Source organism: Paenibacillus sp. FSL R5-0766, assembly GCF_037971845.1.
Taxonomy (GTDB): Bacteria; Bacillota; Bacilli; order Paenibacillales; family Paenibacillaceae; genus Paenibacillus.
In genome coordinates this window covers 1,326,444-1,384,114 of record NZ_CP150227.1, presented here as the reverse complement: position 1 = coordinate 1,384,114, position 57,671 = coordinate 1,326,444, and the positions used below count along the sequence as shown (strand labels likewise).

The 57,671-nt window shown below is 46.8% G+C and carries 46 protein-coding genes (1 of these 46 only partly in view); 22 read left to right on the top strand and 24 right to left on the bottom strand.

The genetic code is table 11. The features are described from left to right. A protein-coding gene (locus MKY66_RS06085; protein ID WP_076214622.1) for a sugar ABC transporter substrate-binding protein crosses the window boundary here: on the bottom strand, positions 1-1,176 show its 5' portion. Its footprint begins 165 nt before the window's first position; 1,176 of the gene's 1,341 nt are visible here — the first part of the coding sequence; it begins with the start codon at positions 1,174-1,176; the stop codon falls past the left edge of the window. Positions 1,177-1,308: 132 nt separating this feature from the next. Continuing rightward, a complete protein-coding gene (locus tag MKY66_RS06080; RefSeq protein ID WP_053061664.1) occupies positions 1,309-2,220 on the bottom strand; it encodes a glycoside hydrolase family 43 protein in 912 nt (303 codons plus the stop codon). A 397-nt stretch (positions 2,221-2,617) separates the two neighbouring features. On the opposite strand from MKY66_RS06080, the gene MKY66_RS06075 reads away from it, so the two are divergent. The 4 genes from MKY66_RS06075 to MKY66_RS06060 all read left to right on the top strand — a co-directional run bounded on the left by MKY66_RS06075 (position 2,618) and on the right by MKY66_RS06060 (position 5,898). Beyond that, complete coding sequence (locus MKY66_RS06075) at positions 2,618-3,535, top strand: winged helix-turn-helix transcriptional regulator (RefSeq protein ID WP_036668788.1); 918 nt, start codon at positions 2,618-2,620, stop codon at positions 3,533-3,535. A gap of 271 nt (positions 3,536-3,806) precedes the next feature. After that, positions 3,807-4,724: a YafY family protein gene (locus MKY66_RS06070; RefSeq protein WP_076214619.1), complete on the top strand. Its 918-nt coding sequence runs from the start codon at positions 3,807-3,809 to the stop codon at positions 4,722-4,724. An 83-nt stretch (positions 4,725-4,807) separates the two neighbouring features. Further along, positions 4,808-5,317, top strand: coding sequence for a DinB family protein (locus MKY66_RS06065; protein WP_076214617.1), 510 nt, complete (start codon positions 4,808-4,810; stop codon positions 5,315-5,317). Positions 5,318-5,328: 11 nt separating this feature from the next. Then, positions 5,329-5,898, top strand: coding sequence for a YdeI/OmpD-associated family protein (locus MKY66_RS06060; RefSeq protein WP_076214614.1), 570 nt, complete (start codon positions 5,329-5,331; stop codon positions 5,896-5,898). A 78-nt stretch (positions 5,899-5,976) separates the two neighbouring features. Here MKY66_RS06060 and MKY66_RS06055 read toward each other — a convergent pair whose 3' ends face one another. Continuing rightward, positions 5,977-6,843: a helix-turn-helix domain-containing protein gene (locus MKY66_RS06055; protein WP_076214612.1), complete on the bottom strand. Its 867-nt coding sequence runs from the start codon at positions 6,841-6,843 to the stop codon at positions 5,977-5,979. Positions 6,844-7,013: 170 nt separating this feature from the next. On the opposite strand from MKY66_RS06055, the gene MKY66_RS06050 reads away from it, so the two are divergent. Together MKY66_RS06050 and MKY66_RS06045 are read left to right on the top strand one after the other, a co-directional pair. After that, on the top strand, positions 7,014-8,528 hold the full coding sequence (locus MKY66_RS06050; RefSeq protein WP_076214609.1) for a glycoside hydrolase family 43 protein: 1,515 nt from the start codon (positions 7,014-7,016) through the stop codon (positions 8,526-8,528). Between the two features lie 314 nt (positions 8,529-8,842). After that, a complete protein-coding gene (locus MKY66_RS06045) occupies positions 8,843-11,143 on the top strand; it encodes an AraC family transcriptional regulator (RefSeq protein ID WP_076214606.1) in 2,301 nt (766 codons plus the stop codon). A gap of 151 nt (positions 11,144-11,294) precedes the next feature. Here MKY66_RS06045 and MKY66_RS06040 read toward each other — a convergent pair whose 3' ends face one another. From MKY66_RS06040 to MKY66_RS06005, 8 genes are all read right to left on the bottom strand, one after another. Further along, positions 11,295-12,347 carry a glycoside hydrolase family 18 protein gene (locus MKY66_RS06040; protein WP_076214604.1) on the bottom strand — a complete coding sequence of 351 codons (1,053 nt, stop codon included), beginning with the start codon at positions 12,345-12,347 and terminating at the stop codon, positions 11,295-11,297. Positions 12,348-12,352: 5 nt separating this feature from the next. After that, the gene (locus MKY66_RS06035) at positions 12,353-14,986 is read right to left on the bottom strand and encodes a transglutaminase domain-containing protein (RefSeq protein WP_076214601.1); all 2,634 of its coding nucleotides are present in this window, start codon (positions 14,984-14,986) and stop codon (positions 12,353-12,355) included. Positions 14,987-14,993: 7 nt separating this feature from the next. Beyond that, a complete protein-coding gene (locus tag MKY66_RS06030) occupies positions 14,994-16,016 on the bottom strand; it encodes a carbohydrate-binding family 9-like protein (RefSeq protein WP_076214599.1) in 1,023 nt (340 codons plus the stop codon). Between the two features lie 63 nt (positions 16,017-16,079). Then, positions 16,080-17,366, bottom strand: coding sequence for an alpha-L-fucosidase (locus tag MKY66_RS06025; RefSeq protein WP_076214596.1), 1,287 nt, complete (start codon positions 17,364-17,366; stop codon positions 16,080-16,082). A gap of 34 nt (positions 17,367-17,400) precedes the next feature. Continuing rightward, the gene (locus MKY66_RS06020; protein ID WP_076214594.1) at positions 17,401-18,996 is read right to left on the bottom strand and encodes an extracellular solute-binding protein; all 1,596 of its coding nucleotides are present in this window, start codon (positions 18,994-18,996) and stop codon (positions 17,401-17,403) included. A 41-nt stretch (positions 18,997-19,037) separates the two neighbouring features. After that, positions 19,038-19,946 (bottom strand): carbohydrate ABC transporter permease, encoded by a 909-nt coding sequence (locus MKY66_RS06015; RefSeq protein WP_036668765.1) that lies wholly within the window; start codon positions 19,944-19,946, stop codon positions 19,038-19,040. 15 nt (positions 19,947-19,961) lie between these two features. Continuing rightward, positions 19,962-20,933, bottom strand: a complete 972-nt coding sequence (locus tag MKY66_RS06010) for an ABC transporter permease subunit (protein ID WP_076214591.1) — start codon at positions 20,931-20,933, stop codon at positions 19,962-19,964. Positions 20,934-21,911: 978 nt separating this feature from the next. Then, positions 21,912-22,835 (bottom strand): S-layer homology domain-containing protein, encoded by a 924-nt coding sequence (locus MKY66_RS06005; RefSeq protein WP_076214588.1) that lies wholly within the window; start codon positions 22,833-22,835, stop codon positions 21,912-21,914. Between the two features lie 361 nt (positions 22,836-23,196). On the opposite strand from MKY66_RS06005, the gene MKY66_RS06000 reads away from it, so the two are divergent. From MKY66_RS06000 to MKY66_RS05990, 3 genes are all read left to right on the top strand, one after another. Next, the gene (locus tag MKY66_RS06000) at positions 23,197-24,939 is read left to right on the top strand and encodes an ABC transporter ATP-binding protein (protein ID WP_076214585.1); all 1,743 of its coding nucleotides are present in this window, start codon (positions 23,197-23,199) and stop codon (positions 24,937-24,939) included. Then, positions 24,932-26,749 carry an ABC transporter ATP-binding protein gene (locus MKY66_RS05995; RefSeq protein WP_076214582.1) on the top strand — a complete coding sequence of 606 codons (1,818 nt, stop codon included), beginning with the start codon at positions 24,932-24,934 and terminating at the stop codon, positions 26,747-26,749. The genes MKY66_RS06000 and MKY66_RS05995 overlap by 8 nt, the downstream gene beginning before the upstream one ends. A gap of 104 nt (positions 26,750-26,853) precedes the next feature. Continuing rightward, complete coding sequence (locus MKY66_RS05990) at positions 26,854-27,354, top strand: hypothetical protein (RefSeq protein WP_076214580.1); 501 nt, start codon at positions 26,854-26,856, stop codon at positions 27,352-27,354. 34 nt (positions 27,355-27,388) lie between these two features. Here MKY66_RS05990 and MKY66_RS05985 read toward each other — a convergent pair whose 3' ends face one another. Then, on the bottom strand, positions 27,389-27,820 hold the full coding sequence (locus MKY66_RS05985; RefSeq protein ID WP_076214577.1) for an Lrp/AsnC family transcriptional regulator: 432 nt from the start codon (positions 27,818-27,820) through the stop codon (positions 27,389-27,391). A gap of 130 nt (positions 27,821-27,950) precedes the next feature. Here MKY66_RS05985 and MKY66_RS05980 point away from each other — a divergent pair, with 130 nt between their 5' ends. Next, complete coding sequence (locus MKY66_RS05980; protein ID WP_076214574.1) at positions 27,951-28,709, top strand: MBL fold metallo-hydrolase; 759 nt, start codon at positions 27,951-27,953, stop codon at positions 28,707-28,709. 152 nt (positions 28,710-28,861) lie between these two features. Here the strand turns inward: MKY66_RS05980 and MKY66_RS05975 are convergent, their stop codons facing one another. Further along, on the bottom strand, positions 28,862-30,367 hold the full coding sequence (locus MKY66_RS05975) for an alpha-N-arabinofuranosidase (protein WP_076214572.1): 1,506 nt from the start codon (positions 30,365-30,367) through the stop codon (positions 28,862-28,864). A gap of 179 nt (positions 30,368-30,546) precedes the next feature. On the opposite strand from MKY66_RS05975, the gene MKY66_RS05970 reads away from it, so the two are divergent. Then, entirely contained in the window at positions 30,547-31,455 is a 909-nt protein-coding gene (locus tag MKY66_RS05970) for an ArsR family transcriptional regulator (protein ID WP_082218994.1), read from the top strand. Between the two features lie 120 nt (positions 31,456-31,575). On the opposite strand, the gene MKY66_RS05965 is transcribed toward MKY66_RS05970, so the two are convergent. The 5 genes from MKY66_RS05965 to MKY66_RS05945 form a co-directional block, all read right to left on the bottom strand. Continuing rightward, on the bottom strand, positions 31,576-32,370 hold the full coding sequence (locus tag MKY66_RS05965) for an SH3 domain-containing C40 family peptidase (protein ID WP_076214569.1): 795 nt from the start codon (positions 32,368-32,370) through the stop codon (positions 31,576-31,578). 529 nt (positions 32,371-32,899) lie between these two features. Continuing rightward, the gene (locus tag MKY66_RS05960; RefSeq protein WP_076214566.1) at positions 32,900-36,175 is read right to left on the bottom strand and encodes a glycoside hydrolase family 48 protein; all 3,276 of its coding nucleotides are present in this window, start codon (positions 36,173-36,175) and stop codon (positions 32,900-32,902) included. A 91-nt stretch (positions 36,176-36,266) separates the two neighbouring features. After that, on the bottom strand, positions 36,267-39,260 hold the full coding sequence (locus MKY66_RS05955) for a glycoside hydrolase family 9 protein (protein ID WP_083657287.1): 2,994 nt from the start codon (positions 39,258-39,260) through the stop codon (positions 36,267-36,269). Positions 39,261-39,601: 341 nt separating this feature from the next. After that, positions 39,602-41,338 (bottom strand): methyl-accepting chemotaxis protein, encoded by a 1,737-nt coding sequence (locus MKY66_RS05950; RefSeq protein WP_083657279.1) that lies wholly within the window; start codon positions 41,336-41,338, stop codon positions 39,602-39,604. Positions 41,339-41,546: 208 nt separating this feature from the next. After that, a complete protein-coding gene (locus MKY66_RS05945; RefSeq protein ID WP_076214561.1) occupies positions 41,547-41,966 on the bottom strand; it encodes a phosphatase PAP2 family protein in 420 nt (139 codons plus the stop codon). 183 nt (positions 41,967-42,149) lie between these two features. Here MKY66_RS05945 and MKY66_RS05940 point away from each other — a divergent pair, with 183 nt between their 5' ends. Together MKY66_RS05940 and MKY66_RS05935 are read left to right on the top strand one after the other, a co-directional pair. Then, positions 42,150-43,145: an LCP family protein gene (locus MKY66_RS05940; protein WP_076214558.1), complete on the top strand. Its 996-nt coding sequence runs from the start codon at positions 42,150-42,152 to the stop codon at positions 43,143-43,145. A gap of 175 nt (positions 43,146-43,320) precedes the next feature. Continuing rightward, on the top strand, positions 43,321-44,574 hold the full coding sequence (locus MKY66_RS05935) for an acyltransferase (RefSeq protein WP_076214556.1): 1,254 nt from the start codon (positions 43,321-43,323) through the stop codon (positions 44,572-44,574). Positions 44,575-44,611: 37 nt separating this feature from the next. Here the strand turns inward: MKY66_RS05935 and MKY66_RS05930 are convergent, their stop codons facing one another. Further along, entirely contained in the window at positions 44,612-45,349 is a 738-nt protein-coding gene (locus MKY66_RS05930) for a hypothetical protein (RefSeq protein ID WP_076214553.1), read from the bottom strand. 408 nt (positions 45,350-45,757) lie between these two features. Between MKY66_RS05930 and MKY66_RS05925 the strand changes: the two genes are divergently transcribed. Next, on the top strand, positions 45,758-46,705 hold the full coding sequence (locus MKY66_RS05925; protein ID WP_076214550.1) for a hypothetical protein: 948 nt from the start codon (positions 45,758-45,760) through the stop codon (positions 46,703-46,705). A gap of 36 nt (positions 46,706-46,741) precedes the next feature. Then, positions 46,742-47,002 (top strand): NHLP leader peptide family RiPP precursor, encoded by a 261-nt coding sequence (locus MKY66_RS05920; protein ID WP_223199858.1) that lies wholly within the window; start codon positions 46,742-46,744, stop codon positions 47,000-47,002. Between the two features lie 76 nt (positions 47,003-47,078). On the opposite strand, the gene MKY66_RS05915 is transcribed toward MKY66_RS05920, so the two are convergent. Continuing rightward, positions 47,079-48,977: a HAMP domain-containing sensor histidine kinase gene (locus tag MKY66_RS05915; protein WP_076214547.1), complete on the bottom strand. Its 1,899-nt coding sequence runs from the start codon at positions 48,975-48,977 to the stop codon at positions 47,079-47,081. A gap of 153 nt (positions 48,978-49,130) precedes the next feature. Then, complete coding sequence (locus MKY66_RS05910; protein ID WP_076214544.1) at positions 49,131-49,412, bottom strand: hypothetical protein; 282 nt, start codon at positions 49,410-49,412, stop codon at positions 49,131-49,133. Between the two features lie 145 nt (positions 49,413-49,557). Between MKY66_RS05910 and MKY66_RS05905 the strand changes: the two genes are divergently transcribed. The 3 genes from MKY66_RS05905 to MKY66_RS05895 all read left to right on the top strand — a co-directional run bounded on the left by MKY66_RS05905 (position 49,558) and on the right by MKY66_RS05895 (position 50,443). Next, the gene (locus MKY66_RS05905) at positions 49,558-49,719 is read left to right on the top strand and encodes a hypothetical protein (RefSeq protein ID WP_017690239.1); all 162 of its coding nucleotides are present in this window, start codon (positions 49,558-49,560) and stop codon (positions 49,717-49,719) included. A gap of 121 nt (positions 49,720-49,840) precedes the next feature. Continuing rightward, positions 49,841-50,212, top strand: coding sequence for a hypothetical protein (locus MKY66_RS05900; protein ID WP_036611534.1), 372 nt, complete (start codon positions 49,841-49,843; stop codon positions 50,210-50,212). 39 nt (positions 50,213-50,251) lie between these two features. After that, positions 50,252-50,443, top strand: a complete 192-nt coding sequence (locus MKY66_RS05895) for a hypothetical protein (protein WP_076214541.1) — start codon at positions 50,252-50,254, stop codon at positions 50,441-50,443. Positions 50,444-50,544: 101 nt separating this feature from the next. On the opposite strand, the gene MKY66_RS05890 is transcribed toward MKY66_RS05895, so the two are convergent. Beyond that, positions 50,545-51,759 (bottom strand): MFS transporter, encoded by a 1,215-nt coding sequence (locus MKY66_RS05890; RefSeq protein WP_017690242.1) that lies wholly within the window; start codon positions 51,757-51,759, stop codon positions 50,545-50,547. Positions 51,760-52,015: 256 nt separating this feature from the next. Between MKY66_RS05890 and MKY66_RS05885 the strand changes: the two genes are divergently transcribed. The 3 genes from MKY66_RS05885 (at position 52,016) to MKY66_RS05875 (ending at position 54,413) form a co-directional block, all read left to right on the top strand. Then, on the top strand, positions 52,016-52,666 hold the full coding sequence (locus MKY66_RS05885) for a peptidylprolyl isomerase (RefSeq protein ID WP_076214538.1): 651 nt from the start codon (positions 52,016-52,018) through the stop codon (positions 52,664-52,666). Positions 52,667-53,149: 483 nt separating this feature from the next. Further along, complete coding sequence (locus MKY66_RS05880) at positions 53,150-53,413, top strand: YqkE family protein (protein ID WP_076214536.1); 264 nt, start codon at positions 53,150-53,152, stop codon at positions 53,411-53,413. Between the two features lie 205 nt (positions 53,414-53,618). Further along, positions 53,619-54,413, top strand: coding sequence for an SDR family NAD(P)-dependent oxidoreductase (locus MKY66_RS05875; protein ID WP_076214533.1), 795 nt, complete (start codon positions 53,619-53,621; stop codon positions 54,411-54,413). Positions 54,414-54,552: 139 nt separating this feature from the next. Here the strand turns inward: MKY66_RS05875 and MKY66_RS05870 are convergent, their stop codons facing one another. Then, positions 54,553-55,314, bottom strand: a complete 762-nt coding sequence (locus tag MKY66_RS05870) for a TIGR02206 family membrane protein (protein WP_076214530.1) — start codon at positions 55,312-55,314, stop codon at positions 54,553-54,555. A gap of 418 nt (positions 55,315-55,732) precedes the next feature. Between MKY66_RS05870 and MKY66_RS05865 the strand changes: the two genes are divergently transcribed. Next, positions 55,733-56,707: a ring-cleaving dioxygenase gene (locus MKY66_RS05865; protein WP_076214528.1), complete on the top strand. Its 975-nt coding sequence runs from the start codon at positions 55,733-55,735 to the stop codon at positions 56,705-56,707. A gap of 149 nt (positions 56,708-56,856) precedes the next feature. Here the strand turns inward: MKY66_RS05865 and MKY66_RS05860 are convergent, their stop codons facing one another. Continuing rightward, complete coding sequence (locus MKY66_RS05860; RefSeq protein WP_076214525.1) at positions 56,857-57,564, bottom strand: stalk domain-containing protein; 708 nt, start codon at positions 57,562-57,564, stop codon at positions 56,857-56,859. Between the last annotated feature and the right edge of the window lie 107 nt (positions 57,565-57,671).

The window sequence follows — 57,671 nt, the reverse complement described above, 5'->3', positions numbered from 1 at the left end:
TGGCAGAGCCCGGCCGTAATCTTCAACAATATCAATGAATTCCTGTTTGTTGGCTGGTTTCGTGGATGTATCTTTGGCCCACTCGTCTGCCATATCAAGCAAGTTCGGAATTTGTACCTTGGCATCTACCAGTTGCTGCATGCCTTCCTTCGAAGCCGTAAGGTAGTTCACCAATGCTGCTGCTTCTTCTGGATGTTTCGTTTTCGCGGATACTCCGATTCCCAGAGATCCGATCCACGTTGCCGATTTGCCAGTTGATCCCGCAGGGAATGGCAGCAAATCATAATCGAAAGGCAATTTCTCAAATGTACTCATATCCCATGGGCCTACAGGGAAGAAAGCCATTTCACCTTTCATCCAGCGTTGATACGTATCCAATGTTTGCGCTTCCTCAATGGAAGGTGTAATTTTGTATACGTTCTGCATATCCGCGAAGAATTGCAGTGCTTCAGCGAATTTTGGATCATCAATCGTTACTTTTGTTTTGGTCTCATCCAACCAATCTCCACCGTTGCTCCATACAAAGGATTGCAGTGCCCACTGTACGTTGAATCCAGTACCGTATACATCCGGTTTACCATCTCCATTGGTATCCTTGGTCGCTTGCTGGTTCACCTTGATGAACTCTTCCCATGTGTATGGTTTATCCTTGTCAGGGAGTGGGATGCCCTCTTTTTCAAACAACGTTTTGTTGTAGCCCAGTGCAAATGGCCCCAGATCCTTCGGCATACCGTAGATATCGCCCTGTCCTGCCATTTTTCCATCATAACGATACAGGTCCACGCCGTATTTCCAGATATTATCGAGATCAACATCCGGATTGTTTTCAATATACGAAGTGAGGTTCATCAGCACATTGCTGTTCACATACGCTTTCACGTCGCCCGGATTGATATAAAATACGTCAGGCAAGCTGTTGCCTGTAATTGCCGCTCTGAGCTTGGTTGCATATTGATCCGCAGCCGTTACGATAATTTTGACTTTCACACCCGGATGATCCTCTTCGAATTTCTTGACCACCGCTTGGTATGCTTTCTGCTCGTCTGTACCGCCGCGGAACATAAATGTTAACTCCTTGTCCCCACTTGCACCGCTGCCTCCTCCGCACCCCGCAAGTACCAGTGCACTTACCAGCATAAGAAGCATAAATGTGACCCAACTCTTTTTCTTTACCATCTGAACCCCTCCTGATCTGGACTTGTAACCGTATTCAATTGGATGAAATAAGATTTCTGTTGTTAAATTTATCAAATCCAGATCACTTTAGTCAATACTTTTATAAAACATTTTATATTTATATAAAATAAATCAGTATTTCGGCCAGCCATTCGAGTCCCAAAGCAAGTCATTAATCAGCAATTTTGGATTGCCATTATCCTCTGCATCATAGGCATGTCTTGCGATGACATTACCGTTGTAAACGTCCTGACCACCTGGACCTTTCCATTTCACATTGCCTGTATCCAATATCGTTCCGCCACCATTCAGCATATTAACTCCGTTTTTGTCCACATAAGGGCCTGTTATACTGGTCGAACGTCCATAGACCATTTTGTAGGTACTGTTCACCCCTTGGCAGCAAGAATCAATGGAAGCAAACAGGTAGTAATAACCGCCACGATATACGATACTTGGTCCTTCAATAGCACCTCCGTTATTCGGACGCGCAGCAATAGAAGTTATACTTCCCGTTGGTTTCATCGTATTTTTGTCCAGCTTGACAATCTTCAGACCGCTCCAGAAAGAACCAAAGGCCAGCCATGGATTACCTGAAGCATCAATGACCAGATTCGGATCAATGGCATTATAATTATTGGCGGTCGTGGTTTGAAGCACCAATCCTTCGTCCTTCCACTGCCCTGCTCCAATGCTGTTCGCAGAAGCAAGACCAATCGCAGACCGATTGGAGCCAAAGGTGGAGATCGAATAATAGAGCCATACTTTTCCGTTATACTGCTCTACATCCGGTGCCCATACATCCAATCCGCTTTGTCCCGGAACGGCAGAAGCCCACCAGGATGGCTTACTTAAGAAGATTTGTGGAACACGATACCAGGACGATCCATTATCGGATTTCAATACTTGAATGCCCGGGCCGGTTGAAAAGGTGTACCATGAACTGCCCTCTTTGATAATCGACGGATCATGAACAGCGGTATCTCCGGTCAGATTCCAGAATGCCGCCAAAGCTTTTGACTGACCTGCCAGCAGTAATACCATCACAAGTAATGCCGGTAACGCCAACCGTTTCCACTTAAACCTCTTCACATTGCTTAACTTTTCCAAACCAAACTCCACCTTTCCTGTTCAAATGGTTAATTAGGTTCATGAAGTATTGAATCAATTTAGGTATAATAGGATTATAAAAGCGGTTACATTACATTTCAATGGTATATTTCAAATATATGTGAACTGATTAACACTTATTTTAACCGGAATAGTGGACAAAATATAGATTATATTTTCGTATTTGCGCTATATACAAGGGTTTTGGCTTCTATTTCTCCACCCTTCCCTTCCATGAGGGAATGATTTATAATTATCTGAAATAAAACATATAAATGTGCAAATGTCTGTGTCGAAGACTTTGTTCAGAACGGGGAAAGGAAATCCACCTATGATTTATATTAAAGATCTGATGTCGGGTGTGAATATCTTCAAAGCGCTCAGTTCGGAAATCCGGATTCAGATCATCGAGCTGCTGGCCAAGAACCAAAGTCTTAATCTCAATGATCTTGCAACCAAGCTTGGACTGAGCAATGGCGCTATCACGATGCATATCAAGAAGCTTGAAGAGAGCGGATTGATCGAGATCAACACCGCCGTTGGCAAACATGGAATTCAGAAGATATGTTATCTCAATGAGGAAAAATTGATGGTTGATCTGCGTTCACAAGAGATTAACAATCGTTATGAGGTGGAAATTCAGGTCGGTCATTACAGCGATTATCAGGCTGCACCTACATGTGGTCTCGCTACCCGGGACAGCATTGTTGGAGAGTTCGATGATCCGCGGTACTTTGCTGATCCACTGCGAATTGATGCGGAGATGATCTGGCTGGCTGAAGGTTATCTCGAGTATCGGATTCCAAACTATCTCAAACCTAATCAGTCCTTTAGCGAAATTCAGTTGTCGATGGAACTGGGATCAGAGGCCCCTGGCTTTTGTGACAATTACCCTTCGGATATTTACTTCTATGTCAATGGGATTGAGATTGGCTGCTGGACAAGTCCGGGGGATTTTGGCAATACACGCGGTACCTTTAATCCGGAATGGTGGCCTCCGCACTTGAATCAGTACGGCATGCTGAAGCTGATCCGGATTACACAGGAAGGCAGCTATATCGACGGATGCCGCATCTCGGATGTGACGTTGGACCAGATTGGGCTGGATTACAAAAGCGATATTCACTTCCGCATTGCGGTTACGGACGAACCTTTGAACAAACGGGGCTTAACGATCTTTGGTAAAAACTTTGGTAACTATGGACAGAATCTGCTCGCTCGGGTTCTCTATAACGTGCAAGAAGAGTAGAGCCGGCTCTGACTATTCACTCGATATGAAGTTCGACCGATCTGCTAACGTAACTGTTCAACACAACGACAATCATGTGTCTTCGAAAGAGTGCTATCCAGCACTCTTTTTTTGTTTCATCACACCGAAGAACTTGTCCAATCATGTTGGAACAAAACATACTGGATGGTATGACTCCTATAGACCCTCTGTAATCCTCCATGTTGTTTACCCCGGCGTGATATAATAATGGCCTGTAATGACAAAATGGAATAACGGGCGGGGATACCTTTTGAAATTGGAGCGATTAATCTCAATCATATACAAACTGCTGAACCACGAAGTATTGTCTGCTTCCACCTTGGCGGAAGAGTTTCAGGTGTCCCCAAGAACGATCTATCGGGATATTGATGTGATCTGTGCCGCCGGCTTCCCGGTCGTCTCCCATCAGGGACTCAAAGGCGGCTACGGCATGATGGACGGATACAAGATGGATAAAAGCTTGCTCGGTTCTTATGATGTGGATTCCCTGATCACGGTCCTGAGTAGTCTATCCACAGTATTCGAAGATGAACGTGCACAAGGCACGATTGAACGTCTGCAAACGATTGGACCGGAGCATCAAACCTCAAGTCTATCGGTGGATCTGGAGACTCGCCGAACAGAACCGGATGCCCTTCCTCATCTGCGTAAAGGTATTACGGATCATCAGGTTGTCCGTTTTGACTACATCAATACAAAGAATGAACATACACCCCGCCATCTGGAACCGGTAAGACTCCATTTTAAATATCGTAATTGGTATGTATATGGATTTTGCCAGACACGGCAGGATTATCGCGAGTTCCGACTGTCCCGGATGATGAACGTGCAACTGACATCGGAACACTTCCAACCCCACCTTGAGCTTCCCCAAGAGACGGTTGTGTCAGATCCGTCATGGCAAGATCAGGTAAGTGATGTGGTATTTCGGGTGAACCCGGAAGCGCTCGCGGAAGCCATGGATCATTTTCAACAGGCAGATAAGCAATTTCACGAGGATGGAAGTATGACGATGCGTATCCAGGTTCATCAACCGTTACAAGCCAAGTGGTTATGGTCCTTTCTACTTAGTTTGGGCAGTGGCGCCGAGGTGCTTGAACCGATTGAATTAAGAGACATCCTGAAAGAACAACTTCGAAACGCACTTAAGCTCTATGAAGAAGTATGACACGCTGTTGTCATACTTCTTTTTTTATAATCATCTCAGTAAGTTAACCCAATCTATAGCCAAATTAAAGGAGACGATCATCAATGAATCATCCGGAACAAATGTATAACTACCACACATGGGCCAACCAAACCATCCTGGGCAGAATCAAGGAACTGCCCTCTTCTGTACTGAGTCAGGAAGTGAACAGTTCATTTCCAACCATTGCTCACGCACTCAGCCATATCTACGCAGTAGATAAAATGTGGTACGAGGTATTGAATGGCACTGGTATGCCCGAGGCACTGCAAGCATGCATACCACTCAATAGTGAAATTCACGATTCTGTGGATGAGTACATCCAATGTTTTACCGACCTGTCGGCACAATACAGTGAGTGGTTACGAGGACAAGCTGATCTGGAGCAAACTATTCTACTCGATAATCCATTTGCAGGAGTTCGCGAAACCAGCTTATCGGACATCGTCATCCATGTGGTTAACCACGGAACCTATCATCGAGGCAATGTTTCTACCATGCTGCGTCAATTGGGGCATGACTCCATCATGAATGACTATTCACTCTTCTGGTATCAGGAACCGGCTCAAGTATAGTTGATAATCGGATGGAAAATGTACATTGTATCCCCGTGACGTCGAGGGATGAATTGAGAAATTGGTTGCAGACGCATGGAAAAGTCGAGAAATCTTGCTGGGTAATGATAAGCATAAAACCCGTGCCAAATACCCTGCTGTATTTGGACGTGGTTGAGGAGTCGCTGTGCTTTGGCTGGATCGATGGAGTCAAAAAGAAAATATCCGAGACTCAATTAGCACAGAGATTATCTCCTAGAAGTAAACGCAGCTCATGGACTGAATTGAACAAGGAACGTGTCCGTCGTCTTGAAAAGTTGGGCTTCATGCATGACGAGGGTAGACAGGTTCTTCCTGTTATGGAGCCGACTGCTTTCATAATTGATGGTGTGATCGAACAAAGGCTGAAAGAAGACCATCAGGTTTATGCAAATTTCATGTCCTTTCCTACCCTGTACCAAAACGTTCGGATCGATACGATCCAAAGTGTCAAGAAACAGCCAGCATTATTCCAGAGCAGATTGGATAAGTTCATAACCAACACAAAGGAGAATAAAATGTACGGTCAGTGGCATGACAACGGACGGCTTTTGGACTATTGAATTCCCCCTTTTCCCTGAGACAGCAGACAGGACCTCCCTATGAGGAGGCCCTATTTTGTTTTTTTATTCAGTCATGTATTAATGAGTCTGCCTGTATGTTTTGGGAGACTTGCCAAAGGCTTTCTTAAACTGGCGGGTGAAATAATTACTGTCGTTAAATCCACATTCATACGATATTTCCGTGATGGACATATTCCCGTTTTTCAACAAATGACACGCCTTCTCCAGACGCAACTTTTGCAGATAAGAGATCGGGGTCATCTGATAATAGGATCGGAAAATCCGGTTCAGATGCCTTATTGAGATATTCGACTTCCCCGCAATATCCTCTAGCGACAGCGGCTCAAGATAATGATCTTCAATAAATGAAATGGCATTTGCCAGATGCATCAGATTATTACCTTCGATCCCTTTTTCCTGTGTATCATACTGCCTCGACAAATAAACAACCATCTCCGTAAGACGTGAGATCAACATCGTCTGATACCCTTGCTGTTTACTCTGATACTCCTCAATCATGAACGATATCAGTGATTCTACATACTCCAGACTGGAAATGGATAACGCCAATTTACTCGGAAAGGAGTGAATATTACGATAAAACGGTTCCAAAACAAACAGCGCCTGGAAGCCGTTAGATTTTCTCAGATCGGGCCCAGCCGAAGCAAGCATCTCGGGACTGAACATAATGTTACAGATCCTAAAATCATGAGGGTCTTTATACGCATGATGAGTGTCGCCATTAATCACAAACGCGTTTCCTTTTTTGATAAAAAATTCTTCGGTGTTCACCACATGAGTTGCATGACCATTCAGGACAATCACAAGTTCCGTAAAATCCATATGATTATGAAGCTCCATGTCCTCAACATGTCCACCGTACTGAATAAAAAACGGAAATTGTTGATGATCTGAAGTAAACCATCTCAAATATGCATTACTCAAAAGCATTCCCCTCCGCAAACCATGTTGGGTTGAATGTCTATATCATGCTATTCCAGGACCGAAAAATCAAGGTTCCATATACTTATAAGCGTTATAATTCGCCTTGTAACAGGGATTTTCAATGTGTCCAGATTCATACTAAACTCTCACAATGAATAGGAGCATAAATGATGAAATATACCAATCCGGTCATTCCGGGGTTTTATCCAGATCCAAGTATCTGCCGTGTAGATGAAGACTATTATCTGGTAACCAGTACCTTTGAATATTTCCCTGGTGTGCCCATCTTCCACAGTAAAGACCTTGTGAACTGGCAACAGATCGGCCATGTCCTCACAACAACTGAGCAACTCCCTCTAGCGAACGCAGGTAGCTCTGGCGGCATTTTTGCCCCAACACTCCGGCACCATGATGGCTGGTTCTATATGACAACAACCAATGTCAGCGGCGGCGGAAATTTTTATGTACGTAGTATCAAACCCGAGGGACCATGGTCTGCTCCGATTTTTGTTGATCAGGGCGGCATTGATCCCTCTTTTCTCTTCGATGAAGATGGACATGTGTATTTTCAAACGGCCTGTAACGGCGATGAAGGTGAGGGCATCTATCAGTGCGAGATAGACATCACGACCGGAGCCAGACTAACCGATAGCCGATTGATCTGGACTGGAACCGGAGGAGCAGCACCCGAAGCTCCCCACATGTATAAAATAAATGGCCTCTACTATCTGATGATCGCCGAAGGTGGAACCGAGTATGGTCATATGGAGACCATTGCTCGGAGCACAGAGCCATACGGACCATTTGATCCGTGTCCACATAATCCGATTCTGTCCAATCGGAGCATGAAATCCAGCATTCATGCAACCGGTCATGCAGACCTTGTCCAAATCCAGGATGGAAGCTGGTGGGCCGTATCTCTTGGAATCCGTCCAGCAGGTTACCCCATGCGGCACCATTTGGGACGTGAAACGTTCCTGGCACCTGTCACTTGGACGGATACCGGTTGGCCGATGATCGGCGTGGACGGACATATTGAGCAGGAGATGACTGGGCCTTTGCTGGCTGAGCACCCTTGGTCGCCCCAGGCTATTCGGGATGATTTTGACGAGCCATCATTAGGCATGAACTGGATCTTCTTACGTAATCCGGCTCCGGGTAGTTGGACGCTCACTGAAAATCCCGGGCAGCTCATCCTTCGTGGTCATTCGGTTTCACTCGATGATGGACAAAATCCAGCCTTTGTCGGGCGTCGATTGAGCCATTTCTTATGCAATATGGCAACCGAGCTGCGTTATGAGCCAAATGCGAACGGTGAGGAAGCTGGAATAACCTTATTTATGAATGATAAATATCATTACGATTTGGCTGTAACACAGGTCGATGGGCAGAAGAAAATCGTATTGCGGCGAACCGTCGGCTCTCTGCGAACCGAACAGGCGCTTAACTGTGACAAGGGGCCGGTTGTATTACAAATCAAGGCTGACCGTAATCACTTCACGTTCCTCTACCAGCAAGGTTCATCCGATGCCATCGAAGTGGGTTCAGGAGAAACACATCTGTTATCTACCGAAGTGGCAAGTGGTTTCACAGGTGTGATGATCGCCATGTACGCTTATGCTCCATCGGGGGAGTGTACGCCTGCAAGTTACGATTGGTTTGACTATGAACCTCTGGACGAATAATCGTTTTAACTCCTATATTCAGTAATAGAAAATATAATATATGATCAGCTAAAATCATCCCCTTAAAGTAGATACTCTTTGAAAAGCCTTGTGTGGTAGCATAAGGAAATGAGTGAACTTTGAGGGGATTTTGCTATAGCTATATCTTTCTTACGGATTGCACTGGAATTTATAAAAGAACCATTGCTTTATTAGAGAAGTTCTCCTAGTATTTTTAGAAGGAACACCCCAGCAGCTCCCATCTTGGCAATAACTTCACTGCCCATATGAGAGCGCTATCGCTGCAGCACGAAAGAAAACGGGAGGTTGCAGATATGAAATGGAATCACTTCAAGTCCAAGCTTCTGCTTAAGTACACACTATCCTATATCTCCATTTTCCTTATCCCTCTTGTTATTTTAACCATCATTATTTATCACAACGCTGTGAACACGCTCCGTTCAGAGATTGAACAGACCAATGTCAATCAGCTCACTCAAGCCAAAACCGTCATCGATGATCGCATGAAGGAATTACAAGACATCGCTTTTCGCATCGCGTACGATGAGCAGTTAACGCGGTATTGGACCCACCATCCGTACTATAGCCGGGAATCCATCGGCGCATTGGTCAAATACAAAGCCACCAGTTCCATTATCGATGAGTTATTCCTGTTCTTCCGCGGAGATGATAACATCTATTCTTCTCAAGGTTCTGAGAACCTGGATGTATTCACTGGCCGCTACAAATTTACTACGTGGAACAAAACAGACATGATCCGGGATTTGAATAACGTACAGTCCCCCACAATACGTCCAGCGGAGCAGGTCGTCCAAGGAACCAGAATACCCAATTCCATGCTGGCATACCTTGTACCGATTGCACCTAACAATACTCCTGCCCATGGAACCGTCATGTACCTGATTCACGAGTCCAATCTGACGGGCCTAATTGATTCCATCCTCAGCGACTATCACGGGATGACTTATATCTTCGATAATTTCGGGCAAGTACTGGCAGCCAATTACAAGGGAGAAATCATATCTGAACAGGAAGTCAACGCTCTGTTTGCCCTTGAACCCGGGACGCACAGCATCTCCTTAAATCAAGAACCACATTCGGTTGTATCCGTTAAATCGGATGCGGGTTGGACTTATGTGACCGCTATGCCCAGCAACCAATTTTTTAGCCGAATCGTTCATATTCGCACCTTTGTTGTTCTCGTTTTCTCCTTCATGGTGGTGATGGGCACGTTCCTCGCCATTATGTTGGCCCGAAGACAGTACCATCCGATTTCAGACTTAATGGAGTTCATTCGGTTGAAAAATGATCCTGATCCATCCTCCACCACCAACGAGCTGGAATGGATTAAGAAAACACTGCATGATTATAGTCAGCGCGTAGATCTTCAGGAGCCCTATGCTCGCAATCACATTTTGCTCATGTTGCTGAAGCATGGTCACACCGGAGATTTCCCCTCTGAGTTTACGGATAAGCTTGGCATACGCTTTAACCGATCCCATTATTTTGTCATGATCATGGGCTGGGAAATGCATGCTTTTCCTATCGGTGATAACCCCGAGCAACCTACTGTCATACAGCTGATGAACGATGTGGAGCTGCCGGAGTTGTCTGCATATGCTTACGGCGTAGAGCTGCCACAGGCAGACCAATTGGCCCTTATCGTGGGATTCGATGCCGAAATCGGGCATGAAGTTAGCCTGAATACCCGTATGGAGCCTATCGTTGAAAAACTGCAATGGATGGTGACAGAACACACCGGGGTCGCGCCCGCAATCGGGATAGGCAATCGGTACACTTATCCGAAACAGCTGAATCAGTCCTACATCGAGGCCTCGACCGCTCTGGAAGCATCGATGCTGCATGGACAGGGCAGCAGTACATACTTTAACAACCTTTCCGGTTCCGGTGTACAGGATTCTTCCTTCTGGGTCCCTAAGGATGTATTGTTGAAGCTGGTTCAGAGCTTAAAACAAGGCAGCTATGATGTGGCAGTTCAGATGGTATCAACTGCGTTGAATACCCTGAAATCCGAAATGCCATCTGTACCGCTGTTGCGTTGCATCTGCTTTGATATTCTGAATACAATGCTCAAAACCGCTTCGGAGCTTGGAATCCATCATGTGGTTGATCAACTTCCAAGGATCACTTCCTACGACTCGTTGGAGGATTTGGAGAAAAAACTGACAGGCCTTGCCGCCGAAATCTGCGCCCATGTCGAGGCGAAGAGCGAGACGGAAGAAAGCTCTCTTATGGATGAAATCGTGGCTTATATCGATGCCAATTTCTCTGATTATGATCTCAGTTTAGGTACGATTTCATCGAAATTCACGATCTCTTCATCCTATTTCAGTCGTTCTTTCAAAGAAAAGATCGGCATGAACTTTACCCAATATATCTGGCAGAAACGGATGGATGAGGTCATTCGACTACTGCTTCATACTACCGATCCGTTAAAAGATATCATCACGCGTGTCGGTTACCTGGATACACCAAACTTCATCCGCAAATTCAAAAAAGAAACGGGTTATACCCCAGGGCAATACCGTAAAATGCACCGTCCCAACGGCTCCGCCGATTCCCCTGATGATGATGACGAGGAATGTATTGGATAAATGATGATATCGTCTAACATGTGCCAGATTCATTAGACCAAAATATCGCAAACAAGGGGCCGTCCTATACGTCATGAGCATGACGTATAGGACGGCCCCTTCGTATGTTTTTAGTCCGTAGACATAATCTGATTCGTCGCGGCCGGCGGCCTTATCCGATTTTCCCAGCCGGAAGATCCTTCAGCCCTTGATGCACTGCACCCAGCAAACGGTGAGTTGGATCACAGCCGTACTCCCAGAACATGATCCCGGCCAGACCTTGATCCTTTACGTAATCACATTTGCATTGGATCGATTCTTCATCGTCATAAGATATGAGGCTGGACCCATTAAACAAAAACGGTGCACAGGCTTCCTCATCCCAATAACGGATGTATCCATTCTTGTTGATGTACTTCGCTTCCAGCTCGGCAAATGACGGACCGTAGCCGCCTGTGCTACCAGCCATTTGATGGAGCCCGTGGTTTCGGTCAGGAACCTCATTCCAGATCCGGGAATAGAACGCAGCTCCGATCACAATTTTCTCCTTCGGGACACCAGCGCGAACAAACAGGTTCACGGAAGCATCCGTACTAATTCGAAACAGATCTCCTGTTGGCGTGTACAGATTCGTATGGTGTCCGGTCAGAACCTGAAAACCGCCGCGCATATCATAGGTCATCAACTGAACATAGTCCAGGTACTGCTGCACCTCAGCCATCTCTGTACCATCAACGTAGTATTGATCAGCCCCTGCCGCAATGGTGAGCAGATAATGACGGCTATCCTCGGCTCCCTTGGCATCCAGTGACTCCCGAATTGTCTTGAGTAGCAAGGTGAAATTCCGTTTATCATCAGGACTGGATGCGATACCAGCTTCACCATAACAAGGATACTCCCAGTCCAGATCAATCCCGTCAAAAGGGTATTCCTCCAACACCCGGACTGCCGATGCGGCCATGGTGTCCCTCCCCACTTGAGTTGAGGCGGCCTCTGAGAAACCGCCAGCGCTCCATCCGCCAACAGATAGCAGCACCATAAGATTCGGATGCTCCCGCTTGATGTTCCGGATCACATGGCCGTTTTTTAAATGCTCGGTGGTGATTGCATCATTTTTGACATGTCCGAAGGCTACGTTCAGATGTGTTAACTTCGACAGGTCTTCATGTGTCATATCGGGAAGAACCGAATCAACGGCATAACCCGCAGCAATATATTTCGTCACCCTCTTCACTCCGATCCGTTCGATGATTGAGATATCGCAGCAGCAATCTGCAAGGCTTCCTTCCCGGTACCAATCTTGTACCCGGAAGCCGAATAACGAACTTGATGCTGAGTATCCAGCACGAACAGATGTGGATAACCCGCTTCGTGAGTTGCAGGCTTCGAAATGAAGCCGGACAAGGAAGCATAACTGGAATCTCGTACAAAAACCGTGCGCACAGGAAGATTCGGATAACCAACAGGACTAAAGGCAGCGTTCCATTCCATATCTCCGATCATGAGCACGATTGGTATACCAAGCTTATCCAGCGGCTTTGCCAGCTCGCACAGTTCACGAATCAGATGTTTGGTCGGTTCCCGCTCCGGTTCAATCCAGGCAGCAATGGCACCTTCCGATCCCAGAAGTTCCTCCAGTTCTACCTCTGAACCATCCAGACGGGTCAGTATACTTCCTGGTGCCAGTTTACCCAGTACAGGAATCTCAACCTCAGTCTCGCGATAAGACAAGACAACCTCAGCGGTATCTCCGGCGTTCACGGTAAAGTAAACGAATCGTACTTTTGCCGTTCCATCTTTCAGACGAACGCCTGTCGTTAAACGATAAGCTCCTGCCTCAACCTCATATGGCTCACTATAGACACCCGTACTGCCATAAGGATAAATCAATGTCTTGTAGACGCCATCTTCCAGACGGGCAAACGTAAAGTTCTCGAAATAAGATGCTTCAGGTGTATCGTGTGGAGCTTTTATATCCCTATGAAGTTGGAGCATTCCCCAGCTTGTGCTCTTCAGAGTTTGAGGTGAGGTGAGACTAAACACTGCATCCTCCCAGCCTCTGTCACTTAGATACTGTGGTTTCTGTGCGCTGGGATGTAATCGGGCCGGAATACCCAAACTGCGACATACAGCCACAAACAAAATATCCAGTGACTGAGAGTCCCCCTTCTTCAGACTAAATGTCCCGATCGGATTCCCTTTACCTTTTAGATTAGAAAGATCTTCATAGTATTCGTATTCCTGTTCCAGCATTCGGGCAAGCGTCGCAGGATTTTCCCTAAACGTCACTACCTCCTCTGCCGAAAAGGCATTCTGGAATACACCTCGATAAGGGACCAGCAACTCATAGGAGATCCGCGGACATAGGATGTATCTCACGAACGTATCTTCCGCCCATGATCCTTGCTGCGAGAGTGCACCGATCAGATGATCGTCCAGCGTCTGACAAAAGGTATCAATTAAATCTTTTTCATTCATAGACTCGAGCAACCGGAGCGGCCACTCACCGTATGGATTGGAACGTTCCTCTAGAAAAGCTGCAATTTCCCGGCTGTTCCCCCGTGCCTTGCGGAGAACATCCCATACACGTACCGAGGGCAGTCCAACCTTTTTAGCCAGCGAGACAGCTTCCTCCTCACTCAGGAACGTGTCCTCATACTCGCTCCGGGTCTGCGCTCCTTCCTCCAGACGACGATTATGAATCTCAATTTTCTCTTCCGGTAATGCAACCATGACCTCTCCCTCCCTTTCCGGAGGAGGAACCATATCGAAATCTACAATCCCTGTGGGCTGCTCTGATGAGTCCAGCACTAGCTCTATAGCATTGTTTTCCTGAGCCTTGAATAGGATCTCACTCCACTTGCCGCCGCTGACCGCACGAATCAAAAGGTCACCACAGCCAGTCTTAAAGATCGCTTCCCCTTGTGCATCCGTCCTAATCTCGGCAATCGGATAGAATTCAGCCGTATTGTACAGCTCAAAACGGACACTCGCGCCGGGTACGGGCTCTCCCTGTCCATTTTTCACCTTCACATAGATGTTACGTGTGGGCGCATAGTTCTCAAGTAAATTAATTTCCGTAAATCCCTTCTCGGAGAGCGTAATATCCTCCGGTCCGGGATAGTCGGCATAGATCCTCGTATTAATCAGCATGGCCCTGCGGGCTGGCGGGCTGAACCACCCTTGGTTCAGACGGGCTTCCGGCTCGCATGCCCCGATGTAATACCATTGACCATTTGCCCAGGCTTCTACCCAAGCATGGTTACTGTCACAGTGAGCCCAGCGTGGTGTGTAGACCTGACGGGCAGGTATACCGATACTGCGAAGAGCGGCCACCGCCAGCGTGGATTCTTCGCCGCATCGACCACGAGCATTCCGGATCATCGTCAGCGGTGATATCGTGCGCAAATCGCTGCCAATATAGGTCGCTTTCTCATGACACCAGTAATTGGTCTCCAGAATGGCATCCGCCATGGATAACTTCGCTGTCCGCTCGGCTAATTCGTCATATATCAAACCGCGGAAATCTTCAATATTTTCCGTATTTATGCGATAGGGCAGTACAAAATGAAGGAACAGATGATCAGGAACACATTCCCCCCAAGGTACACGTTTGCGGGTGTCCAAAGCCTGGCGCACATGGCTCAAGAACAAGTCCCCGTTATAATCAGCCATGTCGTTTACCGGCATATAGGCATAGACATACTTCAATGCCCATGTCTCTTCTTGTGTTAGCTCCTGCTGAAAAATATGAAACAATTCCGATTTGCGGGTCTCTGCAAAACGTACCTTCTCCTGGAACTTCTGCTCAATCCTCTCCAATGACTGTGCATCAAGGGAAAATACCAAGGTTTGGCTGGTCATTGCGTTCTCACTCCTTCCACAGCTTTCCGTCTTCCCGAATACAGATCAAGGCCGTTCCGTCCGAAGACGGCGCAGTAATCTGGAACTGGCTGCGAGTCGTTTCAATAACAGGCTCACAGTTCCACGATTCCTCACCCATAAGCAACTTCATATCTTGGGTAAATTCACCATGCTTTTCATAATAATTACGTTCACGGTAATAAAGCTTGCGAAGCTCCCATTTGATTCGTTCGTCTTCCGGCAACTCAAATGACTGATCCGTTCCGTCATCCGAGAATACAACATAACCCCACAACTCTGGATAATGCATGTTGATGATGCCCATAGGTGACCACACCCAGTTGTCCTCCGGATAAGGGGTGCCCGTATCCGGATTCAGCACTTTGCGGTACTCATCGCCCTGTACCTCGGTCTGCCACTCCACACGCGAGAAGTTGACACGCCAGAACTCACCCGGCGCAGGTGGACGGTTTCCCTCGGCGCATTCCTTTAGACTGGTCCAGGGAATCGCAACTTCCACGCTCCATTTCCGGTTCTCTGCACCAGGTCTGTTCAGTTCCCCATCGATATATACAGCCGTCTTGAGACCACTGATATCCCAACCGTTAACCGGAGGCCCACCATCCCGATAAGGCTTCACTAACAACAGGTCCCATACCGTATTGAGCGCATTGATCTCGAACTCATAATATTGATGGGAATCCCCGTCGGGGTCGATAAAAATCTCGAAGTCATTGTCATAAAAAATAACGGAATCACGTTCAGTCAGGGTAGCCCATATCTGATCTTCAATCAGCTCGGCAGCAAAATAGAAATAGTCGTCATCCCACAGCATTTTTACCCGTGTCTGTTTCCCAGGCTTCGGACGAAGATCACCTTCGATATCAACGAAATCCTCCGTCCAATGAGCCGCATTCCAAAATCCCTTATCCACACGACCGTCTAACACCAACGGTTCCTGCGCACGCTTGCATATATAATGTTTGGGAGCATACTCAATCCTGGGTTCTGGCACTCCACTTCTGTTCATGTCACTCTCTCCAATTCGTAAGGGAGGGCATGCATCTACCAGCACACGCCCTCCCCGTAATGGTTAGTTATGGGTGACAACGGCTCCAGAGCCGCCGTACATTTCCAGCTCCTCATCAAATTCGAGCTTAAGAACGGTCACCTGTTCATGCGTGTCCTCCGGGGTCATCTTGATCCACGTTGTCCCCGGGATATTGAACCAAGGCACGCCCCCATGAATCTCATGATGAAGCTCTTTGCCCGAATGCAGCACGGTAATTTTCTTGATCGGATTACAGAGACCCTTGATGCACACATTCTCTTTTGGATCGTCATACACAAACAGGTACAGCGTCTTTCGATCCTCGGATACGGTGCTTCCCCCCAGATAATAGCGAGGCATAATGCCTTCACCCGTGCCAAAGACGGCCTCTTCATGGGTTCGGATCCAAGCTCCCAGTCCAAGCAGAATATCCTCCTGCCTCTGATCGATGGTGCCATCTTCACGCGGACCGATATCCAGCAACATATTACCGCCCATCGAAATGCAGTCGCAGAACATTCGAATGATCTGAATTAACGATTTGTATTTATGATCTGTTGGCACATAACCCCAAGATGTGTTGATCGTGGTGCAGAATTCCCAGGGTCCCTCCGGTCTTGTAATCGGAATGCCCTGCTCAGGCGTTTTGTAATCCCCATAACCTTGAAGGCGGGAGTTGATGATGATATCCGGGTTAAAGGATTGCAGGTAATGCTTGAACTCCGGCAGATTCCACTGTTGGGCGCTCCGTTCCCAGTCCCCATCAAACCACAGCAGATCCACCTTTCCGTAATTTGTTAAAATCTCTCCCAGTTGATGGTTATTGAATCGCAGGAACTTCTGCCACTTTTCCTGATCCTGAACGCCGTCCACAGGACTTGAATGCCGGTTGACACTGCTGAGATCCTCCGGTACTTTCCCACCTTCATACACGCTAGGATAATCCGGGTGTGACCAATCAATGAGCGAGTAATACATCCCCAGATGAATGCCCTTTTCCCGAATCGCTTCCGCATATTCCTTCACAATGTCACGATTCGCTGGTGTCTGTTTGACAACATTGAGATCGCTATATTGCGTATCCCATAACGCAACGCCATCATGATGCTTCGTTGTTAACACGGCATACCGGGCACCAGACTTCTCAATCAAGTCCGCCCACTTCTCCGCATTGAATTTCGATGCCGTAAAACCATCCAACTGTTTCATATATTCTTCATAGGATATCCTGCCATTATAGAAGGACCAGGATTCCGCAACCCCGTCCACCGCATAGATGCCATAGTGGATGAATATCCCCAGTTTGGCTTCTTCAAACCATTTCTGCATAACGCGCCACACCTCCCCCGAGAATTAGGCTCTTTTATTGCCCCGAATTCCAGCGGTCATATGCCCCCTGATATAGTTCGATGATACGGTCACTGCCCATTTTCTTCATCTGTGCGATGTACTTATCCCAGTTCTCAAGTGGTTCCTGGCCGGTCACAAACTTCGCTTCCATCTGTTTAACGTACGTATCCAGGTCAGACAATAGAGCGGTTGCTTCGTTTTGCTCTTCATTTGTCAAATAAACGTTAGGAAATGGTGCTTTTCCGATAGGTACCAACTTCTCTTGATTCTGCTGGTCAATCCACTCATCAAATTCGGTGCGAAGACCCTTCGCTACATCCGGATCATTAATACCCGGTGTCAGGATACCAAAGTTCGGTGTGATTTTACCGCGGTATTCCTCACGATCCCCGCCGCCAGGAACGGGGAGCCACTCTTTCACATGATTTTCCTTGTCTTTGAATTTCCACAGCACACCTTCCGGACCTTGATTGAACAGTGTCGCACCTTCATAGCTGTATAAGTAATCGATCCATCGCATCGTCGCCTCGGGTGACGGGTTGCTGCTTGTAATAGCAAAGGTACCGCGAGCCGACATGCCCGGATGCTTGCCGTATACCGGAGAGTCTGCCACCTCGCTCTTCACGGGTGTCATCAGCGGATGATCCGTGCCAGGTTCACCACCGAGCGTGAAGTATGGATGGTAATCGTTGAACAGTGCAAGTTTGTTGCTTTCACCTTTAGCTTTTTTCTGATCACCTGTTTGAGAAAAGGTCTCATGATCCAGCAAGTCTTCTTTCCACAAGCGGTTCATGAATGTCAGATAACCTTTGTAACCTTCTTCTTGATAAGGATAGTGAACTTTACCGTCCTTATCGGAATAGATGCCTTCGTTGTACATTCCCCAGAAGCCGAAGAAAAACATGCGAAGATCATCCAGTTTTACAGAAGTAAGCGGAATTTCATCTTGCTGGCCATTGCCATTGGGATCTTCTTCTTTTACACGCTTGAGATACGTATACAATTCTTCCGTAGTCTTGGGCTCTTCTACGTTAAGTGCCTTCAAGAATTCCCCGTTGTACCACATTGGGCCTCTATACCACACGGCAGCTTTATCAATGAATGGGAGTGCATACATATGCCCATCAGGTGTTGTAAATGATTTACGGACATCCGGGTTCTCATCGAGAATCTTTTTGATATTGGGTGCGTAACCTTCGTCAATGTATTTTTCCAACGGAATCAGGATGCCCTGGCTGCCATAAGTCACCTGCTCGGCTGGCTTGAGGTCCGCAGCATAGAACATATCTGGCAAGTCCCCGCTGGCGAAAACCAGATTCTTCTTCGTTTCAAAGCTGTCGATTGGTGAGAGCTGGTATTCCAGCTTGATGCCCGACAGTTTCTCCATTTCTTGCAGCACAGGCATGGTGCTCCAATCGGCTACGCCCGCATCCTGGGACATGACCTTTAACGTTAGTGTTTTGTCTACAATGGGGAACCCTTCTTTTTTGACCCCCTCTACTTTGGAGGTCTTGCTTCCGTCCTCATTGGTTGAACCACAAGCTGCAAGCAATGTTGCGAATAAGGTGAGACAGAGTGTAATGGATGAAGCCTTGCGAAGCTTTTTCATAACAACAACTCCCCTTGTTTAATGTGGTATATGGATTAAGATCATCCCTTAACGGAACCGATCATAACACCCTGTACAAAGTAACGCTGGAGGAATGGATACACCGCAATGACCGGTAGGGTGGCAACAATAATGACAGCATATTTGACCAGTGCAGCGATCTCCGCTTTGGTATTCATCGCTGTTGCTGAAGAGGTATCGATAGCGCCTCCCCCTTGAGCCGCCATTTCTTGAAGCACCAGAATCTGGCGCAGAAAGAGCTGCAGTGGGTACTTGGAAGAATCATTCAGATAGATCATGGCACTAAAATAGCTGTTCCAGTGTCCGACTCCATAGAAGAGCGCCATCACTGCAATGATTGGCATCGAAAGCGGGAGCACAATCTTGATGAACAACCGGGTGTTGGTACACCCATCAATATGCGCCGCTTCCTGTAACTCCTTGGGAATGGTCGATTGGAAGAACGTCCGGCATACGATAATATTCCAGATGGATGCAGCTCCAGGCAGAATAAGTGCCCACATGCTGTTCACCATACCAAGATCCTTAACGAGCAGGTAACTTGGGACAAGCCCTCCGCCGAAGAACATCGTTACCATAAACATCGCCATGAAGAATCCACGTCCCACAAAGTCCGAGCGGCTGAGCGCATAGGCTGCGGGTAGTGTAACAATCAGGTTAACGATGGTGCCTACAACGGTATAGATGATCGTGTTTTTGTACCCAATCCAGATGTTGGTGTTCTCAAACACCCGGGCGTAACCTTCAAACGTAATGCCTTTGGGTAGCAGCCACATCTCACCGGAGGCTACATATTTGGGATCACTGATTGAAGCACTGATGATGTATAACAGCGGATACAGCACAATGACGAGCGCTACCGTCAGATAGATGTAATTGCACAATAAAAACAATTTATCACTTCTGCTTTCCTTCACAGCGGATGACATGTGTATTCCCTCCTTTTACCACAGGCTGTTTTCACTGGTGCGGCGTGCAATCTGATTCACGGTAATAAGCAGAATCGCATTCACTACGGAGTTGAACAATCCCACCGCCGTAGAGAAACTGTACTGCGCATCGACCAGACCGGATCGATAGACAAATGTTGAGATGACATCGGACGAGCCCATGTTCAGCGGATTTTGCAGCAACAGGATTTTCTCGAATCCGACGCCCAGAATACTGCCCATATTCAGAATTAACAAGATGGTGATTGTAGGGATGATCGCTGGAATGTTAATATGCAAAATCCGTTTGAACCGGCTCGCACCATCCACCACAGCCGCTTCATGCAGTTGCGGGTCCACACCCGATAGAGCGGCAAGGTATATAATGGTGCCCCAGCCTGCACTTTGCCAGACTCCTGACAGTACATACACTGTCTTGAACCACGCAGGGTCCGTCAGGAATTGAGGTGACTGAAATCCAAGGGCCTGTACCAAATTGACAATCATGCCTGACGAGGGTGATAAAAAGGTAATGATCATCCCCGACATAACGACGACCGAAATAAAATGAGGTGCATACGTGACGGTCTGTACGGTACGTTTGAAAAAGGAGTCCTTTACTTCATTGAACGCTAACGCAAGAATGATTGGCAGCGGAAAACCTATGGCCAACTCATACAAGCTGATGCTAAGAGTATTCCATAGTAAATCCCAGAAATAATACGAATTGAAGAAACGGATGAAATGATCGAATCCGACCCATGGGCTTCCTGTGACACCAAGCGTTGGGATAAAGTTTTTAAATGCGATTTGTATGCCGTACATCGGACCGTAATGGAATATCAGAAAGTATAGAAAGGCTGGCGCGATAAACAGATACAACTCCCAGTTTCGAATCATCCTTCTCCATAATTTATTTTTCTTGCTGTTCGGAATCGTGTTTACCGCTAAGTTTTGCGTCAAGGGAGACTCCCCGTTTAGCTGCATCAGTTGTTTCCTCCTTTTATAATGAAAATCCGGCCGTTTGTGAGGAAGAGCCCAGCACACCTGTTTAAATATAAGGAAGGATTTCCGAACCGTTTCCATGACGAGCAGCTCTGTTCCCCTTCCTATTTGGTAACGCTTACATACTGAGTTTATGGATCATTCTCTAATTCGTAAATATGCCATTTCCATCTTCACTCTTAAAATCACGGAATATACTGTTACAACGGGGGTTTACACTTTTGTTATCAGCTTGTCATTGTCATTTTGGGGAAGTAAAACATGTAGAATTTTACCTTTTTCCCTCCTTTAGATGTCATTTGGAGTTGTATCCTACGAACTTGGAAAGATGTTGGATCTAAACGGAGGTTAGAAAACAGGCCTTAAAGTCAAAACCCACATACTTACCTGACCAGGGTGTTCATGTCTAAACGCATCACACTCCAGGGAAAGCCACTTAAATGTTAAATCGAAGTGTCATATTACCTTCCATATACCTATCTCATATTACAAACCTGTAATTGCTTGCCCTTATTCTATAATTCTCCTCCCTCTTTCGTATATATGTTGTTTTTATCTTTGCATATAGGATACATAAATGCCTGTAAACACTGGGGATATCGAGTCGTATATGTAGATTTTGCACAAGGCTTGTAAACTGGGTCCTGTGATTTTTTTTGGAAAAATGCCATAATGTAAGCCGCTACGATAACACAAATCTAGCTATATAACCTTAACAAATACCCATTATATATTTCATAGATTAGAGATTTATGTTAATAAACTTAACACAAATGATTTATAAAACTTCATAAAGTGTAATTTAAATTATCATACAAAAGAAAAGTTGTCATGTAACCCGACTGAGATGAATTCACTTCAACTCAAATGAAAAACCCACCCTCCATACATATATGGAAGGTGGGTTTGAGGATACATATCCGTTTAATTAGCGTTTAGTTTGTATGGTTTGCAGTGAATTTACTTACCAGAAGGTTGAGCTTCTGCCGTATATCCCGTTGGGATATCTGTTTCTGCAGTTACATTTGTGATAACCATCGGATACATCATGTCTGGATCAGGTTGAATAATGGAATAGAGCACGATAGCGCGTCCATCCTTCTCCAATTTCACATCATCAATCTTCAATCCATAACCAGGGTGCGGCATTTCAGCACTGAGTTTAACTTTGATTGTTTTGTCATCTACCTTCGTCGTTGTCACTTCAGGTACGATCGCTTGCTGGCCTTCACCAGGGGTGGTTGGAGCTGGCTCTGCTGAGCCGCCATTGCCGTGTTTATCCACAAACTCAAGTGCATTGAAGATCATGCTTGCAGCCTCCATACGGGTAAGCGACTGATCTGGACGGAAATTCCCGTCCTTATCCAGTTCAATGATGTTCATGTTCAGCAGGTTCTGGACTGCAGATATGGCGTCCTTACCGATTTTATTTTCGTCCTTAACAAGATTATACTTCATGGTGACCGGATAATTCCCGGTTGTGTTAATCCCTTCATGTAACAAAATGACAAACAGTTCACGCGTCATCTTGCCCTGCGGGTTCACTTCAACCGGAATGGACAGGCCATTCTGAGTAGCGGCCTGCACCGCATCGGCATACCAAGTGTCCGGACTGATTTTATTCTGAGCGGATGCTTCCGCAAATTCATTTTTCAGACCAAATGCATTCACAATCAGTTGAACACCCTGAGGCTCGGACAATGCAAGATCTGGACGGAACAGATCCGCTGTTACTCCGTTAACAATACCTTTTGATTTCAATGAATCCACAACCGACTTCTGCCCTTCATCCTTCACATCTGTGAAAGCAAATACCGATGCACCTCCTGCTGTCAAAGAAACGCAGAGCGCTAGTGTTGCGGCCAATCCTTTTTTATGTTTCATTTCCTGGCACCTCCATATGTTTAGTAAAGCCTATTTGTTACCTCTTCATTCCTACAGACGGGGTATCCCTAGAAAATGTTTCAGTAATTTCGACATCTGGTGAATACAACACGAGAACACGGCATAGAACTCTTCTCCAACGCCGATAATCTAAATCACCTGCTTTTTGGTAAGTGGCTTCGTTGACATCCCATCGGATTAGCGCAAAAATAAGAATAGAGAAATCCATCGGATGACGGATAAACAACGAACCAGATCGCATACAGTAAGAGGGCACGACGCGCTAAGAACAGGTGTCGGCCCTTTTCTTGACTCCACCTGCTGAACTGACTTCACCTATAACAAAAGGAGAACAACGCTTATGTCCAAGAAAGGATTACTTCGCGGTTATGTTGTGTCGAACTGGCCTGTTTATCTGGTTGCTGTTCTTCTGATTATTGCCTCCAATGTCGGGCAAGCATCCTTGCCCCGCATACTCGGCAGCTTCACGGATCAGTTGATGCAGAACACGCTTCAGATGCAGACGGTCGTAAGGTACAGCCTGTCCCTTCTGGCTATTGCCATCGGGTATAATCTGCTGTTCGGTACCGGGCAATTCATGATTATGAAGCTCGGTCGACGCTTCGAATTCATGACACGTGAGCGTATATTCAGTAAGTTTTCCGAACTTAGCGAACATTATTTCTCCAAACAGGGTAACGGAAAGCTGCTCAGTTATGTCATGAATGACGTTACTTCCGTACGTGAAGCGATATCCAATGGCGTGACGCTCATGACCAATGCCACCTTCCTGCTGTTGTCCTGCATTGTCATGATGCTGCTTAGCGGGATTCCGTTGACGCTCATTCTAATTAGTGTTGTTCCTTTGCTGGCGATTCCATTTCTGGTCGTGTTTTTTGGTCCGCGGATTCGCAAGCGCTCTCGCGACGTGCAGGAAGCTCTTGCAACCATGACGGAATCGGCAGAAGAGCAGCTGGGTGGCATTCGCGTAACCAAGACGTTTGCCATCGAAGACAGTGCTCGTGCACGCTTTGGAACCACCGTCGATGAGATCAAGAGCAAACAGCTTCGACTCGTTCGTCTGTCTTCGTTGTTTCAAGCCTTGCTCCCGCTGCTGGGAGCCATCTCATTGGTCGTTTCTCTGCTTGTCGGAGGTATTATGACCATGCAGAATTCTATTACACTCGGGAGTTTTGTCGCCTTAACCTTATATCTGCGCATTATTATGGGACCGCTTCAACAGATCGGCAATGTTATTAATACCGTTCAGCGTTCAGGCGCATCACTGGAGCGGGTGAATGACCTGCTCAGCGAAGTAGCGGATGTACGTGAACTTCCTGAAGCCACAGCGCTCCAAACCGTACAAGACATCACGATGGAGAATCTAACCTTCTCCTACCCTGGCAGTTCATCTCCTGCTCTCCAAAACATTCAACTCAATATCCGTGCCGGGCGAACGGTCGGTATTGTAGGCAAGACCGGCTCAGGTAAAAGTACCCTCGTTAAGCTATTGCTGCGTACATATGAACCACCTGAAGGAACGATTCGCATCAATGGTACCGATATTCGGCAGCTTTCGCTGGAAAGTCTAAGATCGCGCATCGCCTATGTCCCTCAGGATGGATTCCTGTTTAGTACCACCATCCGGGATAACATCGCATTCAGCGACCGGGAAGTATCGCTGGATACCGTGGAACATAGTGCACGGCAAGCCATGATCTATGACAATATTGTCCGTTTTCCCGATCGCTTTGATACACTGCTTGGCGAACGTGGACTCACCCTGTCTGGTGGACAGCGTCAGCGAACCAGCCTGGCAAGAGGACTGATCAAACAAGCACAGTTACTTATTCTGGATGACAGTATGAGCGCGGTTGATGCCGTCACCGAGAGTGGTATTCTGCGCAGTTTGCGCGAAATCGGCAAGGGCAAGACCACATTGATTATCTCTCATCGCATCAGCGCGGTCCGTCATGCGGACGATATTATCGTTCTGGATGAAGGGCGAGTCGCTGAGCAGGGAACACATGCGCAGTTGATGGCTGCCAAGGGGTTATATGCGGCCACCTACCGTTTGCAGGAGGAGGGATTACATCATGTCTAACGCTAACGCTGAACTTCGCCCAGACGCAGAGGCCGATCAGAGTAAACGAACTTCATTTAAGGCGATGATGGCATACGCCAAACCTCATAAATGGGCTTTTGCGGGTATCTTCTTCTGTTCACTTCTTGGCATATCGGCAGATCTGCTGCAACCCTATCTGGTGAAGATCGCCATCGATGATCATCTGGCCGTGGGCCAGACCAGTGTGGGCTTTCTCGTTCAGCTCGCAGCCATCTTTCTTGGGCTGGCTGTCATCAGTTTTATTTTTACCTATATCCAGAATAATCTGTTGCAGCATGTGGGACAGAACATTGTATCCCGGATCCGAAAGGACCTGTTCAAGCATATCTCCAAAATGTCCATGTCCTTCTTTGACCGTTTTCATATCGGCAGTCTGGTCACAAACGTATCCAGTGATACGGAGACCATCAGCAGCTTTTTCACTCAAGTACTGCTCAGTCTGATTCGGGATGGTATGATGCTGGTGCTCATTATCGTCTTTATGTTCCAACTTGATCCTGTGCTGGCGACATACTCCCTGATCGTTCTGCCTGTCATTGCGGTGGTTGCGGTATTATTCCGTAGTCGACTGCGGAAAGCTTATCAAAATGCTCGTACCCGGCTTTCCCGTCTGATCGCATTTACGGCGGAGAACTTGTCCGGCATGTTCCTGATTCAAGCTTTTCACCAGGAGGAAGAACAGAAGAAACGTTTCTCGGAACAGAATGCGCTCCATCTAAAAGCCAACATTGCGCAAGCTCGTTCCAATGTCATATTCAACCGGACGTTTGATATCCTGGGCAATGCGGCACTGGTCATGATGGTCTGGCTTGGAGGTCGCGCCGTACTGGGTGAGTCCCTGCAAGTCGGGGTATTATATGCGTTTATCAGCTATATCCGTCAGTTCTTTCAACCAATTAACCAGATTACGATGCAATGGAATACATTCCAGTCCACCACCGTATCAATGGATCGCATCTGGAACATTCTGAATACACGGCCTGAAGTTGCCGATCCCAAACCCGTGATGGCCTCCTCGCTGGAACCACAAAATGTGATGGGCCAGATTGATTTTAATAATGTGTCCTTTGGTTATCGGGCTGACCGGCCCTTGATCCAACAGATGAACCTGCACATCTATCCGGGTGAAATGGTAGGTATTGTAGGCACAACAGGCGCTGGCAAAAGCACACTGATCTCCCTGCTCAATCGCTTCTATGATGTAGACAAGGGTAGTATCGAGATTGATGGTACTGATATCCGGCATCTGCCGCAGGCTAAGCTTCATCGGATCGTGGGTCTGATTCAACAGGAACCTTTCCTGTTCTCCGGTTCCATTATTGATAATGTGAGGATGTTTCGTGAGGATATTACGCGAGAGCAGGCGATTGAGGCCTGCCGGTTTGTCGGAGCACATGCGATGATTTCACGTTTGCCTCACGGATATGATACACATCTATCCGAACGCGGAAGCGGACTATCCGCTGGGGAACGGCAGTTGATTTCATTTGCCCGGATTGTGGTGTTCCAGCCCCGAGTGCTCATCCTGGATGAGGCAACCGCCAATCTGGACTCACACACGGAACAGCTTGTGCAGCAGGCACTGGAATCGGTATCCCAGGGACGCACCACCATTGTCATTGCTCATCGTCTGTCCACGGTGATGCATGCCGATCGAATTCTGGTGATGGAAAATGGTGAGATTGTGGAGGAAGGACCGCACCAGGAACTAATCGCAGCCAAAGGTGTATATGCAGACTTGTACACCCATGCGCGTGATGCAGGTAAAAATTCAGCTATATCAGGGTAATGAACCTGAGTTATAGTAAATACAGAACGTTGAACATGCCGCTCTGCTTATGCAGGCGGCACGTTTGGCATATCGATCAGCATTGTTAATCAGGAGGAACATCTATGCAACAACCCGAAACACCCAAGCGTGACCATCAGCAGATTCGTTACCAACGCAGCACAGCTCTATGGAAGGGAAGTCTATGCTTCCTGTTCCTTCTCTTGTGCGTGAGCTTATTATGGATCATCGTGGACGGACAAGCCGAAAGACTGGAGACCATATACTATTCCATTGCAGCCGTGCTGGGTATGTGGTTGATCGGACCGCTATTCTTCATGTTTGTGTCACGACTAACCAGAACCCCTGCCGTGTTGTTATCCTGGGATGATGATGCGTTGAGCACGGGCAAACGGAAGATTCCATGGAGCAAGATTCGCAAAGTCGAACTTGCCTCACCTGCCCGCAGCAAGTGGCTCCTGTCCGCTTCTCCCATGTTTGTCCTGTACTTGAAGGACGGCACACGGTCTCATATTCAGACAGATCATCTGCTGAGCAAAAAAGAGCTGAACCAGGCTGCGACTTTGCTTCAGGAGACTTTGCAGGAACAGCAGCAAGCTCTTTGAGTACCGGGATGGATGAGAACAAGCTCCCCACACATCACTGTGATTTCTCTACACCTATGGACAGGCTGACTTTGTAATTGCCGTAAGGCAACAACGCTTCAAGCAGTTGGCCAAGCTGCTCTGTGGTGCCAGTCTGCACTCTCATCAGATAACAGCCTTCTCCACTGACGCGATGGACTTCAACGATGTCCTCACGTTCAGCAATGAATGTACGAAAGGCGGCATGTCTGTCGCCGGAGTTCAAGAAAACTGTGACAAAGGCCAGTAAGTCGAGGCCAAGGCGTTCCGGGTTCCATTTTACCGTGTACCCTTCGATTACACCCAGATCTTGCAACTTACGCACCCTTGCACCAACAGCCTGCCCTGTAAGATGCACCTCTTCACCAATTTCTTTATGAGAACGCTTGGCATCCCGGATCAGGATCTGCAGAATGCGTATATCTGTGTGATCTATCGTTTCATTCATTAGCTTCAGCAATCCTTTCACCGTGAAATTAGCGTGGCCTAATTCCATTCATCATGTTATGTACGACGTCAAACGGGTTGTATACCATATAGGGTAATACTATTAAACAACTCGAAGGAGTGCAAATATAATGAAAATTCAATTGATTCGCAATGCTACACTGTGGCTGGAATACGGAGGGCTGAACATTCTCGTTGATCCGATGCTGATGGACGCCGAAGTCATGCCTGGGTTCCCGAACACACCCAATGAGTTACGTAATCCAAGAGTGAGCTTGCCCGAAACCGAAACGGATTATCTGAATCCGGATCTGTTGATTGTGACACACACCCATGTGGATCACTGGGATGAAGTAGCGGCGAAACAACTTGGCAAAGACATTCCCCTGATCTGCCAGCCTGGGGATGAGAATGTATTTCTAGGTGCCGGATTCACGAATGTAACAGCTGTAGATGAAAAACATGAGCATCACTCTATCCGATTCGCCCGTACATCCGGGCATCATGGCACAGGTGAGATCGGTGAACGTATGGGCAAGGTGTCCGGCTTCGTATTTGAAGCAGATGGAGAACCTGTCACCTATATTGCGGGGGATACGATCTGGTGTGAAGAACCCGCCGAGGCTATTCGCCAATATAGCCCTGAAGTCATTGTCCTAAACGCCGGAGGAGCTCGCTTCGTAGAGGGTGATCCCATTACAATGGACGGGCCAGACGTTGCAGCCGTGAAGCGCCATGCACCATCCGCTCATGTCATCGCAGTGCACATGGATGCGATTAACCATTGTGTGATGTCTCGTAGGGATCTTGCGACTTATCTGGCATCCGAGCAGTTGGACGGTCAGGTGCTCATTCCACGTGATGGCGAAAGTTTTGAGTTTAAAGCGTAAGTGAGACCGTAGCACGTGACGAAAAAAAGCTGGATGCGATGAACTCGCACCCAGCTTTTTTGATTGAAGGAACACGCTGAACCGCTGGCTTCCTTCTCGAGCATCATGTCTGCCATTGCGCTCTCACGTGTCCAGTGCCTTTATGCTATCCCTTACTGGACTTTCAGACGGATTACGTTCCATGATGCTTTTGCCAAGCTCGCCGTAATCAGAGTCTCGGATACAACTGCACCCCCGTGATTATGAGGAGCAACACGGTTTGGTTGTGCTGCCGTATTCGATGCTTTGAGATCATCACTTTCCAGCACGATATGCTCGATCACGGTACACTTCCCGAAGCTGCGCAGGTCCACTTCGAGCGGAAGGGATTCTTCCAGATGACGGTTGACTGCAAATACAGTCACTTCACCCTGCTCTTCGTTATGAACCGCAATAGCTTCCAGATAAGGAACATCTGTGATTTGTTTAGTATCGTATTTTGGAGACTGAATCAATGGCACCAATGCTGTTCCACGTCCGAAGAGAGACGTATGCATGAATGGATAGAAGATCGTCTGTCTCCATGAACCACCGCCCGTATCTGTCATGATCGGCGCAATTACGTTAACGAGTTGTGCCAGACAAGCCATTTTAACCCGATCCGCATGTTTGAGCATACTGATCAACATACATCCAACAAGCAGTGCATCCTCATGGTTATAGATATCCTCCAGCTGTGGCGGAGCAATCTGCCAAGGGTCCATCTTCGAATCATTTTCATTGGAGTGATACCATACATTCCACTCATCAAAGGACAGATACATCGTCTTTTTGCTGCGTTTCTTCGCTTTGATATAATCACAGGTCGCCTTCACGGTATCGATAAAACGATCCATTTCAAGCGAGCGTGCCAGGAACGTTGGCGTATCTTGCTCTTGATTGCCGTAGTATTGATGCAAGGACAGATACTCCACGTGATCATACGTATGATCCAGCACCGTTGCTTCCCATTCCGGGAACGATGGCATATTCAGATTCGAACTTCCGCAGGCTACCAGCTCAATCGTCGGGTCCGTCCACTTCATGACTTTTGCCGCTTCAACAGCTAACCGTCCATACTCATCTGCCGTTTTGTGACCAATCTGCCAAGGACCATCCATCTCGTTGCCCAGACACCATGTTTTGATCGCATGTGGCTGCTTGTATCCATGCTTGATGCGAAGATCACTATAATACGAACCTTCCGGATGGTTGCTGTACTCCACAATGTTTCGAGCTGCATCCGTACCCCGTGTTCCCAGATTGACCGCCATCATCACTTCAGAATTAGCCTGTTTTGCCCAGTCCACGAATTCGTTGAAGCCAAATTCATTGGTCTCAATCGTTCTCCAGGCCAGTTCCAGTCTGCGTTTGCGTTCTGACACAGGTCCAACCGAATCTTCCCAATTGTAACCGGATACAAAATTACCTCCAGGATAACGTACAATCGGTACATTCAACTCCTTGACCATCTCCAGCACATCCGTGCGGAAACCCTGTTCGTTCGCTGATGGATGCCCCGGCTCGTAAATCCCGCCATATACGGCACGTCCCAGATGCTCAATAAATGATCCGTACAAGCGCTTATCCACTACACCAATAGTAAAATCTTTATCTACCGTCATTTTTGCTTTTTCCATAATGAATTTCAACTCCCTAAGATTAATATAAAAATTAATTGATATTCTATGGATCAACGTTCATATTTATATTAAAATCGATTATAGCCTTAATTTCAACCTGAATTTTGCAAAATGTTATTCTTTTTACTGAATTTATGTTTAACTTAATTCTATACAGATATAATGGAGGAACAATTGTGATTAGAGCTAATACCGATGCCGAATGGCTACCCCTATATGAAGCACTTGCCAGTGAAGTCCGTCTACAGATCATCCGCCTTGTTGCAGAGACTCCGATGAATGTGAAAGACCTTGCTGCTTCACTGGGTCTGAGCAGTGCCATCGTGACCATGCATGTCCGCAAACTTCAGGATGTGGGCATTATTCAGTCCAAAATGATACGCAAAGACGGCGGCACACATAAAATGAACAGCCTTGCTGTAGACTGGATTGGCATCTCCATGCCGCAGGAAAGTGGCACAGCCCGCAAGCTGCACGAGGTTTCCGTCCCTGTGGGACACTACACTCACTTTGACGTCTATCCGACATGTGGTCTGGCTACGTCCAATCATGTTATCGGACAGTATGATGATCCTCGTTATTTTCTCGACCCTGAGCGGATGCATGCCCATATTCTGTGGTTTGGCCGTGGATTTGTGGAGTACAAAATTCCAAACTATATCTTATCCGGACAGCAGATCAATGCGATTGAATTGTCCCTCGAGATCGGATCAGAAGCCCCTTCGGTGAATCCGAATTGGCCCTCGGATATTACATTCATGCTTAATGGCATCCGATTAGGGGAATGGACAAGCCCTGGAGATTCAGGCAATGGACGTGGCATGTTCACCCCGGAATGGTGGAGTGACAGTGTCAATCAATATGGCATGCTCAAGGTACTGCGAATTACCAATGAGGGTACGTTTATTGATGGACAACATCTATCCGACATTACACTCGCAGATATCCCGGTCGAACGCAACCAATGGACCCTTCGTCTTTCGGTCGAGGAAGATGCTCAGCATGTAGGCGGGCTTACCTTATATGGTGAGGGATTCGGTAACTACAATCAGGATATCCTGTTCCGACTGTACTATCACGATTGAGTTTTTCAAAATAATAAATAACACAAAAACACCTCCCACTCGCCTGTCAAAGGCAGAATGGAAGGTGTTTTGTATGCATATAAATATGCGCGGATTATCTAAGAAGGTTCTTGTTCTAACCTACAGCGCACTGCCACCAAACAGGAAGCGATACTCCCAGTGTTTGCCGGAGATATCACTAGTGGTTACACCACCGCCAGCGTTGGAATAGGTGTGTAATACTTTTCCGTCACCCAGGTAAATCCCTGTGTGCGTAATGGTTGCGCTAGATTTATTCACACCCGAATACGATGATGCAGAGCTGCCTTTATACGACATGAAATACATCAGATCACCGCGTTTCAGGTTTTTCCAGTTCGTCTGAACTGTACCCTTGGCTTTTACATAGGCTCCCTGTTTGCGAGAATCCGCTGGAAGCTTGATGCCAAGTGCATCGATGAAGGCCTGGCGTACAAAGCTGGAACAGTCAAAAGTAGCTGTGCTGTTACGACTGGCTCCGAACTCATAAGGTGTTCCCAAATATTTCATTCCCGCCGCAATCACTTTTTCTACAGATGCATTACTGGTCACCGATGTACCACTATTCGAACCCGATCCACTTGTGCCGCCACTAATCGCTTGTGTGTATTTGGATGAAGAAGATATGTAGCCTGTCCGGTTAGCAGAATCCTTAATCTTATACCAATCCGAACCGGATTGCTGAAGCACCGTTACCGTTTCCCCTTTAGCAACCATGCGAACAATCTTCGCAGAAGAAGAAGGTGTTGTGCGTAGGTTTACGCCCCAGATTACTTTTACTTGTGAATTGTCAACAGCAGCTGCCGATACCTGTGCCGTTAGTGCTCCTGTCGTCAGACTTCCCATCAGCATCGTTGCTGTGACACTTGCTGTAATAATCGTTTTCTTCCAGTTCATGATGTCGAGTTCCCCCTGATATTACAGAATTTTAACCCGGCTTGGTTCTCCCGGGCTTGCCCCATTGTAAACGGGCTATCTATAACGTTCATCAGTCGAAAGTCCTGTATTGATAGAGGCGAACTTGAGCACTAAGTATCAGGGTGTGTCCATGGATTACTGGAAAAATTCACTGCTGATTCCTTCTTTTTGAAAGGTTAAATTATTGTAACTATTTGATATGCTTGATTTTTCCGCGATACAAGAGCTAGGCCGTTTCTCATTCAGGGCATATGCCATATGACCTAGATTTTAATGTTTAAAATCGCAAATATGGTAAACATTACTATGATTCATTTGCCGATTACCGTTCCCCGAATTTCACATTTTTGCCTCCAACCTCAATACGGATCGCTTTATCTGCAGTGTCCGTTTGATTATTTCGTATTTCATTTTTGATTTTCCATATAAAAAAGAAAAGCCAGGGATTTCTCCCCGGCTTAACCTGTATGATGAGTAACATCACTCTACAGCTGGTCGATCAACTCATTTAAGGTTCAATTCCCCATACCTTGGCGCCATCCTGATAAGCTGTCACTTTCGTCCAGGCACTGAAGGCCGTTTGGGTGAAATCAAAGGAATAATCATTGGTTTGATCAAAATTCGTCCAGTTGTTTTTCGAGAAACGTCCCTGGATGATTCCGGTTTCGGCACCCGCGGCCAAACTTCCGGCACCTGCTTTGAATTCAATCTCCAGATACGTATCTGCCGTGCCCTTGGCCGGATCTATCGAAACAAAATGCCCTTCCACGTTACCGCTGCCAATCTGTGCATAATCACACCAGAAACTCAGATCCGCGGCACTATCCTTGGTGAAATAATACCGTACCTTCACTTTGCTCAAATCCACAGCAGTTGTACCTGTATTCTTCACATTAAATTGTGGAGTAATCGCATTGACCGAAGCCCCTGAACTACCATTACGGTATTGTACTTCAAGCGTTCCCGTTGTGACTGGAGGTGCCAATGGGGTCAACACCAATACATTTGAATTCGTCTGACCACTCGTATTAATGGCTACGACTCTGTAATTATAAGCCGTACCATTCACCGCTGTTGCGTCGGTATATGTCAGTGCGGTCAAACCAGTTGCCAGATCAGCATATGCCCCGCTGCCTACCGAACGTTGTACCTTATAACTTGATGCTCCAGTTGATGCAGTCCAAGTCAGTACCGCCTGGGCATCGCCAGCCGTTCCAGTTAGGTTGAATACGCCGGGCACAACGGTACCTGCGAGTGGTATTGCAGATGCCTGTGTCGACGGTGCAGACTCACCTACAGCATTCACCGCAGTGATGACATAATAATACGTTGTGCCGTTGGTCAAGCCTGTGTCCGTGAATGTCGATCCTGTGACCCCTGTTGCTACAGACGTATAAGGACCACCGTTCACTTCTGCACGTTTCACTGTATATGACGTTGCGCCAGCGGCTGCGTTCCAGTTCAGAACCACTTGCTCACTTCCTCCAGTTGCTGTTACGCCAGCAGGAGCAGCGGGTACTTCCACTTCGGGACTATCGGAATCTCCGAGGAGACGATCATACTCGCCGTACGCTGTAGCCATATCCACCTGTGACCAGAACCGGTGATACGTAAAGGTAGGTGCACCGTTTTCCCACTGTTTCGTGGTCGTGTTATATGACGTTTTGTATAGATTATCCAGGTAAGCCCATGCCGGATCTTGCTTAATGGCCGGACGCAGATCGGAGTATCCAATGTATACGCCATTGCCACCTTTCGCCGGATCTGAAGGTACACCTGCTGTACCTGGAATCGTATTGCCCTGACCAAAGGTTCCAGACCAGTTCGCCGGGATATAGATCTCTTTGGCAAAGAAGCGGAAGTAGTCTTTACGTTCTTCTTCCGTAACAATCCCCACACCATCATTGTAATCCCAAGCTGTATCCAGCAGAGCCTCGGCCAAATCCTTGGCTTCTTGGCCTTCCGCGCTAAGTGTGCCGTTCTCTGCCTGTGTTCCCGCTGCGAAGAAGGTCAGAGCTTTAACGTAACTTCCCAGAACTCCTGTGTCCTGCACTGGATCTTTGGTCGTTACACGGAAGTTCGGATTTTCCGTAAACGAACTGAATCCATTCCATTTGTCCGGTTGACCCTGCCATTCCTGACCACCCGGAATCCAGAACTCTCCCGGAGCCGGCGTTGTTGCTACCTGAACATTAGTTCCACCCAAAATGCGCTGTCCAGCCGCATTCAGATAATAGCCTTGCGCATCCGTCACCGGACGCTCACCTACAAATACATAATCCTTACTCCAGTCGATCCACTTCGTAATTACCTTCTTCGCCATCTGGAAGTTCTCAGAGGTCAAGTCCCCGCTCTCCGCAAGAATATAGTACATCTCGGCTACACGCTCCAGCGGCCATGCCTGGAATCCAAACCAGGTGTTGGAATCCGGATCACGATATACAGGTGCCTCCTGATAAGCCATGTCATAGAATGTACTTACGCCTGCCGGATAGGCTTTGTATGAACCATCCAGACTGTTCGTTGCTCCCCCGCCGATAGCTCCTTCATGGGATTGTAGCCAAGTATAGAATTCCAACTGACGTTTCAGCGTCGCATTCCAATCCGCCTTCGCTGTTGCTGATTTCGGTATCAAGCCGCCAGCCGGGTCAGACAAAGCATAGGCTGCAACCGGGTTTTGATAAGCCTGATGGGTATGGCTCGCTCCAATGCGCCAAGCCCAATCCCCACCTTGACCCAAGCCACCGCCCCAAGACGTATACCAAGCCATGAGATACATATTGGAATCCTTGCCTGTACCCGGAGTTGGTGTACCACTCTTTGCGCTACCAATTTTCTGGAAGTATTTATCATACATACCATAGCGCAGATAGTCCCCCATCTTCTTCGCTTTATCCAGATATTCCGGATTGTTGTATCCCATTTCCTTCGCCCAATACAGCACCTGTACAGCACGCGCATCGGCATCCGTTGCGTTGGTGTAACGCCATTGCGCTGACGGTACCTGGTTTTCCTTTGTGAACAAGCTCATGAATCCTTCGTTTGCCTTACCAAAAGATTTATCATCCTGGGATGGATGCGGAATGGCTTCCCACACAGACTCCTGCTCCCCACGCTGGAACGTGTTCACATAGGTAGCCGTATGTGATGGATTCAACAGGTTTCCATATCCATACCAGTCATCCACATCGACCAGCCAGTGCATGAGATAGGTCTGATTGTCACCATAGGTCGCCTTAAGTTCGGCATCAATCGGGTCTTTACCCGCTGCATATTGACCATTAAGTGGCGATGGATATTGATCAGGAAAAGGTTTTTCCGCTGCATACGTAGCAGGGCTATTCGGGTTGTATGAACTCATCGTAGGCTGCTCTTCCTTGCCGTCACCTTCGTTGACCGGGATAATGTATTTCTCCATACTGTCCCAAGCTGCTTCCAGTTGGGACCAGTCTCCCGTGTAGTGACCATACATGGTTTCCAACCACAGCCAGTAACTGTATGCCTCGGACGTCGTCATATGACCATAATCCGGGGCCTCACTCAACAGGGTCTCAATGGAATGATACGGTAGACCCTCTGGCGAAAAATATCCGTTCGCCGGATCTTTCAACTGATCATACAATTGCAAAAACCGGGCTTCATTAATGCTGTCTGCCTGAATCTCGATGGCCTGATCTGCGGCATGTGCCGTCTGCGGCCCTGCCCAGAGTCCGGTGTATCCAGTCAACATGACGGTTCCCGCCAGCATGGCTGTTAAACTTTTTTTCGCAGCTGATTTCAACATTAATATATACCTCCCTGGAATAGTGGAAATTGAATATAAACGCTGTTGGTCTGCCCATGCTGCTCTTCTTCGGCCAATGATCTTGAGCTAGTTACGGCTCCAAACCCCATACTTTGGTGTTTCCCTCATACCCGGTTACATTGTTCCATGCGGCAAAAGCCGCCTTGGAAGCATCATAGGAATAATCATTACTTTGATCGAAATTGCTCCAGTTATTTTTGGAAAAGCGTGCTTGAATCACGCCGGTCTCTGCTCCAGCAGCCAAACTGCCTGCTCCCGACTTGAAGCTAATTTCCAGATACGTATCTGCGGTACCCTTCGCCGGATTCACTGCCACAAATGTACCTTCAACATTGGCCGTGCCCATCTCGGCATAATCACACCAGAAGGTCATTGGATCCGCACCATCCTTGGTGAAATAATATCGGATCTTCACGGTACTGAGATCAATCGCCTGTGTTCCGGTATTCTTCACGTTGAACTGCGGAGTCACCGCATTACTTGAATTCCCGGACCCTCCGCTGCGGTACTGCACTTCGAGTGTACCCGTCGTCACCGGAGGTGCAGAAGGCGTCAGTGCCAGGACATTGGAAAGTGTCTGTCCGTTCGCATTCACGGCTGCAATCCTGTAATTGTACATGGTGCCATTCAGCGCTGTTGTGTCGGTGTAAGTCAACACGGACAATCCGGTTGCCACATCTGCATATGTCCCGCCTGCCACCGAACGTTGTACCTTATAGCTAGTAGCGCCCGAGGCTGCTGTCCAGGTCAGGACCGACTGCGCATCACCAGCTGTCCCACTTAAAGTCAGTGCTCCCGGCACCGTCGAAGCTGCTTGCGGGGTAGCCGACACCTGCACAGAACCCGATGATTCCCCTGCTGAATTCACAGCAGTCACTACATAATAATAAGCTGTCCCGTTGGTCAGTCCCGTGTTTGTGTAGGTCAATCCATTAACCCCTGTCGCAACAGTTGTATATGGTCCTCCACTCACCTCGGAACGCTTCACTGTATACGATTCGGCCCCGGATACAGCAGCCCAGGTCAGGTTAACCTGACTGCTTCCCGCCACAGCCTGCACGCCAGCAGGTGCGCCTGGAACCGTGACTGGTGTAACTCCAGGCTCCTGTCCATACACCTTCACCCCTGCATCATAGACTGGAAGGTATATGCTCTTCACAGGGGTGCCTGTGGTCAGCGTCTGGAACGAATGATCATTGCTGGTATTCCATGCACCCTGTGGGCCTGTAATGCGGAACTGTACTTCTTTACGATAATTTCCTTCCCCACCTGGATAGATCTTGGTATTACCGAAGTTCGCCGTAATGGCATAGATATGCTGGGCTGCATTCACCACAACTGGTTGGGATACCGTCGCCCCCTCCGTATAGGAGGTTGTCACTTGCACGTCCGATACCGTACGTCCGGCAGCATACACTTCACTCAAATCCAGGAAATACTTAAAGGACAGTTGATCTCCCATTCGAGCAGGCCAAGCGGAACGATTATTAAGTTGTGCTCTGATTTCCGTATAATTGGCACCTGATGATTTGATCGCAGCCTCCACATAGAACTCATCTCCCTTCACCTCAGGTGCAGGGAAATTCGCCAGGGGCTGATGATTCTGACCAAACAGCAAATTCATCTTTGCCAGTGCGCCGGTAAAACCAGCATTGTAATCGGTTGCGACCTCATTACTCACATAATCCCCGATATCATCGGTATATCCATCCGATGCATCCGGTCCTCCGACCATGGCACCATACAGAATATGGCGATGGTTAGCCGGGATATCTTCATTATTCAGCCATGAACCGTGAGCGGTCCGATGATGCGGATGTTGAGGTGCATTTTGCCCATATCCGACCACATAACTGCTCTGACGCGGATTATCGCCCAGAATATAATTCATCTGTGAAACAGCAAAATCCTGATATCTTGACTTTTTCACAGGATCACTGACCCAGTCGGAGTATACAAAAGAAATAAAGGATGCATTGGCTGCATATCGGAGCGAACCCCACTGATCCAGCCACGCCAGACCTCCTGGCGTATACTTGACTCGTGTCCCATTGACTCCAACTGTCCAATAATCCAGATTGCGCTCAGTCGACTGAATAAATCTTGTCGCCTCCGGCATGTTCAAACTGGACGTAATACGGGCAAGCAGGATCTGGGCACCATAATGTTTACTGTCCCAACCTTGTGTCCAGGTATACGGCCAATTGGCTGAGCCTCCGCTAGAAGACCACCGGTCCGTAGCTGCAATGGCTTTGGACAAGTAAGCGCTATCATTAGTAGCTAAATAAAGCCATGCTCCCCCCCATGCCAGCTCGTCTTCGTATCCTGTCCACGAGTTATAAAACGCTGCAGCATCAGTGATACAATCGGTGTATTCCCCCCGATATGTATCTGCGAAGTTGTACAGCTCTTTCGCATGTTGGAGCAGTCTGGTCGAATATGCCGGATCATCATCTGCAAATACAATCGATGACGCTGCCAGCGCTGCAGCCGTTTCTGCCGCCAGATCACTGCCCGGGCATGAAGCATCGATCTTGAACGAAGGACGGTTCATCTGCATGACTTCTGCAGGACCCCACCAAGCATGGTCGGTATTACCTGCCCCCACTTGTCCCCATAATTCATTTGGTTTCGTATGCGCTTTCATAAAGTAGTCGGTCGCCCATCGGATATTATCCTTGATCTCCTCCAGTTGTCCGGCCTGTTCATATCCGTCGCTGTATTCCACGACAGACCAGGCGAGCATCGTTGCGGAAGCAGCCATCGGAAAACCAAACTTTACGTGATCTCCGGCATCATACCATCCTCCGGTCAGATCAACGCCTACATCAGCTCCATCCTGCATGCCAGAATTACCACGCCATTCGACCCGATTACTCGCTGGCAACGGACCTGAGCGCTGTGCCTCATAGAAGTAAATGGCCTTTTGCAGTGCTTCAGCATAGTTCTGATTTCCGGCGGCCGCATCCGCCTTACGAATGCCTGTGCCCATCGATAAACTCCCTGCCAGTAGTCCTGCCGATAACGCGATCATAGCGACTCGTCTCCACCAGCTCCCCTTCATGTTCAACTATTCATCTCCTCTTCATCAATATTCCGTATGCATTACTCTGGACTGCAAGTTTATATCGCTCCTCCCCATGGTGTATTTCAGTGTAAGTTCCACCATTAATTACCATTATAGCCGTTTGTTTCTCCAGCTATATAAGCGTTGGTGACTTCTGAAATAACATTGTTGTGACCTGCTCTGCGTCATGTGACAAAAAAAGCTGTTTCTCTAACGCATATGCGCGTTAGAGAAACAGCTTCTCACCCTTGTTATCATCAACAGTACAACTCGAATGGCATTCTGACCATCCTGTCTGTATGTTTCTGTACACTTTAGGTATCAGAATATCTCATTGGTTACACTTTGAACTTGTTAATCTGCTCCTGCAGTTCTTCGGCCATTTTGGATAATGAACCTGCGGATGATGCAATCTCTTCCATCGAAGCTAACTGCTGCTGAGTTGCGGCAGATACATTATGAACCCCGCCCGCTGCCTCTCCAGCAATGTTGGAGATTTGACTTACATATCCTACAACCTCAGTTGTACTCGCCGACATTTCCTCTGAACCTGCAGATACTTCCTGGATTTCACCCGCTACTTTGTTGACCGCATCCGAGATCTGTTCGAACGCTTGTCCTGCCGCAGTAACCATCTCGATTCCTGCTTCTGTCTCACTGCTGTTCACTTTGACTGCCTGAACAGCATGATCTGTATCTTTCTGAATCAATTGAACGAGGTCCGTAATTCTTTGCGCAGATGTGGAAGATTCCTCAGCGAGCTTCCGCACTTCTCCCGCAACTACGGCGAAACCACGTCCATGCTCTCCTGCTCGTGCGGCTTCAATGGCTGCATTCAGTGCAAGCAGATTGGTCTGCCGGGCAATGTTATTGATTACCTCGGTAATGGTTCCAATCTCTGCTGAACGTTCCCCCAGCCCTGTAACCAATTCAGTAAGCGAAGCAATGGAATTTCGAACAGAACCCATCTGTTCAACTGCTTGCTGAATAATCATATTTCCTTCGGAAGATTGATTCGCCGCATCCACAGCAGATACGGATACACTCTGAGCAAGCTCGGCAATCTGCTCTGATCCGAGAGCCATCTCATTCATCGCCTGTGAAGAGCGTTTTACAATATCAACTTGATCCGACGTACCTACGGCCAGTTCCTCAACCGTTTCGGAAATCTGTTCCGAAGCTTGAGTATTCTGCTCCGCACTTGCAAGAAGCTCCTCCGATGAAGCCGCTACCTGTTCGGAAGTCATCGATACCGATTCAATCATGGAGCGCAAATTGCCACTCATGGTATTGAAGGAAGCCGCAAGCGTTCCCAATTCGTCTTTGTTCTTGAGCACAATCGTCTCACCCGTCAGATCACCATTGGCAATAGCCATGGCCGCTTCATTCATCTTTTTGATTGGACGTGAGATGATGCTTGCAATGAAGAATGCAATGAATATCGCAACCAGGAAGGCAAAAATTGTCACTGCCAAAATTACATTAAATGTATTTTCGGCCATCACAACCGATTCATTTGTTGCCGCGTCTGATCCTTCATTACCTAAAGTGATTAACTTGGTGATCGAGTCGTTTGCTGTGTACCACATCGGGTAAGCCTCTGTATGTAATCGACTGGACTCTTCATAATTGTTCTTCAAACCAAATTCGATAAATGCTGGCATTTTCGCCACATAAGCATCATAATTCGTACTGAAATCATTGTAGAGCTTCATCGCTTCATCATTGTTCTCAATGAACGTTAGCAGCTGTTTACGCTCATCCTCCATCTTGGTAAGCAGCAGCTGTAATGCTTCATTTAACTTAGCTGTTTCATCTTCGTTCTGCTCAACGATAATCGCCAGCGCCAATCGTTCTACGTCTGAGATGTCACCATTCATCAAGCCCAAGAGGCTTACACTCGGCATCCAGGTCTGATCCACATCATTGGCTTTGCCAGACATTTCATGGATCTGAATTAGTGCATAGCTGCTTACAATAATCAACAAAGCTACGACTATGAGAAAACCAGTCAGTAACTTGCCTCGAATCGTTAACTTCAATTTCCCCAACATGTTTCCCCGCGTGTCTTCCATGTGTCCCACTCCTCAAATAATACATATTTATAGTATATCGTCACCTATCGTCATGAATTGTAGATGTTAGAATTCAATTTCTCTAAAGTTCATGTAACTTCGAACATAACACAAAAAAAGTCTCCCATCTTTGGCAGAACTAGAGATTAAGAGACTTCTTTCATTCAATGAGACTACCACCACTTCACTAGACATTATTTATCAGACATTACTGGAAAACACGTCGGTGTATGTTAATGAAAAAGTCGGGAATCGACTTGGTATAATTGCGTGTTGTAATCAGAACCACACTAAGCAGACTTCCGAGAATGAATCCTCCCAGAATATCTCCTGGATAATGCACACCAACATATACCCGCGACACCCCTGTCAACACAGCGAGTAACAACATCCATAACCCGAAGCGACGTCCAATAAAGAATGAAGCAGCCGCTAGAGCAAATACAAAGGAAGCCACACAGGCATAAAAAACAATTCGTTGTTTCGATGGATCGCCGAGAAACCATACGATAACGAGCAGTGCGATCATGACCCAAACTGCATACTCGGATGATGTGATCATAAACCAATCCAGAAACGGTATTTGGTCTGCATACTGATTAATCCAATTAAATAGTGATTGATTCATAACTGACTTTTAATATCCCATTACACAAAACAAGATTATTTTTTACATAATAAATATACACTAACTATTTGTCAAACAATCTTCATTTTTACCGAAGTTACGAAATCAAAGAGGACATTTTCCTTTCTTTTTGTTAAACTAGTTTGGGTTACATATCAGTTCAATTATAGAAAGGTGAAGATTATGCTTAAAAAATGGTTATGGGGTACAGCCCTGACCTTGGTACTTGCAGTTACAGGTGTCATTGTCTATTACGGATATTCGATTGTTCATTTTGCCAATAGCATCTCCACGGCTTCCGGGATTTCATCCAACTCGTCCTCTTCCGGCACAGAAAGCGATTCAGGCACCCCAACTCCAACGATTCCCAGATGGGAGGGCCAGGAACGGGTGAACATTCTGCTCCTTGGTGGAGACTCCAGAGGCGATGATTCAGGACGCTCAGACTCGGTCATGGTCGCTTCCATTGATCCGGTCACCAAGAAAGCCCATCTATTCTCCGTACTGCGAGATACCTATGTCGCAATTCCCGGGCATGGAAAAAGCAGACTTAATGCAGCCTTTTCCTACGGGGGTGCGGAGTTGACCAAACAAACTGTAAGTGATCTGCTCGGTATTCCCATCCAGCATTATGTCTACACAGACTTTACAGGTTTCATGGCACTTGTTGATGCGGTAGGCGGTATTGAGATCGATGTGGAGAAAGACATGTATTACACCAGTAAAGCAGATAAACATATGTACGACATTGACTTGAAAAAAGGATTGCAGCATATGGACGGCAAGACCGCCCTGCAATATGTTCGGTTCCGGCATGATGCCACCTCGGATTTTACGCGCACCGAACGACAGCGGATCTTCATGACCGAGCTGGCCAAGAAAATGCAGAGTACCACGTCGCTTTTCAAAATCCCGGATATCCTGGAAGCGATCGCTCCCTATATTGAGACAGACCTCAGTCCAACTCAGATGTTAAAACTCGCATCACTTGGCTTCGATATCCATGTGAACGATATCGATCAGCAGCAGATTCCACCGAACAAGCTGCTCACCAATGAACTGGTCGGCTCAGCTCAGGTGCTGGGTGTTGATGTAACCAAACTCCAGTCCTACATTCAGAAACGGTTTGAAGAAGATGCCGCGTCCTCGGAGTCTCCATCATCAGACGAACAGAACTAAAAACAAGCAAAAAACTGGAGCATTGATTGAACAAGATATGCCTGAGTGATATATCAACAGAAAAGACGGCCAAAGCCGTCTTTTTTTGTACCTATTTTCTCCATTTAATGCAGCCTTAATGTTTAAAAGGTACCCTTATATGATGAACTCCGGTTCTTGGAGGGAGGATTACAATGTGAAGAAACCGCGAATAGCGGAATGGACCGAGCTGCGGGGCATGGCCTTTCTGGCAATTGTCATGCAGCATAGTATCGCTGAGTATATCTATCGCGCTGATATTGAACAACCGGATTCCATTATGCTAACGATGATTTATCATCTGACCCGATTTGGTACGCCAACGTTTGTATTTTTATCGGGTGTAATGTTGTTTTACCATCACCGTAACACCAAACCGGAATATCCTCGCTTCATTCGAAAGCGATTTGGCGATATCTATATGCCGTTTGTCGTATGGACACTGATCTACTGGCTTGCTGTCCGTATCTTCACTCCCGCGTTCTGGCGTGCAGGCATACCCGATTTGCGCAGTCTTGTTCGTGAACTATTTATACCACAGACGGGATATCATCTCTGGTTTGTCATTATGGTGTTTCAGTTCTATATTCTGTTCCCCCTGTTCTGGACAGGAGCAAAAGCTATTCAGAGACGTATCCAGAACGCCTCACGTTTCACGCCCATGCAAGTCATTATGGGGCTAATTCTCTTTGCAGCAGCACTGTATGCTCTGCTTATGAAATGGTCCTACTATAATATGGGGGGCTGGACAGAATCCATGTCTGAGCCTTGGTCAACGTTGCTGCAATATCGCTCGTATTCATGGGTGATGTACTGGTTTTACTTTTTACTGGGTGCCGTATGTGCCTGGTCAGTGGATAGCTGGAGGAGTTGGACCACGAAGATCCTGCCATGGACGATCTGTCTGTTTATAGGGATGTATATATGGCTTGGTTACGATGTGCTACGTGGGTCCGGGGATGTTGTTAATCTGAATATCTCCACCTATCTGAAACCAACCACATTTCTGATCATTATGGCTCAGATGTTTATGATTTATGGTTTCCTTGTACTGATGCAGGGCAAAGATACACGGTTTCAGCGCCTGTTATCCTGGATTGGCCGCTATTCATTTGGTGGATATCTGGTTCATGCACTGGTGATCTACGCGATCGCTTATGTAACCAGACCGCTTCAACTAAGTGGATGGCATCTGCCTGTAACACTGCTATCATTCCTTGTAACCGTTGGTATTGCTCTTGCAATCAGTTGGGCGCTGTCCAAGCTTCCTGGCTCACGTTTCACCGTAGGGTTAATGCGTAAACCACGTTCAAACTCTCATCCATCAGCTGCTGTGGGCAAAAGAAATTCACCTGAGCGAACTCCGTCACCCGGCCCAACTCGCAGTCCGGGAACGAGTGAACCGTTTTAAAAATAAAGAAGAGCGTCCCTCCCGGAGACGCTCTTCTTTATTTCACTTCGCTCGAAGTTGATCGTCCAGGAACAGGTTCCTGGGGACCCGGGGCTGGATGCACGTTGCCCTTCTGATTCACAAATCTCTTCAGATCACCCGTCAATTGTTCCTTCAGCTTGTCCACCAGCTGTGTTTCACTAATACCTTTTGCCTGAGCAATCTCAGCCAGGGACTTCCCTCCCTGAAGCTGCTCGTGCAGTTGAGCAGGGGTGACTCCAATAAACCGGGCAATTTCGCCCTTATCCACCATGGAACGTTTGCCATGGTGGGCAAATTCACGCCGCAAATCACGCAGCGGAGTATTGATGACCTTTTTCAACTTGGTATCCATGTCTGCCTTCGTGGCTGCAGCTTGTTCCTTGGTGAGACAACCTTCTTCTACGGCTTGATCCAGACGCTGTGCCAGTGTAGGCTTCAACTTCTGCAATAACTGCTCCTCACTAAGTCCCTTACGCTCTTTCGCAATCTGGGACAACGTCTTGCCAAGTTCCATCTGTTCTTTCAGATCCCGAAGTCCAATCCCAAGCAAGTCTGCCGTCTCACCAATCATAAACAGACCGTGTCCTGCCTGCATGCATGGCTTCGCTGGTTTGCCGGAGGAAGAAACTTTTGACGCTTCGTCACGTTCCTCAGCCCGTACGGTTGAATCAGCGAATGCTACATGCCCTGTTGCTGCTGTTATGACTACGGCTGCCAATCCGGCTGCCATCCATGTTTTCCATTTCAAATTCATTTTTCTGCCGCCTTTCCGATGTCGAAATCCTGTGCCTTCCTAGTTTGAACCTAAAATCCACTTTTTTATGCCATAAAATACAAAAAGTCATCATTTTTCTCACAATTGATCACAAAAAATCCTATTTTTTTCAGTTTATTTCCGCTATACTAAATGTAACTTCATGATCTATATCAGTTGAACTACATATTATTTACACTGACACTACGCTGACAGAACAACCTTCCAATCGCTGTTATCCCCAGATTTTTTTGATTATTTCCCTAAAGGGAAAATCCGGTGATAAAGGCGAACGCTTCGCTTTTTCAGGTTTTTTCTGTCCTCTCCGTTATCGTGTAAATGATTATTTCAACTAATATAGTTGAACAGTCCTGGATTACCTTATCGCAGGAAGGACGAGATGTAATAATGCGGAAAGATTGGTTAGATCCGTTTAGATCTGATCTGGAGGTCGTGTTTGCTTCAGCGGAACAACGCGTACGGGAATATCCCGAACCCTTGTCAGGACATGCATTAGAGCAGCTTCGTTCGGTTAATCCGCTGTTACGAGATTCGGGACACAGCTACATCGGTTACATCATTCCACTTTGGATGCGACACTCAGATAAACTACCCCCAGAGAAAGCACACCAATTAAGTACAGCCTGTCTCATTCACATGTTATATTTTCTGAATCAGGACGACGTGATGGATGAACAACCGGAGAATGCCACATTGAAGTTATCCCTGGGTAATCTATATTACATGGATGCACTTCAATCTTACTCGGTATTATTTAATCCTTCCTCCACGTTCTGGGTCTATTTCAGACAATATGTAGTGGATTGGGCCGTGAGTGTTACGGGTGAGCATTCCATTGATTATTTCCAACAGAATCCCTTGTTGATTGCGCAAAAGGCTGCCCCTCTCCTCATTGGAGCTACTGGTGCACTCCTTCTGCTGAATCAGTCCGACCGGATCATCCCGGTGTGTTCTGCCATCAACATCACACTCATGACTCTCCAGATGACCGATGACTTCACAGACACGCAACAAGATGCTGTGCATGGAAACTACAACAGCTACCTCTCCCACATATCCGCAGCACTGAATCACAACTATCCAGTTCATCCTCTAAGCGAACGTATACATGACAATGTATACAATACACAACTTATGAACTCTTATGTAGACATTGCTTATCACTATAATCGTATACTAACATCGTCTAACTTAGGAATATCGCATCTCGAGGCGTTTAATTCTTATTTATGCAGCACTTTAGTACAAGCTGTTCAGGACATTACACAACGGAAGAAACGGCTCCTCCAAGGCGGGTTTCATCACTGGATTAGCGAGCAACAGTTGGGATTCTGAGCATAAAGACTAAGCTGATTCAGTTTAATTTTAAATATGAAGGGAATGTTGACGATGATGGTATCAGAGAAAACGTTGCATGAGGATATTATTGAAAAGGCTTGGACTGACGAGCACTTCAGACAACAATTGCACTCCAATCCGAAGCAGGCGCTTCGTGAAGCGTTCGGCATCGTAATTCCGGAGCACATTCAGGTGCGTACTGTTGAGGAGCAGCAGAATGACTATGTACTTGTCATACCTCCCAATCCTTCCAAGGTAAATTATGATGTGAATTGCGGACCTTGGAGAAGTTAATTCGGGTGAGCTAATCTTGTAGTGTAAGAAATTAGGGGTAGGAACAAAAAAGCCGCTGTATCCTTCTGTGAGTTCGTCAATCGACGAACTCGGCAAAAGATACAACCGCTTCTGTTCCTACCCCTTTGGTGCTTGTAAAGCTGATCTGTCCTTGCATCGCTTCAACAATTCGGAATGTCACCATCATGCCGAGGCCTGTGCCTTTGATTTTATTGGAGAAATAAGGCTCGCCCAACCGGGAGAGTGCTTCCTCGTCCATTCCTTCTCCGTTGTCCCTGACATGTACCTTAATCATTCCATCCTGCTTGTACGCCCAGATATCAATCTGACCTTGTCCCTGCAGAGCTTCAATACTGTTCTTAATAATATTGATAAAAGCCTGCTTAAACTTCGAGGAATTGCCTCGAATATATAGATCTGGCGGAATGTCAGTGGTGATTTTACCACCTTCCAGATTAGCCATCGGTACAAGAATGCCTTCAATATGATTGAACTCATCCGAGATATTGAGCGAGATAATATGGTCAAACTCAGGTTTGGCAAAGGTAAGAAAATCCGTTATGATGCCCGAAGCCCGATCAAGTTCTTCCAGTGCAATTCGCACATACCCCTTATTTTTGTTGTCTTCCTGTTCCGTCATAAGTTGCAGGAAGCCTCTTGTCACCTGAAGCGGATTACGTACTTCATGGGCAACGGAAGCAGCCAGTTCGCTAATAATCTCCATCTTTTCGGATCGCTGCAACTCATTGTTGAACAACTCCAGTTCCTTGGAATACTCTAGAACTTTAGTATGTTTTTCGGCAAAACGACTTCCGAGAATGGCAATCAACGAGATCACAAATGCAACCATGGACCATTTCCACCATAACAGATGATACGTCCCACTCCGCTGATAATACCACAACAGTTCAGCCACACTGATCAAGGCAAATGTACCAAATCCTGTCGCAAGCAGCATAGCTTCCCGATTTCGTTGCAGCGCTTTGGCGATGGTACCAACCAACAGGATTGTCAGCAGAATGACCAACACAATGCCAACCACACGCTGTACGAGCAGATTGTAGAGGAACTCCCATTGCCCACCTGAAGTAACATAGATAAATAGAGATAACACCGCGATAACTGAATATATGAATAGTATTTTTCGCAGTTTGGTGAAGATTCCATGCAGTCCTGGCCCGATAATCTGTTCAAAAAAATAACATAGCGCTGGCATACCCAGCAGCATCGCCAGATCAAATACTACGGAATACAGGTCACCATATACCTGATAGAACGTATACAAAAATTGCGAGTACGTGATGATCATCGTGCCGATGGAACCCATCACGATGCATAGCGAAATCCATAATCCCTTATGGAATTTGCCAAGGAAGAACGTACAACTCAGCATCGTAATCGCTGTGAAAACAAAGGTCGCGCCCAAAATTACATCAATAAGTCCATTATGAATATATTTCTCCTGTAACGCGGCATAAGGTCCAACCTGAACAGTACCTTGTATCCCCAGACGGCCTTTTTCATTTTGCGACCATACATAGAGCGTGTCACCTGAATTTTCGCTGGATAAAGGCAGCAACACAGCATTATTATCATAATTGTAATGATAGTTCTCGTAGACCTTGCGGTCTTCCAGATAAACAACAATATGATTGCCTTTAATGTTCTCAAATCGAATGGCTGAACTTTCCTCACTCAACTCAGGAATGGTCAGGCGAGTCCATAAAGAATTCGATCGATCCGTATTGCTATACTCTAACTTATCGCTGCCCTGCTTTTCCCATATTTCGTCTGCTCCCTTAACCTCACTGATGAATCCTTGATCGTCAACGTTCCCCCATTTTACTTCCCATCCTGTAATGGATACAGGTTGCTGAACCACTCCTGTAGTTGCAAAGACTATCCCATGTGGCATGCCTAGAATAATCAATACACTCATCCATAAGATGACGATAGCTTTGGGCACATTTTTCATTCACAGCACCTCAAAGTTCTAATTTTCCCTATCTTAGATTCTCTCATTTATCATTCGCCACCGTTTGTCACGTCACCTTCTTGAGATAAAATGAAATTTCACATTTAAGTCGATTTATAGTCTTATTTCCATTTTATTGTTAAAGTTATCCGATTAATCACGCAAGTCTTCGAACTGGTTCACGATCATTTCCTGTTCTTTCTGTTCAACTTGACTGCGAAATTCAAGCCACTGCTCTGTCTCCTCATCATCATAGATGGTCCAAATGTCGGAAAAAAGGAAATCCCGTAATTGTACAACTTGCCCGGACCATATACCGCCTACCCAAAACAAACCATCCGGACGACGGATGACGGTACGGGAGAACCCGGGTGTGGACGCCTTTTGCCCGATACGGATGCGTGTGATCATATTGCCCAGTGTGAACCAGTCCACATGAAATTCCTCCCTTACATATTCAAGCTTCATCATAACATAGGCAAAACAGGAAAAGCTGTAAAAACGGTGGCTGCGATTCAATCCTTTGCTCCGGGTGTAATGGTTTCTCAAAGCAAACAAACACGCTAAGGAGATGATTACAATGAATGAGCCACATCGCACGGTTGAGGTCGAACATAAGGATGTTCAGCATAAATCGGATTCAAGTATGGTCGCTTCCACATTTATTAAATATGCCGCATATATCATTATCTTTTTCGGATTCTTATACTTCTTGGTGAAGTATGTATTCCCCAAATTCTAAGGCATTCATATCGTAGTGAACACCCGGAGATAATAACCTGTGCAAGATTACAACACTAGCGCTTTGGGTAACTACGGGGTAAGAAGCGTTGGACAACCGACAATGAAAGGAAGTGTTACTCATGTCTGACAAACCGATTAGTAACGAAGAGAGCGACCGCTATTATGACCGTTATCAGAGGTCCCGCGATATTCCACCAGAGACGGAAGTCCCGGAAGGCGATATGGATACCTTTGATGAAGTTTCCGGCAGACGGATTGTAACGGAAGATTCGGATCTGGCACCCGTAGCCGCAACCGCTGTGGATGAGCCGGAATTGGATTCACGTTTGGCTGAGACACCGCTGGAATCTGTACCGGATGCAGATCTTCTGCAACCGAACAGTCCGGTTGATCCTGCTGCACCCGATCCGGATGCGCTGCATGGTACCGACTTGCTTAATGGTGCTGGTGCGGATGCCAAACCAGAGAACGACATTCCACCGCGACATTAACAGCTGTTATGACATCCTGAATGAGGAGGTGCATACACGATGAAGGAAGATCGCCAAAAGCAGGTGCATGAACCGGATAATCTCGTGACCGAACGGGATATTGACCCGGACTTCGGACTATTCACTGAAGACTCCTTCCCCGAAGCACTTGAGGATAAGGACCAACGTGATGCGGTCGAGCATGCCATTCCCAAGGAGAAGGCTTCTCGTAAGCCCTCTTCGGATGACTAACTTATATAGATCCGTAGTAGACTTAAAAAAGATGACGTCTGTAATTTCACAGCGTCATCTTTTTTGTTACCTGTAAGTTCACTTACTCTTAGTGATTCAGCTCATCGTTTAGGGGAGACCTTACTTGCCACGGGCAGTTTGTGATCCAATCCTGACCACTTCGCTACAATCGCAGTGATGATCAATGCCACTCCATTAATAATAAATATCCAGCGTATCGGCAGCCAGCCCCCAAGTACACCACCAATGATTGGTCCCGCCATCGTCCCGATCTGGGCCGCGGATTGATTCAGACTAAAAGCCCTTCCCCGGAAACTTGATGCGGTAGCCTGCACAATCATGGCGTTAATTGCCGGAAATACAGCCGCAAAGAATAAACCATACACAAAGCGTAAAATGCCGAATGCTATATAACCTGTTGTAAAGAACTGAAGAAGATTCCCTACAGCCCCACCTACCAGTCCAATGATCAACACTTTACCGTATCCAATCCTTGAACCAATCTTGCCCCACCGCGGCGCCATAATAACTGTTGCTACCCCCACCGCTGAGAAAATAATACCCGAGCTGAGTGAGGCTCGATCCGGCTGAACGCCCATCTCCATCACATAGACCGTCAATAGTGGCTCCAGAATCATGACGGAGAATGTACATATACCCATCATGCCAAGCACTGTCATAAACAAACGATTCGCTCTCGCTTCACGAATGTCATCCATGACGTGGGAACGAGCTTTGTTCCGGTTGAAGTTCTCTTCTTTTACCCAGAAGGTTGCGATGATTGCTGAGACTAACACAACAATAGCCGAAAACAAAAATGCATTCCGGTTCCCATAATAATGACTCACCACGCCACCAATTAACGGTCCAATAATACCACCAGTGGCTCCTGCAGTAGACATAATACCCAGTGCATAACCGGTCTTCTCCTCAGGTGTATTCGTGCCTACCAGGGCAATCGCTGCTGGAACAAACCCTGCAAGCAGACCCTGAAACAATCGAACAACAATCAGCGAATATGGGTCCTGCACGAAATAATTGATTAAATACAAGACGGCAAGGCTGTATCCCGACCGGATCAGCATGGGCTTGCGTCCGTATTTGTCAGCCAGTGATCCCCAGAACGGAGACACGAGTGCACTCGCGAGAAACGTAATGCCAAATGCCAGTCCTGACCATAACTCCAGGTGATCACGAACCCCCAAGTCAGCACTTAGAAACAGGGGCAGAAATGGGATCGAGATCGAATACGCGGTGCTGCAAAAAAATACACCAATCCACAATATGACCAGATTGCGCTTCCACGAGAAGTTCATATACCCGCACGCCCTTTCCGTTACCGACGCCGGGACTGCCGTGTATTGGAGCGGACGGAACAGACCCGTACGTCCCCGATGCGGAAGCATTTTCCTTATTTTACACCCATCATTCCACGAAGGCCATCCCTTGTTCACCACAAACACATGTATTACATTGCCATCCTGTCCACAAAAACGGTATGATAGTTGGGTAAATATCCAAATAGGATTTGGAGAAAATATATAATGCAGAGATGCAAGGAGGAACGTTTTCATGTCTTTACGGTGGAAAAAAACAACCGCAGTATCGCTCGTTCTTGCGATGCTGCTTATCGTCATTAGTGGTTGCGGACGCCCTGGAACCAGTGCCGAGCAAGCACCGGTCCCGGCCGCACCTGAAGGTCCAAACCCGGTGGCTACCATTGAGATGCAGGATGGTCAAAAGATCGTTATTGAGCTCTATCCCGAGATTGCGCCCAACACGGTGTATAATTTCATCTCCCTTGCGAATAAAGGGTTCTATGACGGCCTGATCTTTCACCGGGTCATTCCGGGCTTCATGATTCAGGGTGGTGATCCCGATGGCAACGGTTCAGGCGGCCCAGGTTATACGATCAAAGGGGAATTTACATCCAATGGCCACAAGAATCACCTAAATCATACTCGGGGAATCATTTCGATGGCACGTAAATCAGATAATCTTGATTCAGCAGGCTCCCAATTCTTCATCATGTTAGCAGATGCTGATTATTTGGATAATTCATATGCTACTTTTGGAAAAGTAACCGAAGGTATGGAAGTTGTGGATAACATTGCTGCTCAGGAAATAGGTAAAGGTGACAAACCGGTTACCGATCAAGTTATGAAAAAAGTTACGGTAGACACCCACGGTCTGGAGTATCCAGAACCGGTAAAAATGCCTTAATTAACATCCATGCCAAACGGATGATAATCCTTGGGTATGACTTGTAATGAGCTCTAAACAAACAAAAGCTCTGTCCTGTGCGAATGTCGCAAGGCAGAGCTTTATTTATTGATTTTAATGATAACGGTTACATATATGACTTTATAAAAAATGACCTCTTCCGGCATCATCCTCAATACATCCATCCCATCAAACGCAACCAGCCGATAATCGCAATCCATAACGGGCAGCTAAAGGCAACGCCCCATGCAAGCCCTTTCAGTAAACCACGGTTTACTTCCACGAACAACGACTCCTTTCTCCAGGGAATAGTCGCAGTATCGGTAATAGTATATGATTTTATACCCGTTTTCATTCGTCACGCAACTCTCGTTTTCCTGCTTTTGTTCCGCAGATTCATGGAATGCATTACGGGAACCTGATATACTATGACTACTGTACGATAAATGGAACCTGATTCATGTTTGGAAAGGAGATTTTCCTATGGCAAAATCCAAAAAACGCACTACTGCTCCCAAAGCAGCAGTAGCACAGGATAAACCCACAACACTGAAGGATCTGCTTAGCAGTGATGTGCTGGAGAAGCTGAAAGCTCAGGCGGATGAAGCCAAGGCTGCCGAAGCGGCTCTTAAAGAGCAAGAACGTCAGCAAGCAGAAGAAGCTCGCCAAGCGGAGCAGAAGCGCCGGGATAACGACTTCGAATATTTGCTCAATAACAGCGCTATGGACTGGAAGAAACATAAGTAAAGCAAGGCATGACCTAAGGGTGTCTCCTATCACACATGCCAAAATAATATTACAGCAGACGATCATGAAGATGATCTGCTCACAGAACAGGGCCGCATTGCGGTCCTGTTCTTTTTGATATAGACACATATGATTCACGCGTCTTGAGCCGGGTATGTTAGAAGTAGAGCGTACAACGATAATCTAACTCTTGGAGGGATCAGAGATGACAGAACAACGTTTGGAAGGCAAAGTGGCGATTGTAACCGGAGGTGGATCGGGTATTGGTCAAGCTACCGCTATTCGTTTCGCCGAGCATGGAGCCAAAGTATACATGCTGGATCGCACACCCGAAAATGCGGAGGAAACCAAGCAGACGATTGAAAAAGCTGGCGGAGAAGCGTATGTGATCGAATGTGATATCTCCAAACCGGATAATGTGCAGAAGGCGATCAATCAGGCTGCGGCTGAAGCGGGTAAACTGGATATCATATTTGCGAATGCTGGCATCAACGGAACGATGGCCCCGATCGAAACGATGGACATCGAGGACTGGGACCAGACGATGGAGATCAATATGCGCGGAACCTTCGCAACCGTCAAATATGCCATCCCCCATCTGAAAGAACATGGCGGCAGCATCATTATTACCAGTTCCATCAACGGTAATCGAGTCTTCTCAGGGATCGGTTTCTCTGCATACGCTTCCAGCAAAGCGGGACAAACTGCGTTTACGAAGATGGCCGCACTGGAGCTGGCTCGTTATAAGATCCGTGTTAACGCCGTCTGCCCAGGAGCCATCGATACCAACATTGATGATAACACCTACCCGTCCGATGATCTGAAAGAAGTACAGATTCCTGTTGAATTCCCTGAGGGTCACGAACATCCGCTCAAGGGCGAACCTGGAACGTCGAAGCAAGTCGCAAACCTCGTTCTGTTCCTCGCTTCCGATGAAGCCTCTCATGTTACAGGTACACGAATCTATGTGGATGGTGCGGAATCTCTGCTCCGTGGATAAAAATATAAAGATAAGTTGGCCCTATTCAGGTACAACGCCCAAACATCCCGCAAGCGACCTGATCCAGTCAGGTTACTGCGGGATGTTTTATTTATCAAGAGTTTATAATGCGGCCCAGGCGCAACTACTAGGATTATCCCTATACCGCGGAGCTTTTACCTTTTTTCACACGATGCTTCAACCGATCTGGAATGGCAAAGAGCAAAATGTACATCAGCGAGAACAAAACTAGCGCAAGTATCTCTTCCCCAAGGATGTACATGGGATACGGACCTAACATATCAAGCACCGAGGGTGTACTCGGCTTGTGTCTCAAAAACATATAATTCGCGTCAAGCATGACATCTACAACGTATACGATTAGTGCAGCCACATTCACAAATATCATCGAACCTGCTACAGATCTCCAGCTAGGTCGCAGCTGTTCCACCCAGGTCATGTATAGTAAAGCCAGAATGATACAGGCATGAGCAACGAAAAATTGAATGAATCGAAAATGTGCATAACCATAACCCAGATTAGGAGTCAGGATCGCCATAAGGGCTCCAGCAATGCCTGCAAACAGCAGTGCGGAATGTAACAGTCGACTGCGTGTCAGTAGTAACAACGCCGATAATAGCAGAGACAGACTGCATAGTTCGAGTGGCAGTGACGTCTGCAGGCTCCATATCCCTCCGTACACATACCAGAGTTGCAGCACGATTTCGCAGGCAAACATGATACAGGCCAGAGCAATTCGCAGTATGCGGCGTGCCCTCTCTGACCATGATCGAAGATGGTGTCGAAGCAAAAACATCAGTACAATCCATGCTGTAATTACGCTAATTGAAACGATATGTGAACGGGAGAACAGGATAAACGGCTCTGCATCATACGGGTCCAGCCATGGTGGATACGCCATGCATCTCTTCTCTCCTTTACAAGGATCTCACCAGCATTATCTCTCTTTAATGTTAACTTTTTCATTTTGCCATTGAATGAAAATGCTGTCCAGTTGGAATTCTAAATAAGCATTGTAATTTAAATATCTTTATGTTAAGATAAATCCAGAACCAAAACAAACGAAAAGTTAGTAACTTTCTTAACCGAAATGATAAAAATACAGCACTCAACAAATGTTCAACTAAACATTTACACGTTAACGGAGAGGACAGAAATAACCTGAAGAAGCAGAGCGTTCGCCTTTATCCCCGGATTTCCCCTTTCAAAAAGGAATCAAAAAATCTGGGGATAACAGCGATCGGAAGGTTGTTCTGTCATCGAAGTGCCAGTGTAAATAATCCTTAGTTGAACGTATAACCTAACTAGGAGGAATTATTATGCAAATCAAAGGACTTCATCACGTATCAGCTCTAACAGCACATGCCGATCAGAACTATCGTTTCTATACCAACATCATGGGTTTGCGCCTCATTAAAAAAACAGTCAACCAAGACGACGTGTCCGTCTACCATCTCTTCTATGGCGATGAAAAAGGCAATCCGGGTACAGAACTTACCTTCTTCGAGATTCCGATGGCCGGACAGACTCGTGAAGGGGTGAACAGCATATCTGGCACGTCACTGCGCGTTCCAAGTGATGCGGCACTTACTTACTGGCAGCAACGTTTTGACGAATTCGAAGTCCCACATGGAGAGATTGTTGAACGGGGTGGTCGTGCCACGCTCTCGTTCACAGACTTTGAAGGACAACGTCTGATTCTGGTCTCAGATGAAAATAATACAGGTGTCGCTGGTGGTAAACCATGGAATCAGAGCCCTGTGCCTGCCGAATATGGCATTGTAGGCCTAGGCCCTATCCATCTTACAGTAAAAGATGCTTCCCTTACCGCTCCGGTTCTTACCGAACTGCTCGGTTTCAGAGCTAAAGGAAGTTACCCTGCCTTTACTCCAGGTCAACCTGATGTACTCGTTTTTGAATCCGGCGAAGGTGGCAGCGGCTCCGAGGTCCATGTTGAGGAACGGAATGACCTTGTCCAAGAGCGTCCTGGACGTGGCAGCGTACACCATGTTGCGTTCCGTGTGGATAATGAGGAAGAACTGAAACAATGGGTGGAACGGGTTCGTAACTTCCAATTCCCTAACTCCGGGTTTGTAGATCGCTTCTACTTCCGCTCCCTGTATTTCCGTGAAGCAAACGGTATTCTGTTCGAGCTTGCAACCGATGGTCCGGGATTTGATACAGACGAAGAATTGGAGCATCTGGGAGAATCGCTTGCCTTGCCTCCATTCCTTGAAGGCCGCCGCGCTGAGATTGAAGCGAACCTGAAACCACTGGATACCATGATCCGCTAATATTCGTAACAAAAAGAAAATAAAAACGATGTTCACCAGGCAACTCTGAATACCGGATACGGTTCAGGAATCGCCTAGTGAATCATCGTTTTTTTATGTTTATGCTTGCCCTGCCCCTTCTGTAAGGTCGCAAACTTGCAGATTGTGTTTTACTTCGTCAGATACGATGTTGTGAGCGGTACAAACAGAGCCGAACCCGGATCTTCAGATACAATCTCTACATAGACAGCGTCTGTACCTTTAACATCCACATCTAGACTCATCATACCGCTTTCTGGAGTGATATTGAACTTTTTGAGTGTCGCGAGATCCTGATCATAGATATGAATCTCCTGATTTCCTTTCAGCGCGGCAAGTTCCAAGTGCAGAGAAGAATACTTTTTACCCGTATTAATCTGGATATCATCCCCCTGTTTCGTAGGATCATTATGTAGATAAACATCCTTGTAATCCTTGCCTTTGTAAGTAGTCTCCGCAGGATCTTTGGTATGCCATGCGGTAGATCCCAACACCGTTGTTCCCAGTGTACTTAATGTTACTTTATCGTTGGTTACTGGCCCGGTTTCATTTTTGCCACCAATCAGGACGGATGAAGTTGCACTGTCATAAGTGATCTCTGTCCCAAGCAAGGATCCCACAGCACGTACAGGCAAATAAGTCGTTCCGTTGTAGGTGATAGGCAACACTGTTTTACCATTGGCATCTTTGGCTGTCACCGTGGCACCATTCATTTTTAGCGTAATCTTGCTGTTCAGATAGGCTTTAATCTGTTCCAGTCCTGTTGCTGCGAGTGCACCTGTTCCGATTCCAAGCGTTAATGTGCCTACCATCAAACCCAGTACAACCTTTTTCTTCATCAAAATCCCTCCTGAATGTTAAAATGATTTGTCCTTTATACATTTAAACGACTAAAGTGATAAAGTCAATTGTTTACTGCATTTTTAGTGCACAGTGCCTATTTCCG

What these genes read in the sequence shown, in the direction of transcription:
- MKY66_RS05900 (WP_036611534.1), top strand. Translation starts at nt 49,841, where the DNA reads ATGTCTGACAAACCGATTAGTAACGAAGAGAGCGACCGCTATTATGAC.
- MKY66_RS05945 (WP_076214561.1), bottom strand. Translation starts at nt 41,966, where the DNA reads ATGAATCAATCACTATTTAATTGGATTAATCAGTATGCAGACCAAATA.
- MKY66_RS05860 (WP_076214525.1), bottom strand. Translation starts at nt 57,564, where the DNA reads ATGAAGAAAAAGGTTGTACTGGGTTTGATGGTAGGCACATTAACGCTT.
- MKY66_RS05975 (WP_076214572.1), bottom strand. Translation starts at nt 30,367, where the DNA reads ATGGAAAAAGCAAAAATGACGGTAGATAAAGATTTTACTATTGGTGTA.
- MKY66_RS06075 (WP_036668788.1), top strand. Translation starts at nt 2,618, where the DNA reads ATGATTTATATTAAAGATCTGATGTCGGGTGTGAATATCTTCAAAGCG.
- MKY66_RS06035 (WP_076214601.1), bottom strand. Translation starts at nt 14,986, where the DNA reads ATGACCAGCCAAACCTTGGTATTTTCCCTTGATGCACAGTCATTGGAG.
- MKY66_RS05870 (WP_076214530.1), bottom strand. Translation starts at nt 55,314, where the DNA reads ATGGCGTATCCACCATGGCTGGACCCGTATGATGCAGAGCCGTTTATC.
- MKY66_RS06015 (WP_036668765.1), bottom strand. Translation starts at nt 19,946, where the DNA reads ATGTCATCCGCTGTGAAGGAAAGCAGAAGTGATAAATTGTTTTTATTG.
- MKY66_RS06050 (WP_076214609.1), top strand. Translation starts at nt 7,014, where the DNA reads ATGAAATATACCAATCCGGTCATTCCGGGGTTTTATCCAGATCCAAGT.
- MKY66_RS05925 (WP_076214550.1), top strand. Translation starts at nt 45,758, where the DNA reads ATGCGGAAAGATTGGTTAGATCCGTTTAGATCTGATCTGGAGGTCGTG.
- MKY66_RS05915 (WP_076214547.1), bottom strand. Translation starts at nt 48,977, where the DNA reads ATGAAAAATGTGCCCAAAGCTATCGTCATCTTATGGATGAGTGTATTG.
- MKY66_RS05920 (WP_223199858.1), top strand. Translation starts at nt 46,742, where the DNA reads ATGAAGGGAATGTTGACGATGATGGTATCAGAGAAAACGTTGCATGAG.
- MKY66_RS05890 (WP_017690242.1), bottom strand. Translation starts at nt 51,759, where the DNA reads ATGAACTTCTCGTGGAAGCGCAATCTGGTCATATTGTGGATTGGTGTA.
- MKY66_RS05980 (WP_076214574.1), top strand. Translation starts at nt 27,951, where the DNA reads ATGAAAATTCAATTGATTCGCAATGCTACACTGTGGCTGGAATACGGA.
- MKY66_RS06060 (WP_076214614.1), top strand. Translation starts at nt 5,329, where the DNA reads ATGGAAAATGTACATTGTATCCCCGTGACGTCGAGGGATGAATTGAGA.
- MKY66_RS06030 (WP_076214599.1), bottom strand. Translation starts at nt 16,016, where the DNA reads ATGAACAGAAGTGGAGTGCCAGAACCCAGGATTGAGTATGCTCCCAAA.
- MKY66_RS06005 (WP_076214588.1), bottom strand. Translation starts at nt 22,835, where the DNA reads ATGAAACATAAAAAAGGATTGGCCGCAACACTAGCGCTCTGCGTTTCT.
- MKY66_RS05930 (WP_076214553.1), bottom strand. Translation starts at nt 45,349, where the DNA reads ATGAATTTGAAATGGAAAACATGGATGGCAGCCGGATTGGCAGCCGTA.
- MKY66_RS06045 (WP_076214606.1), top strand. Translation starts at nt 8,843, where the DNA reads ATGAAATGGAATCACTTCAAGTCCAAGCTTCTGCTTAAGTACACACTA.
- MKY66_RS05940 (WP_076214558.1), top strand. Translation starts at nt 42,150, where the DNA reads ATGCTTAAAAAATGGTTATGGGGTACAGCCCTGACCTTGGTACTTGCA.
- MKY66_RS05865 (WP_076214528.1), top strand. Translation starts at nt 55,733, where the DNA reads ATGCAAATCAAAGGACTTCATCACGTATCAGCTCTAACAGCACATGCC.
- MKY66_RS05990 (WP_076214580.1), top strand. Translation starts at nt 26,854, where the DNA reads ATGCAACAACCCGAAACACCCAAGCGTGACCATCAGCAGATTCGTTAC.
- MKY66_RS06020 (WP_076214594.1), bottom strand. Translation starts at nt 18,996, where the DNA reads ATGAAAAAGCTTCGCAAGGCTTCATCCATTACACTCTGTCTCACCTTA.
- MKY66_RS05895 (WP_076214541.1), top strand. Translation starts at nt 50,252, where the DNA reads ATGAAGGAAGATCGCCAAAAGCAGGTGCATGAACCGGATAATCTCGTG.
- MKY66_RS06065 (WP_076214617.1), top strand. Translation starts at nt 4,808, where the DNA reads ATGAATCATCCGGAACAAATGTATAACTACCACACATGGGCCAACCAA.
- MKY66_RS05995 (WP_076214582.1), top strand. Translation starts at nt 24,932, where the DNA reads ATGTCTAACGCTAACGCTGAACTTCGCCCAGACGCAGAGGCCGATCAG.
- MKY66_RS05960 (WP_076214566.1), bottom strand. Translation starts at nt 36,175, where the DNA reads ATGTTGAAATCAGCTGCGAAAAAAAGTTTAACAGCCATGCTGGCGGGA.
- MKY66_RS05885 (WP_076214538.1), top strand. Translation starts at nt 52,016, where the DNA reads ATGTCTTTACGGTGGAAAAAAACAACCGCAGTATCGCTCGTTCTTGCG.
- MKY66_RS06080 (WP_053061664.1), bottom strand. Translation starts at nt 2,220, where the DNA reads ATGGTATTACTGCTGGCAGGTCAGTCAAAAGCTTTGGCGGCATTCTGG.
- MKY66_RS06025 (WP_076214596.1), bottom strand. Translation starts at nt 17,366, where the DNA reads ATGCAGAAATGGTTTGAAGAAGCCAAACTGGGGATATTCATCCACTAT.
- MKY66_RS05955 (WP_083657287.1), bottom strand. Translation starts at nt 39,260, where the DNA reads ATGAAGGGGAGCTGGTGGAGACGAGTCGCTATGATCGCGTTATCGGCA.
- MKY66_RS05950 (WP_083657279.1), bottom strand. Translation starts at nt 41,338, where the DNA reads ATGGAAGACACGCGGGGAAACATGTTGGGGAAATTGAAGTTAACGATT.
- MKY66_RS05965 (WP_076214569.1), bottom strand. Translation starts at nt 32,370, where the DNA reads ATGAACTGGAAGAAAACGATTATTACAGCAAGTGTCACAGCAACGATG.
- MKY66_RS06000 (WP_076214585.1), top strand. Translation starts at nt 23,197, where the DNA reads ATGTCCAAGAAAGGATTACTTCGCGGTTATGTTGTGTCGAACTGGCCT.
- MKY66_RS05985 (WP_076214577.1), bottom strand. Translation starts at nt 27,820, where the DNA reads ATGAATGAAACGATAGATCACACAGATATACGCATTCTGCAGATCCTG.
- MKY66_RS05880 (WP_076214536.1), top strand. Translation starts at nt 53,150, where the DNA reads ATGGCAAAATCCAAAAAACGCACTACTGCTCCCAAAGCAGCAGTAGCA.
- MKY66_RS05905 (WP_017690239.1), top strand. Translation starts at nt 49,558, where the DNA reads ATGAATGAGCCACATCGCACGGTTGAGGTCGAACATAAGGATGTTCAG.
- MKY66_RS06010 (WP_076214591.1), bottom strand. Translation starts at nt 20,933, where the DNA reads ATGCAGCTAAACGGGGAGTCTCCCTTGACGCAAAACTTAGCGGTAAAC.
- MKY66_RS05875 (WP_076214533.1), top strand. Translation starts at nt 53,619, where the DNA reads ATGACAGAACAACGTTTGGAAGGCAAAGTGGCGATTGTAACCGGAGGT.